This window comes from Chelatococcus asaccharovorans, assembly GCF_003201475.1.
Classification (GTDB): Bacteria; Pseudomonadota; Alphaproteobacteria; order Rhizobiales; family Beijerinckiaceae; genus Chelatococcus; species Chelatococcus asaccharovorans.
Genome location: NZ_QJJK01000004.1, coordinates 8,631 through 66,301 on the forward strand (window position 1 = coordinate 8,631; position 57,671 = coordinate 66,301).

The 57,671-nt window shown below is 62.8% G+C and carries 48 protein-coding genes (1 of these 48 only partly in view); 30 read left to right on the plus strand and 18 right to left on the minus strand.

Annotated elements, in window-relative coordinates:
* Positions 1-319: LysR substrate-binding domain-containing protein (locus C7450_RS33920; protein ID WP_170147176.1), on the minus strand; the 319-nt coding region annotated here is incomplete at its 3' end.
* A 421-nt stretch (positions 320-740) separates the two neighbouring features.
* Here C7450_RS33920 and C7450_RS10050 point away from each other — a divergent pair.
* Both C7450_RS10050 and C7450_RS10055 read left to right on the plus strand, forming a co-directional pair.
* Positions 741-1,805: a calcium-binding protein gene (locus C7450_RS10050; RefSeq protein ID WP_146227312.1), complete on the plus strand. Its 1,065-nt coding sequence runs from the start codon at positions 741-743 to the stop codon at positions 1,803-1,805.
* A gap of 366 nt (positions 1,806-2,171) precedes the next feature.
* Positions 2,172-2,378: a hypothetical protein gene (locus C7450_RS10055; protein WP_110374322.1), complete on the plus strand. Its 207-nt coding sequence runs from the start codon at positions 2,172-2,174 to the stop codon at positions 2,376-2,378.
* Between the two features lie 7 nt (positions 2,379-2,385).
* On the opposite strand, the gene C7450_RS10060 is transcribed toward C7450_RS10055, so the two are convergent.
* Complete coding sequence (locus C7450_RS10060) at positions 2,386-3,303, minus strand: LysR family transcriptional regulator (RefSeq protein WP_146227313.1); 918 nt, start codon at positions 3,301-3,303, stop codon at positions 2,386-2,388.
* A gap of 176 nt (positions 3,304-3,479) precedes the next feature.
* On the opposite strand from C7450_RS10060, the gene C7450_RS10065 reads away from it, so the two are divergent.
* The 8 genes from C7450_RS10065 to C7450_RS10100 are packed head-to-tail and all read left to right on the plus strand — an operon-like array spanning position 3,480 to position 13,874.
* Positions 3,480-5,039: an ABC transporter substrate-binding protein gene (locus C7450_RS10065; protein ID WP_110374324.1), complete on the plus strand. Its 1,560-nt coding sequence runs from the start codon at positions 3,480-3,482 to the stop codon at positions 5,037-5,039.
* A 15-nt stretch (positions 5,040-5,054) separates the two neighbouring features.
* Positions 5,055-6,002 carry an ABC transporter permease gene (locus C7450_RS10070; RefSeq protein WP_110374325.1) on the plus strand — a complete coding sequence of 316 codons (948 nt, stop codon included), beginning with the start codon at positions 5,055-5,057 and terminating at the stop codon, positions 6,000-6,002.
* A complete protein-coding gene (locus tag C7450_RS10075; RefSeq protein WP_110374326.1) occupies positions 5,999-6,883 on the plus strand; it encodes an ABC transporter permease in 885 nt (294 codons plus the stop codon). The genes C7450_RS10070 and C7450_RS10075 overlap by 4 nt, the downstream gene beginning before the upstream one ends.
* Positions 6,880-7,875, plus strand: coding sequence for an ABC transporter ATP-binding protein (locus C7450_RS10080; RefSeq protein WP_110374327.1), 996 nt, complete (start codon positions 6,880-6,882; stop codon positions 7,873-7,875). The genes C7450_RS10075 and C7450_RS10080 overlap by 4 nt, the downstream gene beginning before the upstream one ends.
* Positions 7,872-8,783, plus strand: a complete 912-nt coding sequence (locus C7450_RS10085) for an ATP-binding cassette domain-containing protein (RefSeq protein WP_110374328.1) — start codon at positions 7,872-7,874, stop codon at positions 8,781-8,783. Before C7450_RS10080 ends, C7450_RS10085 begins: the two co-directional genes overlap by 4 nt.
* Positions 8,784-8,815: 32 nt before the next feature.
* Positions 8,816-10,897, plus strand: a complete 2,082-nt coding sequence (locus tag C7450_RS10090) for a hydantoinase/oxoprolinase family protein (protein ID WP_110374329.1) — start codon at positions 8,816-8,818, stop codon at positions 10,895-10,897.
* Complete coding sequence (locus C7450_RS10095) at positions 10,894-12,711, plus strand: hydantoinase B/oxoprolinase family protein (RefSeq protein ID WP_110374330.1); 1,818 nt, start codon at positions 10,894-10,896, stop codon at positions 12,709-12,711. The genes C7450_RS10090 and C7450_RS10095 overlap by 4 nt, the downstream gene beginning before the upstream one ends.
* On the plus strand, positions 12,711-13,874 hold the full coding sequence (locus C7450_RS10100) for an alanine racemase (RefSeq protein WP_110374331.1): 1,164 nt from the start codon (positions 12,711-12,713) through the stop codon (positions 13,872-13,874). The genes C7450_RS10095 and C7450_RS10100 overlap by 1 nt, the downstream gene beginning before the upstream one ends.
* A gap of 25 nt (positions 13,875-13,899) precedes the next feature.
* Here the strand turns inward: C7450_RS10100 and dapD are convergent, their stop codons facing one another.
* Positions 13,900-14,751 (minus strand): 2,3,4,5-tetrahydropyridine-2,6-dicarboxylate N-succinyltransferase, encoded by an 852-nt coding sequence (dapD, locus tag C7450_RS10105; RefSeq protein WP_110374332.1) that lies wholly within the window; start codon positions 14,749-14,751, stop codon positions 13,900-13,902.
* A 287-nt stretch (positions 14,752-15,038) separates the two neighbouring features.
* On the opposite strand from dapD, the gene C7450_RS10110 reads away from it, so the two are divergent.
* From C7450_RS10110 to C7450_RS10125, 4 genes are all read left to right on the plus strand, one after another.
* Complete coding sequence (locus C7450_RS10110) at positions 15,039-17,615, plus strand: ABC transporter ATP-binding protein (protein WP_110374333.1); 2,577 nt, start codon at positions 15,039-15,041, stop codon at positions 17,613-17,615.
* Positions 17,616-17,911: 296 nt separating this feature from the next.
* Positions 17,912-18,781 (plus strand): MBL fold metallo-hydrolase, encoded by an 870-nt coding sequence (locus tag C7450_RS10115; RefSeq protein WP_110374334.1) that lies wholly within the window; start codon positions 17,912-17,914, stop codon positions 18,779-18,781.
* Positions 18,782-18,923: 142 nt separating this feature from the next.
* Positions 18,924-19,958 carry an MraY family glycosyltransferase gene (locus C7450_RS10120; protein WP_110374335.1) on the plus strand — a complete coding sequence of 345 codons (1,035 nt, stop codon included), beginning with the start codon at positions 18,924-18,926 and terminating at the stop codon, positions 19,956-19,958.
* Positions 19,958-20,890: an NAD-dependent epimerase/dehydratase family protein gene (locus tag C7450_RS10125; protein WP_110374336.1), complete on the plus strand. Its 933-nt coding sequence runs from the start codon at positions 19,958-19,960 to the stop codon at positions 20,888-20,890. Before C7450_RS10120 ends, C7450_RS10125 begins: the two co-directional genes overlap by 1 nt.
* Here C7450_RS10125 and C7450_RS10130 read toward each other — a convergent pair.
* Both C7450_RS10130 and C7450_RS33925 read right to left on the minus strand, forming a co-directional pair.
* A complete protein-coding gene (locus C7450_RS10130) occupies positions 20,799-22,844 on the minus strand; it encodes a polysaccharide biosynthesis protein (RefSeq protein ID WP_110374337.1) in 2,046 nt (681 codons plus the stop codon). The genes C7450_RS10125 and C7450_RS10130 overlap by 92 nt on opposite strands.
* A 25-nt stretch (positions 22,845-22,869) precedes the next feature.
* Entirely contained in the window at positions 22,870-23,217 is a 348-nt protein-coding gene (locus tag C7450_RS33925; protein ID WP_170147174.1) for a 3'-5' exonuclease family protein, read from the minus strand.
* Here C7450_RS33925 and C7450_RS10140 point away from each other — a divergent pair.
* A complete protein-coding gene (locus tag C7450_RS10140) occupies positions 23,207-24,262 on the plus strand; it encodes an OpgC family protein (protein ID WP_245449590.1) in 1,056 nt (351 codons plus the stop codon). The two genes, C7450_RS33925 and C7450_RS10140, sit on opposite strands and share 11 nt — an antisense overlap.
* A 33-nt stretch (positions 24,263-24,295) precedes the next feature.
* On the opposite strand, the gene C7450_RS10145 is transcribed toward C7450_RS10140, so the two are convergent.
* The 3 genes from C7450_RS10145 to cobU form a co-directional block, all read right to left on the minus strand.
* Entirely contained in the window at positions 24,296-25,807 is a 1,512-nt protein-coding gene (locus C7450_RS10145; protein ID WP_110374340.1) for a cobyric acid synthase, read from the minus strand.
* 263 nt (positions 25,808-26,070) lie between these two features.
* On the minus strand, positions 26,071-26,679 hold the full coding sequence (gene cobO, locus C7450_RS10150; RefSeq protein ID WP_110374341.1) for a cob(I)yrinic acid a,c-diamide adenosyltransferase: 609 nt from the start codon (positions 26,677-26,679) through the stop codon (positions 26,071-26,073).
* A 58-nt stretch (positions 26,680-26,737) separates the two neighbouring features.
* Positions 26,738-27,265 (minus strand): bifunctional adenosylcobinamide kinase/adenosylcobinamide-phosphate guanylyltransferase, encoded by a 528-nt coding sequence (gene cobU / locus C7450_RS10155; RefSeq protein ID WP_110374342.1) that lies wholly within the window; start codon positions 27,263-27,265, stop codon positions 26,738-26,740.
* Between the two features lie 430 nt (positions 27,266-27,695).
* Between cobU and C7450_RS10160 the strand changes: the two genes are divergently transcribed.
* Positions 27,696-28,844, plus strand: coding sequence for an aminotransferase (locus C7450_RS10160; protein ID WP_110374343.1), 1,149 nt, complete (start codon positions 27,696-27,698; stop codon positions 28,842-28,844).
* A 79-nt stretch (positions 28,845-28,923) separates the two neighbouring features.
* Entirely contained in the window at positions 28,924-30,021 is a 1,098-nt protein-coding gene (locus C7450_RS10165) for a polyamine ABC transporter substrate-binding protein (RefSeq protein WP_110374344.1), read from the plus strand.
* Between the two features lie 184 nt (positions 30,022-30,205).
* Here the strand turns inward: C7450_RS10165 and C7450_RS10170 are convergent, their stop codons facing one another.
* On the minus strand, positions 30,206-30,583 hold the full coding sequence (locus tag C7450_RS10170) for a hypothetical protein (RefSeq protein ID WP_110374345.1): 378 nt from the start codon (positions 30,581-30,583) through the stop codon (positions 30,206-30,208).
* 305 nt (positions 30,584-30,888) lie between these two features.
* On the opposite strand from C7450_RS10170, the gene C7450_RS10175 reads away from it, so the two are divergent.
* Complete coding sequence (locus C7450_RS10175; RefSeq protein ID WP_170147177.1) at positions 30,889-31,941, plus strand: glucokinase; 1,053 nt, start codon at positions 30,889-30,891, stop codon at positions 31,939-31,941.
* Between the two features lie 278 nt (positions 31,942-32,219).
* The gene (locus C7450_RS10180) at positions 32,220-33,503 is read left to right on the plus strand and encodes an ABC transporter substrate-binding protein (RefSeq protein ID WP_110374347.1); all 1,284 of its coding nucleotides are present in this window, start codon (positions 32,220-32,222) and stop codon (positions 33,501-33,503) included.
* Positions 33,504-33,582: 79 nt separating this feature from the next.
* Here the strand turns inward: C7450_RS10180 and C7450_RS10185 are convergent, their stop codons facing one another.
* Both C7450_RS10185 and C7450_RS10190 read right to left on the minus strand, forming a co-directional pair.
* Complete coding sequence (locus tag C7450_RS10185) at positions 33,583-34,632, minus strand: succinylglutamate desuccinylase/aspartoacylase family protein (protein ID WP_110374348.1); 1,050 nt, start codon at positions 34,630-34,632, stop codon at positions 33,583-33,585.
* Positions 34,629-35,672: a pyridoxal-phosphate dependent enzyme gene (locus C7450_RS10190; protein WP_110374349.1), complete on the minus strand. Its 1,044-nt coding sequence runs from the start codon at positions 35,670-35,672 to the stop codon at positions 34,629-34,631. Before C7450_RS10190 ends, C7450_RS10185 begins: the two co-directional genes overlap by 4 nt.
* Before the next feature lie 614 nt (positions 35,673-36,286).
* On the opposite strand from C7450_RS10190, the gene C7450_RS10195 reads away from it, so the two are divergent.
* The gene (locus C7450_RS10195; RefSeq protein ID WP_170147178.1) at positions 36,287-37,270 is read left to right on the plus strand and encodes an SIS domain-containing protein; all 984 of its coding nucleotides are present in this window, start codon (positions 36,287-36,289) and stop codon (positions 37,268-37,270) included.
* 446 nt (positions 37,271-37,716) lie between these two features.
* Here C7450_RS10195 and C7450_RS10200 read toward each other — a convergent pair whose 3' ends face one another.
* The 3 genes from C7450_RS10200 to C7450_RS10210 form a co-directional block, all read right to left on the minus strand.
* Complete coding sequence (locus tag C7450_RS10200; protein ID WP_110374351.1) at positions 37,717-38,589, minus strand: isocitrate lyase/phosphoenolpyruvate mutase family protein; 873 nt, start codon at positions 38,587-38,589, stop codon at positions 37,717-37,719.
* A complete protein-coding gene (locus C7450_RS10205) occupies positions 38,586-39,800 on the minus strand; it encodes a pyridoxal phosphate-dependent aminotransferase (protein WP_170147179.1) in 1,215 nt (404 codons plus the stop codon). Before C7450_RS10205 ends, C7450_RS10200 begins: the two co-directional genes overlap by 4 nt.
* A 179-nt stretch (positions 39,801-39,979) precedes the next feature.
* A complete protein-coding gene (locus C7450_RS10210; RefSeq protein ID WP_210206417.1) occupies positions 39,980-40,894 on the minus strand; it encodes a LysR family transcriptional regulator in 915 nt (304 codons plus the stop codon).
* 136 nt (positions 40,895-41,030) lie between these two features.
* On the opposite strand from C7450_RS10210, the gene C7450_RS10215 reads away from it, so the two are divergent.
* The 10 genes from C7450_RS10215 to C7450_RS10260 all read left to right on the plus strand — a co-directional run bounded on the left by C7450_RS10215 (position 41,031) and on the right by C7450_RS10260 (position 54,575).
* Complete coding sequence (locus C7450_RS10215) at positions 41,031-42,551, plus strand: alkaline phosphatase family protein (protein ID WP_110374353.1); 1,521 nt, start codon at positions 41,031-41,033, stop codon at positions 42,549-42,551.
* On the plus strand, positions 42,548-43,723 hold the full coding sequence (locus C7450_RS10220; RefSeq protein WP_110374354.1) for an ABC transporter ATP-binding protein: 1,176 nt from the start codon (positions 42,548-42,550) through the stop codon (positions 43,721-43,723). The genes C7450_RS10215 and C7450_RS10220 overlap by 4 nt, the downstream gene beginning before the upstream one ends.
* On the plus strand, positions 43,723-44,682 hold the full coding sequence (locus C7450_RS10225; RefSeq protein WP_110374355.1) for a carbohydrate ABC transporter permease: 960 nt from the start codon (positions 43,723-43,725) through the stop codon (positions 44,680-44,682). The genes C7450_RS10220 and C7450_RS10225 overlap by 1 nt, the downstream gene beginning before the upstream one ends.
* Before the next feature lie 77 nt (positions 44,683-44,759).
* Complete coding sequence (locus tag C7450_RS10230) at positions 44,760-45,617, plus strand: carbohydrate ABC transporter permease (protein WP_110374705.1); 858 nt, start codon at positions 44,760-44,762, stop codon at positions 45,615-45,617.
* A gap of 19 nt (positions 45,618-45,636) precedes the next feature.
* Positions 45,637-46,914: an extracellular solute-binding protein gene (locus C7450_RS10235; RefSeq protein WP_110374356.1), complete on the plus strand. Its 1,278-nt coding sequence runs from the start codon at positions 45,637-45,639 to the stop codon at positions 46,912-46,914.
* A gap of 68 nt (positions 46,915-46,982) precedes the next feature.
* On the plus strand, positions 46,983-48,119 hold the full coding sequence (locus tag C7450_RS10240; protein ID WP_110374357.1) for an aminotransferase-like domain-containing protein: 1,137 nt from the start codon (positions 46,983-46,985) through the stop codon (positions 48,117-48,119).
* Between the two features lie 161 nt (positions 48,120-48,280).
* The gene (locus C7450_RS10245) at positions 48,281-50,002 is read left to right on the plus strand and encodes a hydantoinase B/oxoprolinase family protein (RefSeq protein ID WP_210206418.1); all 1,722 of its coding nucleotides are present in this window, start codon (positions 48,281-48,283) and stop codon (positions 50,000-50,002) included.
* Positions 49,999-52,107 (plus strand): hydantoinase/oxoprolinase family protein, encoded by a 2,109-nt coding sequence (locus C7450_RS10250; protein WP_110374358.1) that lies wholly within the window; start codon positions 49,999-50,001, stop codon positions 52,105-52,107. Before C7450_RS10245 ends, C7450_RS10250 begins: the two co-directional genes overlap by 4 nt.
* Before the next feature lie 201 nt (positions 52,108-52,308).
* The gene (locus C7450_RS10255; protein WP_146227315.1) at positions 52,309-53,580 is read left to right on the plus strand and encodes an extracellular solute-binding protein; all 1,272 of its coding nucleotides are present in this window, start codon (positions 52,309-52,311) and stop codon (positions 53,578-53,580) included.
* 122 nt (positions 53,581-53,702) lie between these two features.
* Positions 53,703-54,575, plus strand: coding sequence for an alpha/beta fold hydrolase (locus C7450_RS10260; RefSeq protein WP_170147180.1), 873 nt, complete (start codon positions 53,703-53,705; stop codon positions 54,573-54,575).
* Positions 54,576-54,580: 5 nt separating this feature from the next.
* On the opposite strand, the gene C7450_RS10265 is transcribed toward C7450_RS10260, so the two are convergent.
* The 4 genes from C7450_RS10265 to C7450_RS10280 form a co-directional block, all read right to left on the minus strand.
* Positions 54,581-55,411: a class I SAM-dependent methyltransferase gene (locus C7450_RS10265; protein ID WP_110374361.1), complete on the minus strand. Its 831-nt coding sequence runs from the start codon at positions 55,409-55,411 to the stop codon at positions 54,581-54,583.
* A 104-nt stretch (positions 55,412-55,515) separates the two neighbouring features.
* Positions 55,516-55,983 (minus strand): hypothetical protein, encoded by a 468-nt coding sequence (locus C7450_RS10270; protein WP_110374362.1) that lies wholly within the window; start codon positions 55,981-55,983, stop codon positions 55,516-55,518.
* A gap of 40 nt (positions 55,984-56,023) precedes the next feature.
* Positions 56,024-57,568: a hypothetical protein gene (locus tag C7450_RS10275; RefSeq protein WP_146227316.1), complete on the minus strand. Its 1,545-nt coding sequence runs from the start codon at positions 57,566-57,568 to the stop codon at positions 56,024-56,026.
* A protein-coding gene (locus C7450_RS10280) for a succinylglutamate desuccinylase/aspartoacylase family protein (protein ID WP_245449592.1) crosses the window boundary here: on the minus strand, positions 57,565-57,671 show its 3' portion. Its footprint extends 964 nt past the window's final position; only the last 107 of its 1,071 coding nucleotides appear in the window; its start codon lies off the right edge, out of view; the stop codon is at positions 57,565-57,567. The genes C7450_RS10275 and C7450_RS10280 overlap by 4 nt, the downstream gene beginning before the upstream one ends.

Below are 57,671 nucleotides of genomic sequence, written 5' to 3' on the forward strand. Positions count from 1 at the left end.
GGGCGAGATAGGCATATTCGCCGGCGCTCTCCGCGTCCCACCACATGGCGCAGAGGTGGTGGCCGCCGACGGGCGGGTCGGCCTCCAGCACCCTGAGGTCGAGCCCCGCGCCGGAGAAACTCAGGATCTCGCGCGGCAGCAGCGCCGCGCCGGTGCCGGCATTGGCCAGCCGCGCGATGACCATCAGCGGGTTGCAGGTATTCAGCCTGAGTGGCTTCAGGCCGCGCGCGCCGAACCACATCCGAATGGTGGTGAACAGCCCGGAGCGCGGGCTGTTGGTAAAGATCGGCAGGCCGACGCGCTTTTCCAGCGTGGCCACATCCCCATCGAAGGCGAGACGGCGCCCGAGCTTGCTGACGCCGGCTGTGCCGCGTCAGGCGCCTGCGCTATGGGCAGGCGCGCGCGCCATGCCTTGTCAGGAAACGCGCCCAGAATGCGACGTTTCCAGCTTGCCCTGAAGGCACGACGCTTGCTCCGAGGTGTAATATTTGCCGTATGGTTGTGGTAATGACTTGTTATTCCGTAAGCCGTTATGCGCTGCATTGGTGTGAGCGTTGATATTTTTCTTACGGAAAAATATATATATTTATCGATACTTGCGACAATGGCCGCTGGAAGGGGGGGTAGAACAGGCTTGCTGTGTGCTTGTCTGAGTATTAAGAACACTGTATAGCCGCCGCTGCGGCAGACGCCTTAGCTTGTGGCCTGGCCTGCCCCTTTTGTCTTGAGAGGATCCGACCATGGCTCTTGATCCAGAAGTAGTGGCGTCTAACGAGAAAGTAATACGTCGCGTTACGCCAACCCATCCCCAACTGAATGCTCCTGCCAGCGATGGCAGCCACTGGTTCACATTCCCCAATAAGGCGATCAGGACGCAGAACTACGCCGACCTCACTGCTGATACCGTCCATGTCGACTTCAAGAATGATACGACCGGTGTGAACTTTACAGGCACGAACGGTAACTCCGGTAACGAGAAAGGGAGCGTCGGCTTCGGCCCGGTCGGTAGCAACGTATTCGACGATAACTTCTACAACATCAACAGCCTCGGTTCTGGTGGCCTTGAGAGTCATGCTGACGGTGACTGGATCAACGCCGGCTCTGGCGGCGACAACATCGCCGCCGGCGGCGGAAATGACTTCGTCTACACTGGCAAAGGTACGAATTTCGTCAATGCGGGTTCGGGAAATGACTATGTTATAACCTGTACCGCGGGCAAGAATTTCATCGCTCTTGGCACCGGTGACGACATCGCCATCTTCAACAACATCGGCCAGGCCACCGTCGGCGGTGCGCAGGTGTCGGACAACGTGATCTCCGACTTCAGCTACGACGGCAGTGACCTCATCGTTCTCGATGTCAGCAATATGAACAGCAAGTTCGGTGGCAGTCTCGTCAATGGCGACGGCGTCTGCCTGAAACCGATCGTCAACCAGCTTGTTGGTCTGAAGGTGGTGTTCCAGATGATCAGCGGCCACACGGATGTGGAGCAGCTGCCGTTCCGGAGCGCCAATGCTTTCCAGGCCGTTGGTGCGTTCGCCAACAGCCAGGCGCTGGCGAAGTCGCTCCAGTTCGGCGGCGCCAACGAGCTGTCCAGCTCGCCGGGCTTCGGCAACCTCTCGGTTGACGATGTCCTGATCGTGACCTGGCTTGACAGCGACGGCGACGCCCACGTCTCGGGTGCCAAGATCGTCAGCACGCAGTTCCAGTTCGATCACCAGACCTACAACTTCGACATCACCGACATCGTCGAGCTGACCGGCGTGATGGCGATCAACTACACCGAACTCGCCTTTACGCAGTAAGCGTAAGGAAAATCATCCAATTCCCGTGGGTGACAGCGTTTCAGGATTCGGCGCACGCGCCGGGCCCTAGTTTTCAATACCATGCATGCTGACTTTATACGGAACCGTGATGTCATTCCGGGGCGGGCCGGAAGGCCCGAGCCCGGAACCCATGAACACCACGCTTAACCGGGGAGGCCCAGTCCGATGCGTCTTTTCTCGGGCCGCGTGTTTATGGATCCCGGGCTCGTTGCTGCGCAACGCCCCGGGATGACCGTGGGATTCCATCCAAATACAGCATGCCCTAGTTTTCAATACCATGCATGCCGACTTTCCAATCTGAGGCCGCACCGGTCGCCATGCCCGATCCTCGCACCGGAGGAAGTTATGAAGGCGCAGCCGATCACGCTTTCCGAGACCGCGCGTCTTGAACTCGAGCACTGGATGGAGACCGCCTCTCCCGATGAACAGGTGCGGGCGCGGTGCATTCTCCTTGCCGCCGCAGGCGCGCGGAACAATGTCATCAGCGAAACCGTCAACCTCTCCGAGCAGGCCGTAGGGAAATACTCACCGGCTGAGAACTGCATCGGATGATTCCATCTCAGCCGGATTTGCTCTTGGCGGAATGGTCCGCCTGGGCAAGGGCGATGTGCCGTGCCATATCGGCGAGATAGGCATATTCGCCGGCGCTCTCCGCGTCCCACCACATGGCGCAGAGGTGGTGGCCGCCGACGGGCGGGTCGGCCTCCAGCACCCTGAGGTCGAGCCCCGCGCCGGAGAAACTCAGGATCTCGCGGGGCAGCAGCGCCGCGCCGGTGCCGGCATTGGCCAGCCGCGCGATGACCGTCAGCGGGTTGCAGGTATTCAGCCGTAGCGGTTTCAGGCCGCGGGTGCCGAACCACATCTGAATGGTGGTGAACAGACCGGATGGAGGGCTGTTGGTAAAGATCGGCAGGCCGACGAGCTTTTCCGGGGTCGCCACATCCCCATCGAAGGCGAGATGGCGCCCGACGACCCAGACGAGATCGATCTGCCAGAGCGGCGTGATGACGATTTTTTCGTGGGCGCGCGGCTGGGACAGAAAGGCGATGTCGATAGCCCGGTCGAGCAGAAGCTGCTCGAGCCGCGTGCTGAAATCCACCGTGACATCAACTTGCAGGCTTGGATGCCGGGCCGCTATCGCCGCGAGCAGATCCGGCAGGATCCGCGCCGCGAAGGAATCGGCCGCGCCGATGCGCAGAAGGCCGCGGCCCGGTAAATCCTCGCGTGAGCGGCGCTGCACCAGCTCCGCATGGGCCAGCATGCGCTCCACGTCGCCGTAGATGCTCGCGCCGAGCGACGTCGGCACGGGGCGATACAGAGATCGATCGAAAAGCTCACCGCCAAGGATGCGCTCGAGCTCCTTCACGCGCAGGCTGACGGTCGGCTGGGAGAGGTTGAGATGTGCAGCCGCGGCACGAAAACCGCCGAGGCGGGCCACCCAGTAGAAGGCCTCTGCCTGACCGAAGGTGTAGCGCATGGTTGGGATCGCGATCCATTGGCGCCGCGTATGTCGCCATTCGACATGATAGCCAATTCCAATCAAGTGGCCAAGTCTTCTTATTTTTTTTCAGTGCCATCCCGGTGATACGCTGACTGGATTGGCCGCGCCCTCGTGTCCCGCGCGGTGACCGTCACAAAAAGAGGGGGACTTCGATGGATCATATTCAGACAGACCGTCGCCGCTTGCTTGCCGGGGGTGCCGCGGGGGCGTTAGCCTCCTTTCTGCCAGCCAGTCTGCTCCATGCCCAACCCAACGACGGCAAGACGCTGACGATCGTGCTGCCGAGCAACCCGATCACCATCGATCCGATCAACCAGCTCAATCATGATGCGATGGTACTGGGACAAACGGTGTTCGAGAACCTGGTCGAATATGATGTCGATGGGGTCTTGCGGCCGCAGCTCGCGAAGGCCTCGCCGACGATTTCCGCCGACAAGAAGACCTATGTCTTCGAATTACGCGACGACGTCACGTTCCAGAACGGCAAGAAGATGACTGCGGAGGACGTGAAGTACAGCTTCGACTATCTGCTCGACCCGGGCAACAAGGCGGCGCGGCGGTCTCTCTTCACGCGGATCACCAAGGTGACGGTGCTGGCACCGGACAAGGTGCAGTTCGACCTCAGCGAGCCCTATGGTCCGTGGCTTTATTTCCTCACGAAATACATGGGTATCTTCCCGGCGGGATCGCGCAAGGAACACGGCGACGACTATTTCAAGTCCCGGCCGGCCGGCGTGGGGACCGGATTCGGTATCTTCGAGGAATGGAAGCCGAACGACTATATCAGCTTCAAGAAAAACCCGAATTACTGGCAGAAGGGACTGCCGCACTGGGACCGTCTCGTCGTCAAGATGATCCCCGAGGATGCGACCCGCGTCGCCTATCTCCTGACCAACCAGGTCGATATCATCAGCGCGCCGCCGCCGCGTGAGTTCAACCGCCTGAAGACCATGCCGGGTGTCACCGGTGGCTCCCGCCCGACGCTGGGCGGTGCGCTCTTGATGTACACCAACACCCTCAAGCCGCCGCTCGACGACGTGAACTTCCGCAAGGCGATTTCCTGCGCCATCGACCGCAAGACGATCGGCGAGAAGGTCTATTACGGGCTGCTCGAGCCGTCCGCCGTGCCGGCGCCTTCACGGGGCTGGTGGTACAACGCGGAGGCCGACAAGGAACTCGGCTTCAATCTCGATCGCGCCAAGGAATTCCTCGCGAAATCGAAGTATCCGAATGGTGCCGAGCTCGACATCAGCATCCAGGCGGAGCCTTATCTGCTGGACACCAAGGATGCCGCCATCTTCGTGCAGGCGCAGCTTGCCAAGATCGGCGTCAAGGTCAATCTCAAGGTCTATGAATTCTCGGTTCTCATCCAGCAGGCAATTCGGGGAGAGCACCAGATGGCCTTGCAGGTCTTCATGTCGCCCGGCGAGCCAAGCTATATCATCCAGGTCTGCCTGACGCCGGATCAGGTTCTATCGAAGAGCACAGGCTATAACAACCCGGAGATGAATGCCTTGCTCGCGGCGGCCTTTGCCGAGACGGAGCAGGAGAAGCTCAAGGATATCTATGGCAAGATACAGACGCTCGCCGCGCGTGACGCGCCTCTCGGTGTGCTCGGCTATGTTCACGCCTCGAATCTCTGGCGGGATACTGTGAAGGACTTCAAGGTCAACCAGGGATTGACCATGTTTGTCGGCGAGACCAAAGTCTAGACGCGGCCGGATCCCATGTTTCGCCTCGTTGCCGGCCGCATGCTGTCGTCCATTGGTACGCTGTTGTTCGTCGGGCTGGCGCTGTTCCTCCTGACACGCTCCGGGCCGGGCTCTCCGGCGCGGATCGTTCTGGGTGCGGACGCCACCCAGCAGCAGATCGCGCAATTCGAGGAGAGCCACGGCCTCGATCGGCCGGTTCTCGTGCAGTATGGATCGTGGCTGGCGGATGTCGTCCTGCGCGGAGACTTTGGAAAATCCTTCGTCACCGGCCGCGATGTCGCGGTTGAAATCTCGGCATCGCTTCCGGTGACGTTATCGATCGTGCTTCTGGCCTTCCTGATTGCGCTGGTTTTCGGCCTCGCCATCGGCATCGCGGCCGCCTTGAATCCGGGGGGCGTATTCGACAGGCTGGCGCGGCTGGGCGCCGTCGTCGGCCTGTCGATACCGGCCTTCTGGCTGGGCATCATCCTCATCCGCTTCATCGCGGTGGATCTGCGGCTCCTGCCGCCCGGCGGCTATGCGCCGCTCTCGGCGGGGCTCATGGTGCATGTGCAAACCATTCTGATGCCCGCGGTCTCGCTCGCCGTCTACTACATCGCCGTGCTGGCGCGGATGACGCAGGCGAGCCTGCAGGAGGCGCTCAGGGGGGACTATGTGCGCACCGCGCGCGCCATGGGGCTTCCGTCCTGGAAAGTCGTCGCCTATGCGCTCGTCAACGCCTTGCCACCGGTCATCAATCTGGCCGCGCTCTCCTTCGGCTATATGTTCGGCTGGGCCTTGATCATCGAACAGGTCTTCAATGTTCCGGGGCTGTCCCGCGCTCTGCTGAATGCGATCTCGCAGCGCGATTTCCTGCTCTTACAGGGTATCGTCTTCCTGTTCACCGTCATCTTCGTTCTCGCGAATCTCATCGCCGATCTCGTCAACCGCACCCTGGACCCTCGCCAGAGGAGCACGGCATGAACCACTGGTCGCAAGCTCTCCGCGCCGTGGACTGGACCGGCTGGCTCGGCGCCGCCTTCGTCGTGCTGATGCTTGGCAGCGCCGTGTTCGCGCCGTTCATCGCGCCGTTCGATCCGATCGAGGTCAGGCTGGAGGACAGGCTCGCTGCGCCGGATGCGGTCCATTGGCTGGGCACCGATCAGGCCGGCCGCGATGTGTTCAGCCGCGTCATCTATGGCGCGCGCGCCTCGCTCACCGTGGGGATCGGCGCGGTGGTCATCGGCGCACTCATCGGCGTGTCGGCGGGGCTGTTCGCGGCCTACAAGGGTGGGCTGGGCGACCAGCTCGTCATGCGCATCATCGATGGCATCGCCGCGATCCCGCTGCTCGTCTGGGCCATCGCCATCGTCGGCATCCTCGGGGTTGGCCCGGTGCAGATCGGGCCAGTGGCGCTGCCGAACGAGGCGAAGATCGTGCTGCTGGTCGGCGTGCTGTTTTCGCCCGTGTTCGGTCGCGTCACCTATGCCGTCGCGCAGCGCGTGGTGCGTGCCGATTTCGTCAAGGCGCGCCTGCTGCAGGGCGCGCGACACCGCGATATCGTGCTGGGCGACATCCTGCCCAACTGCCTCTCGCCGATCATCGTCCAGGCGACGCTGCTGGTCGCCATCGGTATTGTCATCGAGGCTTCCGTCAGCTTCGTCGGGCTGGGGGTACAGCCGCCGAGCCCGAGCTGGGGCACCATGCTGTCGGATGCCCGCAGCGCCATCTATTCCGGCGAGTGGTGGCTGCCGGTCTTCCCGGGCCTCGCCATCTCGCTCACGGTGGTCGGGTTCAACCTGCTCGGCGATGCCGTGCGTGACCTGTTCGATCCGCGCAGCGAAGCCAGGACGCTGGTCGCATGAGCACGGTTGGAACGAGCCCGTCCGCGACGAGCAGCCCCCTTCTGGCCATAGAAGGACTGCGCGTCGGCTTCCGCGCGGCAGGTGGCGGCGTGATCGAGGCGGTGCGCGGCGTGGACTTCACGGTGGCGCCCGGCGAGGCCGTCGGCATCGTCGGGGAGTCCGGTTCCGGCAAGAGTCTCAGCATGTTGGCGGTGATGCGCCTGCTCGGCAGCACCGCCGGCATCACCGGCGGGCGCATCACATTCGATGGGCGCGATCTCACGGCGCTCGGCGAGGCGGAGATGCGCAGGCTCCGCGGTCGCGACCTGGCTATGGTGTTCCAGGACCCGCAGAGCTCGCTCAATCCGGCGCTCACCATCGGACGGCAGATTGCCGATGTGGTCCGCGCCCATCGCGGCGTCGGCCAGACCGAGGCGAGGCGGGTGGCGGCCGAGGCCCTGGAGCGGGTCGGCATCCGCGACGCGGGGAGGCGCCTCGATGCCTATCCCCATGAGTTCTCCGGCGGCATGCGTCAGCGCGCGCTGATCGCCATGGCGATCGCCTGCCGTCCGCGCCTTCTGATCGCCGATGAGCCGACGACAGCGCTCGATGTGACGGTGCAGGCGCAGATTGTCGACCTGATCGCCGATTTGCGCCGCGATCTCGGCCTTGCGGTCGTCTTCATCTCCCACAATTTGCAGCTCGTCGCGGAGATCGTCGACCGCGTCGTCGTCATGTATGGCGGCAAGGTCGTCGAAGATGGGCCCGTCGAGACCATCGAGCGCGCCGCGCGCCATCCCTATACCAGGCTGCTGCGATCCTGCGTGCCGCGGCTGGATGGGCCGGTCGGGCCGCTCGCGACCATCGAGGGAACGCCGCCGCGCCTCGGCCGCATGCCGGCAGGTTGCCCGTTCGAGCCGCGCTGCCCCTGCCGCGAGGCCCTCTGCGCGACGGAGATGCCGCCTCTGGTCGCCGCCGAGGCGCATCGGCTCGCCTGCTGGAGGCCGCAATGAGCGAGCCCCTCCTGTCCCTCCAGGGCGTCAGCAAATCATACCCGCGCGGCGGCTTCCTCGACAGGATGCTGGCGCGGGCCAAGCCGTTTGTCGCGCTCGACAACGTCTCGCTCGATATCCACCGGGGCGACGTGGTGGGCATCGTCGGCGAGAGCGGGTCCGGCAAATCAACCCTGGCCAGTCTCGCGGTCGGGCTCATCGCCCCCACCGCGGGCCAGATCCTGCTCGATGGCGCGGATCTCACTGAACTGATGCGCGATCATGCCGGGCCGTGGCGTCGGCGCGTGCAGATGGCGTTCCAGGATTCGAGCAGCGCGCTCAATCCACGCAAGACGGTCGAGCTCTGCCTCGCCGAGACATTGGCGCTGCGTGGCGTTGCCCGCGCTGCGCGGCGGGCAGAGGCCCATGGACTGCTCGCGCTGGTTGGCCTTGGCGTCGAACTCGCGCCGCGCCTGCCGCACGAGTTGTCCGGCGGGCAACGCCAACGCGTCGGGCTTGCCCGCGCGCTCGCCATGCAGCCGGATATCCTCTTCGCCGATGAGCCGGTGTCCGCGCTCGACGTATCGCTTCAGGCGCAGGTGGTGAATCTGCTCGCCCGGCTCACGCGGGAACTCGGCCTGACGCTCGTGTTCATCAGCCACGACCTTGCCCTTGTCCGCACATTATGTAGCCGGCTCATCGTCATGCGGAATGGTGCCATCGTCGAGCAGGGCGCATGCCGTGACGTGCTGGACAATCCGCAACATGCGTACACCAGGCTTTTGATTTCCGCCGTGCCCAAGGGCCTTGCGGGACGAAAAGACCGGCCATCCAGCCAGAACTCTTTACGGGGTGATGTGTTCGAGCCGCCGCCGACCGCAGTCGATCATGGCGTATTCACGGTTCAAGATTTGGTCGAACGGACCTGAACGCTTAACAATGGAATGTCGAGACGACATCAATGTCCCAGAATAGTTACAGGATAGGCGTCGATATCGGCGGAACCTTCACCGATGTTGTCGTTGCACGCGACGATGGCTTGATCGAGACCCGGAAGGTGCCGTCGACGCCCGACGATTACAGCCGTGGCATCGCCATGGCGATCAAGGCGCTGGTCGAGGAGTTCCAGACCACGCCGGATCGCATCACCGGCATCGTCCATGCGACAACGGTCGCGACCAATGCCATCCTGGAATACAAGGGGGCCTGCACGGGCCTCCTGACGACGGCCGGCTTCCGCGACGTGCTGGAAATGCGGCGGCTGCGCATTCCCGTGCTCTACGACCTGCAATACGACAAGCCGAAGCCGCTCGTGGCGCGGCGTCTCAGGCTGGAGGTGCGCGAGCGGCTCAGTGCGGACGGCGGCGTCAGGCTGCCGTTGTCGGAAGACGATGTCGTGGCCGCGGCACGGCAATTCCGGGAAGGCGGCGCCGAGGCGGTCGCCGTCAGCTTCCTGCATGCCTATGCCAATCCCGCCCATGAAATCGCGGCGGAGGAAATCCTGCGCCGCGAGCTTGGTCCTGATGTCTATATATGCCGGGGCTCCGAGATCCTTCCCGAGATCCGCGAATATGAACGCACCAGTACGGCGGTCGTGAATGCCTATATCGGACCGGTGGTGCGCAATTACGCCAGCGCCCTGACGGCGCGGCTCGCCTCCATCGGGGTGACCTGCGCGGTGGATATGATGCATTCGGGCGGCGGGATCATGCGGCTCGAGTCGGCGGTGCGCCGTGCCGCATCGCTCGTAGAGTCCGGGCCGGCGGCCGGCGTCATCGCCTGCGCGCGGCTGTTTCCCGGGCGCGACGAGCCCAGTATCATCTCCTTCGACATGGGCGGCACCACGGCCAAGGCGGCGCTCGTGGAGGATGGTGAGCCCGCGCGGACCACGGAATATGAGGTCGGCGCCGGCATCAACCTGTCGAGCAAGCTGGTCAAGGGGGGCGGCTACCCCATCAAGATGCCGTTCATCGACGTCTCCGAGATCGGCGCCGGCGGCGGCAGCCTCATCGGTATCGACCGGATGAACCAGGTCTCCGTCGGCCCCCAGAGCGCCGGCGCCTGGCCCGGCCCGGTCTGCTACGGCCTTGGCGGCAAGCAGGCCACGCTGACCGATGCCTTCCTCACGCTGGGCTATATCAATGACGAGGCGTTGGCCGGGGGCACCTTCCCGCTGCAGGCGGAGGCCGGGCGCGCGGCGCTCAACGATCAGGTGGCGCGCCCGCTCGGGCTTGAACTGTCTCGCACGGCCCGCGGCGTGCTGACGCTCGCCGTCACCACCATGACGCGCGCCGTCAAGGCGGTGTCCACCTATCGCGGCCGCGATCCGCGCCAGTCGACCCTGATCGCCTTCGGTGGCAACGGGCCGGTGGTGGCGACGGAGGTCGCCATGGCCCTCGGCATCCGGCGCGTCATCATTCCGCGCGCCGCCGGCGTATTCAGCGCGCTCGGGCTTCTGCGCTCGGATGTGGAGCAGGAATTCGTGCGCCCGTCGCGGCATCGCGCCGGCGAGCTCGACGACGCCGGCCTCGCCGCCCTGTTCGAAGAGCTCGCAGCCGACGCCCGCCGCATCATGACCCTTGAAGGCTACGACCAGTCGGGTGCCACGTTCCATCGCGCGGCCGACCTGCGCTATGTCGGACAGGCCTACGAGCTCACGGTGCCGGCCGAGCGGCTGGCGCTGGAGGAACTGACGGAGCTGTTCCATCGCGAGCACGAGCGCACCTATGGGCATCGCTCACAAGGTGACACGGTGCATCTCGTCAATGCGCGCCTCACGGTGCGGCTGCCGCTGGTGGCGCCGCCGCCGCAGTTTCACCCGGATAGGCCGCTGCGGCGCGCCGACCGGCGGGTCGTCTTCGCGGCCGACTGTGCGCCCGCGACCGTGGCGGTCATCGGTCGTGGTGAACTGGACGCCACGCCGCGGCGCGGGCCTTTCGTGGTCGAGGACTATGACAGCACCGCGATCATTGGCCCGGGCCAGGCGGCGAGCCTCGACGCCGCGGGCAACATCGTCATCGCGCTCAGTGGAGAAGCGGCATGAGCGACACGGACATGAGCGATACTGACTTGCGCGACACTGACATGAGGGATGTCCACGCGACCGCTCGCCCGGCCGTCGGCTCCGCCATCGATCCGATCACCCTCGAGGTCATCCGCAACGCGCTTGCCTCCACCGCCGACGAGATGGCGCTGATCATCATGCGCAGCGCCTATTCGCCGGTCGTGCGCGATATCATGGATTACTCAACCGGCCTCTGCGATGCGCAGGGCCGGGTCATTGCGCAGGGCCTGACGCTGCCGATCCAGCTCTGTTCCTTCCCGCGCATCATGCAGTTCGTGCGGGAGCGCTTCGGCGCGACCCTCAAGGAGGGCGATGTCCTGATCGCCAATGATCCCTATGGGTCCGGCGGGCAGCATCTCCCCGATGTCTATATCCTCAAGCCGATCTTTGCCGATGGCGTGCTGGCCGGCTTCGCGGCGACCGTCGCCCATCACACCGATCTCGGCGGCATCGTGCCGGGGAGCGTTGCCATCTACGCGACCGAGATCCAGCAGGAGGGGCTCCGGCTGCCGCTGCTCAAGCTTTACGAAGCCGGCAAAGCAAATGACGCCGTCTTCGGCATCCTCGAGGCGAACACGCGCTCGCCGGTCGAGGTGCTGGGGGACATCCGCGCGCAGATCGCCGCTTGCAACGTGGCGGAGGAGGGGCTGAAGGCGCTGGTTTCGCGCTACGGCAAGGCGCAGCTCGACAGCTATATCGAAGCTTTGCACGACCATGCCGAGGCGATGATGCGCCAGACGATCCGCGATCTGCCCAACGGCGTCTATCGCGCGACGGATTATATCGACGGGGTGGGGGAGAACCCGGCGCCGCTCGCCATCGTGGCGACCGTCACCGTCGGCGACGACACCATCGACATCGACTTCACCGGCACGGCGGACCAGGTGGCAGCCAGCATCAACTGCCCGATCTCCTTGCCGGAATCGGCCGCCTTCAGTGCCATCCGCTGCCTGTCGCAACAGGACATTCCGAATTGCGAGGGCTATCTCAGGCCTATCACGGTGCGTGCGCCTGAAGGCTGCCTCGTCAATCCGCGCTATCCCGCCGCCTGCGGCGCCCGTGGCGTCGTCGGCTACCGGGTGTTCGACGCGATCATGCAGGCGCTGGCACAGGTGGTGCCGGAGCGCGCCATCGGCGGTTCCGAAGGCGGGCCCTATCTGCTGGCCTCCGGCGGCCTGCATCGGGGGCGGCCTTTCGTGCTCAACGAGATGGTCGTCGGAACCTGGGGCGCGCGCGCCACGAAGGACGGCATCGAGGGCATTTCAAATCCGGCCGCCAACCTGTCCAACCAGCCGATCGAAATGATCGAGACGGATATGCCGATCGAGGTGCTGGACTATGGCCTGGTGCCCGACTCCGGCGGGCCGGGCGAGTTCCGCGGCGGCCTCGCCTTCGTGCGCAGCTTCAGGTTTCTCACGGACGCGCGTTTCACCCTGCGCGGTGATCGCCGCGCCCATCCGCCCTATGGGGTTGAAGGAGGCGGCACGGGGACGCCGTCGGAGCATCTCCTGGTCCGCCTGGATGGCAGCGCGCGCAACCTGCCGACCATGCCGATGGAGAGCTTCACCGCCCATGCCGGCGAGGTTTTCCGCCTGACCGGTGCGGGTGGGGGCGGCTACGGCAATCCGCTGATGCGGGAGCCGTGGCGCGTACTCGACGATATCCGCGAAGGCAAGGTGACACGAGAGGGGGCGTTGCGCGACTATGCGGTCGTCGTGGGCGATGATCTGACCGTGGACGCGGTGGCAACGCAGCGTCTTCGTCGGGAGCGTGGACTGGAGCAACAATCGTGATGAACACCGTCGGTGCTGCGGCGCTGAATGCGCCGAAGATCGGGAAGGCGGCGAGCCGCGCCCATCTCGAGACCCCGGCGGCTGTGCTTGACCTGCCGCTCTTTGAGCGCAATCTAGCGACGCTAGCCGAGACCTGCCGCGCCGCGGGCATCGGCGTTCGGCCGCATGCCAAGTCGCATAAATCAGCCGAGATCGCGCGGCGGCAACTGGCGGCCGGTGCGCTCGGCATCTGCTGCGCCAAGCCGGGCGAACTCCTCGCCCTCTTCGAGGCCGGCATCGAGGACCTCATGCTGACGGCGCCGGTCGCCAGCGCTGCGAAGATCGATGCGCTGGCGCGCGCAGCGGCGCGCGGTGCCCGGCTGATGGTCGTTGTGGACCGGGCGGATCTCATCGCCGCTTACGGCGAAGCCGCCCGGCGTCACGACACGCGCATCGACGTGGTTGTCGATCTCGATGTCGGCCTCTTGCGCAGCGGCGTGGCGGAGCCGACCGAGGCCGTCGCGCTGGCGCTTGCTGCCGCCGACCATCCCTATCTGCGCTACGCGGGTGTGCAGGCCTATCAGGGGCGCATCCAGCATATCGATGATTTCGGCGCGCGGCGCGCGGCCAATGACGAGGCCGTCCGGCGGCTGGTGCCGATGCTGGACGCGCTCAAGGCGGCCTCGCTGGCGCCTGCCATCATATCCGGCGGTGGCACCGGCAGCCATGTGCTGGATGCCGAGCGCCGTCTGTTCACCGAAGTGCAGCCGGGCTCCTACGTCTTCATGGATGAGGGTTACAACTCTGTCGATATCGCCGGGCGCGGCGCGCTTGTCTTCGGCCCGGCCCTGCGGGTTGCCGTGACTGTGATCGGCCACTCCTCGGCCGGTTTTGCCATCACCGACGGCGGCAGCAAGAGCTTCGCCTGGGATGGGCCGGCGCCGCGCGTGCTGCTTCCCGGCCCGAGCGGCGACAGGCTGGTCGGCACGATCGAGTGGTGTGGCGACGAGTTCGGCCGCATTCTTCCGGCAGCCGGCTGTGCAACCCTGCCCATCGGCACGGTCGTCGAATGCACGGTTCCGCATTGCGATCCGACCATCAACATGCATGACGTGCTGCATGTGGTCGCTGGCGACCGGCTGGTGGCGCAATGGGCAGTCGAGGGCAGGGGCCGCGCGGATTGAAATCCGCGCAGACCTCACGCCCCAATCAATCCCGCAGCAGCTCGTTGATCGCGGTCTTGGAGCGGGTCTGGGCGTCGACGCGCTTGACGATGACGGCGCAGTAGAGCGAGGGACCCGGCGTTCCGTCCGGCAGGGGCTTGCCCGGCAGGTTGCCCGGCACCACGACGGAATAGGGCGGAACGCGGCCGTAGAACACTTCGCCGGTGGCGCGATCCACGATCTTGGTGGATGATGAGATGAAAACGCCCATCGACAGGACAGCACCTTCGCCGACGACCACGCCCTCGACGACTTCCGAGCGGGCGCCGATGAAGCAGTTGTCCTCAATGATCACCGGGCCGGCCTGCAGCGGCTCGAGCACGCCGCCGATGCCGACGCCGCCGGAGAGATGCACGTTCTTGCCGATCTGCGCGCAGGAGCCGACGGTCGCCCAGGTGTCGACCATCGTTCCTTCATCGACATAGGCGCCGAGATTGACGAAGGACGGCATCAGCACGACGTTCGGAGCGATATAGGCGCCGCGGCGCACGGTGCAGTTCGGCACCGCGCGAAATCCGGCGGCCGTGAACTCACCCGCGCCCCAGCCGTCGAACTTGGAGGGCACCTTGTCCCACCACACCGCCTCACCCGGCCCGCCGGGGATAACGGCCATGTCGTTGAGACGGAAGGAGAGGAGAACCGCCTTCTTCAGCCATTGGTTGACGCGCCAGCCCGTCGCTTCCGCCGCATCCTTCTCGGCGATGCGCCTCTTGCCGCTGTCGAGGAGGAGCAGCGATTCATTCACCGCGTCGCGCACTTCGCCTTGTGTCGCTGCATTGATCTCGGCACGCGCCTCCCAGGCGGTCTCGATGACGGAAGCGAGGTTTTCAGAGCTCATGAAACGACATCCTTCGCAGCATTAGACGGCACCGGCGTTATCGAGCGGGCGGCGCCGGAGTGCAAGGGGTTGTCGGCATTGGCTGTGCTTGAGTCAAGGTCCAACTCACGCATTGCGGCGAGCCTTGAGCGCGCTTCAGGTGATCTTGCCGCAGCCTCTTTCATTTTACCCATCCGGTAGCAACTTATTGACCGCGCCACCCAATCGGAATTGAAGTTGCGCGGGGCAGGATGCGATCAAGGCGGCGGAATTCCCCGGCCCCCGCCGCTGAACATCGGTTTTGAGATATGGAACGCAATCCGATCCGCTATGTCTGGGCCCGCAGCCGGGGCGTGCACTGCCTGGCCCTCCTTATCATTCTCGCGCTGTTGCCAGTCCTGTGGCTCCTGCTCCTGGTGCCGCGCGAACTCGTCGACATGGTCTTCCTCGGCGAGGCCGGCGCGGATGGGCCCGTCACGGCCTTCCTGCGCCTTGCCCTGCCGCTGTCACCGCATCTCGGTGGCGAGCGGGTGCTGTTCCCGGGCTTCCTCCTGACGCGCGACCAGGCCTTCCTCGTCGGCGCGATGATCGCTGGAGCCCTTGTCTTGCTCAGGGCGCTGCTCCGGGTCTCCATCCGGTTGATCAGCGCGCGCCTTGGCCCTGTCCTGGCCGATGACCTTCGGCTCATTCTGTTTCGCCATCTGGTCTCGGAACGCACAACCAGCGATGCAGCCGAGAATGCGATCACCTCGCTCGGACACCGGGTTGCGGCCGTCACGCCATTCCTTGGACGGGCCATCGCCGCACCCGCGCTGTTCATTGCCGAAGGCGCCATCGTGCTTCTGTTCGCGTTTAGCCTGAGCCTCTGGCTCGGCCTGGCATTGATGGCGGCCGCGGTGCTCGACGCGATGCTTGTCCCGGCCCGCGAGGCGGAGCGAGACACGACGATGAGGCGGACGACGGCGGGAGAGGCTGAGGCGATCCAGATGGGACGTCATGCCATCGAGCGTCTGCCTGCCATCCGCGTGCATGGCACGGCAGAGGGCGAGGCCAGCCGTTTTGCCGAGCGCCTGGCAGGCGTTGCGAATAAGAACCGGCCGCCGCTGCGCCAACTCACCTGGCTCGGCATTGCCTTGCGCACGGTGCGTGACGGCATGCCGGTGCTGATTCTCATCGTCGGCGGCTGGCTGATGATGCAGGACAAACTAACGCCTGGCGGGCTGCTGGCGGCCGTCAGCGCTGCCTTCCTGGTGATCCGCCCGGTCGAGGCCATGGCCATGTGGACGCGTGAGCGGCATGCCGCGACCCAGCTTTTCGACGAGATCGCGCGCTCGATCGGCGACCTCAAGGCGCGGACGAGGCGCTTCGCCGATACGGATCTGCCGGAACGCTGGAGCCTTCTCCGCATCGAGCGGGCATCGATCTTCGACCCCGTAACCAGCCATCGGCTTTCGGCCATCGACCTCGACATTCCCCTGCCGACGCGTGCGGCGCTGGTGACGGATGACGAGGGTGGCGGACATATCATCGCGGCGGCGCTCGGCGGCGCGCTGGAGCCCTCGTCGGGCGAGATCACGCTGGACAGCGTCAATCTCCTGCATGTGCCCGCCGCGCGCCGCGCCCGGCGCGTCGCCCTGGCCGGCCACACACCCATCGTGCTCGATGGCACTTTGCGCCAGAACATTCTCTATGGCGCGCCGGACCTCGACGGGCAGGACGTCGATGCGCTGCTATGCGATGTGATGCGCACGGCCGGCATCGACGATGACGCCTATGCGCTCGGCCTCTCCACGAGCGTCAGCAGCCAGACCTCATCGCGGCTGGCGGAGCGCGTGGTCGAGGTCCGCCGCGCGATCCGCGCGGAGCTGTCGGCTGCCGGCATGGGGGATCTGGTCGATCCCTTCGAGCCGAATCGCTACAATCGCTACGGTACTGTTGCCGAGAACATCCTGCACGGCGTGCCCGTCGGCGATACGTTCCGGGAGGTTCATCTCGCCTCCAATCCCTTCCTGCGGGCCGTTCTCGAAGCCGAGGATCTGACGCGGCCGCTGTCGGAGATGGGGTTCGCCATTGCCGCAAGTCTCGTTGAGATCTTCGACGGCGTCCCGGACGGCCATCCCTTGTTCCAGCGCTTCGCCTTCTTCAGCGCCACCGAACGCGGCCTCTGTGCGGACATGGTTGCACGCCGATCGGAGCGCCGTCGATCGGCCGAGACCGGGCGCGATCGCGACCGGCAGATCGCCCTTGCGCTGCGCTATTGCGAAGCACGGCATCGCCTCGGCATGCTCGATGAGGCGATGGAGAAGCGCCTTGTCGCGGCGCGCCATACCTTCGCGCGGCTGCTCCCGCCGAGCCTGCGGCCGGCGATTTCCTTCTATGAGCCGGACGAGATCTGTGCGGCCGCTTCCCTCAGCGACAACCTCTTGTTCGGGCGCATCGCCTATGATGTGGCGGGCGCCGAAGACAAGGTGCACGCGACAGCGCGGCGCGTTCTCAGCGATCTCGGTCTTGGCGAAGAGGTGCTGCGCCTTGGGCTTTCGGCCCATGTCAGCCATGGCGCCGAGCGCCTCCAGCATCTGAACACAGCCTTGATCGATCTGGCGCGCTGTCTCGTCCGCCGTCCGGACCTCCTCATCCTCGACCGCGTGTTCGACGGCCTCTCCATTGCAGAGGCGGCCGCGTTGATGAAGCGTCTGGATTCGGACATGGGGGATGGCAGCCTCGTCGCCGTCGTGCCCTCCACCTTCGATCTCGGCGGGTTTTCGCAGATTGTCCGGTTCGAAGGCGATCACATCCGGATCGGTCAAGCCGAGGCGGAGGATGTCACGGCGGGGGCGCCGCTTAGGCTTGCTGCGAGCGAATCGGCCGTCGCGGCGAAAACATAGCGCTCACCATGTGCGTTTGTGCACAAGTCGTCACAAGCATCTGGAATTTAATGCTAATTTTCTGGCATTGCGAGCGAACGGATTGACGTTGCGTGGATTTTTCCATTCTCCGCCCCCATATGGAGCTTCAAGGAGCCGCCTGTTATGTCAGAAGGCAGTTGCCACATCGCGATCTTCATGGTGCTGATTAGGCTGAATGGGTTCGCAGAGCGGATTGATTGTGGCAATTGTGGCGAAACATCCCTCGTGTGTGTTAGCGCACGGAATTTGCGGCATTTTTGAGGTAATGATACCCGATGTGCGCCTATCCTGCTCCAGCCGATGATGCGCTCCTCGTCAAGTTTTGGGGCGTTCGCGGCTCGATTCCGGTCTGCGGAACGGATCATACCATTTTTGGTGGCCATACGCCGTGTGTCGAGATCCGCTGCGGCGGCAAGCTCTTCATCATCGATGCCGGCACGGGAATCATCAATCTCGGCCTGGCGATCAAGGAGACCGCGCCGAAGCAGATCGAAATCCTGCTGAGCCATCTGCATCTCGACCATGTGATGGGGCTGCCGTTTTTCAAACCGGCCTTGCAAGCAGACAAGACCATCCGGATCTCGTGCGGCAACCTCAATGGCGAGACTGCCGAGAAGCCTTTGGAGCGATTGTTCTCGCCGCCGATATTCCCCGTCACGCTCGCCCAATTGCCCGCAAAATTCACCTACAACGGCTTCCGGGCAGGAGAGACTCTGACGATCGGGGATCATAGCGTGCGGACCTGTCCGCTGGATCACCCTTCGGGTGCAACCGCCTATCGTTTCGACCAGGGCGGGCGCAGCGTCTGCTACGTCAGCGACGTCGAGCATGGCGAGAACTGGCCCCCCGAGAACCTGATTGAATTCGTCAGGAACGCCGACCTCGTCATCTATGATGCGATGTTCTGCGAGAATGAATACAGCCATTGCCGGGGATGGGGCCATTCTACGGTCACTGCCGGCATCGAGCTCTGCCGCCGCGCCGGGGTGAAGCAACTCGCAGCGTTCCACATGCACCCCATGCACAATGATGCCTTCTTGCTCGACATGGAGGCGGACCTTGCCAAGGCGATGCCGGGGTCCTTCATCGCCCGGCAGGGACAGTCGCTCGTCTTCGAGCCCGTCGCGGTGGAAGTGCCTGCCTGATTTTTCCTGCCCGCCATGAGGTGCGACGTGTCCTCCTGGAGGTGACGTTCGTCTCTTGCCGCGCTCGTCTCTTGCCGCCGGAGCCTCGATCGGTATTGTCCTGCCGGTATTTCCACCCCGGCAGGCAAGGACAGCGTGAGGCATGACGGTATCCCTTCTGGCAGGCCTCACCGGCGTCGGGCTCGCTGCGGCAGGGGTCTCAGCGGCTCTCGTCCGCCTGCTCTTCCCACTCATGCAGCGCTATGCGCTGGCGCGTCCGAACGCCCGTTCCAGCCACCGCGTGCCGACGCCGCAAGGCGGGGGCATCGCCGTTCTGGCCGCCGTGCTCGCCGCGGGTGGGGCCGGGGTCTGGATACTGGCGCCGGCGGCGTTGCTGCCCCTTGCTGTCGTGGCGGTTGCCGCCGTCGCACTGGCTGTGGTCGGCGCTATGGATGATATCCGCCCGCTGCCGGTGCTGCCGCGGCTTGCCATCCAGATCGGCGCGGTTGCCTTCGGGCTGATCGCCGCGGGCGATATCAGGCTGTTTCCGGCCATCCTCCCGGCACCCGTGGAGTTCGTGCTCGTCGTCCTGGCCGGCGTCTGGTTCGTCAACCTCGTCAATTTCATGGACGGGCTCGACTGGATCACGGTTGCGGAAGTCGTACCCGTCACGGCGGCACTGGCCGCGTTCACGCTGATGGGCGCGCTGCCGATCGATGTAGGGATCGTCGCGGTGGGGCTGTGCGGGGCGATGATCGGCTTCGCGCCCTTCAACCGCCCGGTGGCGAGGCTCTTCCTGGGCGATGTCGGCTCGCTCCCCATCGGCCTGATCCTCGGGTTCATGCTCTACCGTCTGGCGGGGGGAGGGCATCTCGCCGCGGCACTTCTCCTGCCGCTGTACTATCTCGCAGATGCGACGCTGACGCTCCTCCTGCGCCTCAAGCGCGGCGAGAAGGTCTGGCAGGCCCATCGCAGTCATTTCTACCAGCGTGCCACCGACAACGGCTTCACGGTGATGGATGTCGTCGGAACGGTCTTCGCGCTCAATCTTGGGCTCGCCGCCCTGGCGACGGCCGCGCTCCTCGTCGATGGGCCGCTCGTCACGGCCGGGCTCGTCGTGGCCGGCATCGGCGCGGTGGCCGTCGTGCTGGCGCGCTTCTCCCGGCCGCGTCCGGCTCTCGCGGGACGGAGGGGCTGATGGCGCGGCGGGTCCTCCTGACCGGTGCGACGGGCTTTGTCGGGCGCCATCTCACCGCCGATCTCCTGCGCGCCGGCTACACCGTCCGCGCGGCCACGCGCCGGCCGGTGACCTTGCCGGCTGACGTCGAGCAGGTCGTCGTGGGGGATCTCGATCGCCCGATCGATTGGCGCGCGGCGCTTGCCGGGGTGGACGCGGTCGTCCACGCGGCGGGGATCGCCCACGCGGGGCCGGGCATCGCCGAGGAGCGCTACCATCGCATCAATACGCTGGCGACGGTGGCGCTCGCCGAAGCCGCCGGGCTCGAACGCCGCTTCGTCTTCATCTCCTCCATCCGTGCCCAGACCGGCCCGACCGCCGCGCGCGTGCTGACGGAGAACGATCCTCTCCAGCCCGAGGATGCCTATGGCCGCTCGAAACGCGCGGCCGAGGAGGCCTTGGCGCAGCGTGGCGGGGCCTGGGCGGCGCTGCGACCGGTCCTCGTGTACGGCGAAGGCGTCGGGGGCAATATGGGCGCCCTGCTGCGGCTGGCGCGCCTTCCCCTGCCGCTGCCGCTGAAAAGCCTGACGGGCCGGCGCTCACTCCTGGCCGTCGAGACGCTGGCCGGGGCGGTGCGGCATATGCTGGAGCTGCCCGAAGCGCCGCGCCGGGCCTTCATCGTGGCCGATCCCGAGCCGGTGACGGTGGGCGAGATCGTCGCTGCCCTGCGGCAGGGCCTAGGGCGAGCGCCGGGGCTTATCGCGGTCCCTGAAGGCCTGCTGCGGTCGTTATGCGTGCTGGCCGGGAAGAGCGATGCCTTTGCGCGGCTCGCCGGTTCGCTCGCGGTCGATGCCGCAGCCCTCAGGCAGAGCGGCTTTGTGCCGGAGGTGCAGACGCTGCCGCAGCTGCGTCGGCTGTCGGCCGCGACTTTCGCGCGGCAAATTCGGGAATAGCCTCTTCGAGGATCGCTTCGGCGGCAAGGCGATCGCCACGCGTGATGGCCTCCACGAGGGCGGCCAGGCGCGCCGCAAGATACTGGCGATCGGCGAACAGGGGCTTGGCGGCCATGACGCCGTCAATACCGGTTTCGGCCATCGGCTCCTGCTGGCTGAACAGGATCTCATGCAGCCGCTCGCCGGGGCGGATGCCGGTCTCGACGATGTCGATATCGGTGCCCGGCTCGAAGCCGGCCAGGCGGATCATGCGCTCGGCGAGCGCATAGATGCGGACCGGCTGACCCATCTTGAGCACATAGACGGAGGCCTGTTCACGGGGTGCGGCGTTGCTCGTGACCGGAGCGGGTGAGGGTGTTCCAGTCTGCCGGCCCTCGCCATCGGCGTGGGATGCCGCCGTGATGACGAGGTCGACGGCCTCGCGCACGGTCATGAAATAGCGCACCATGTCACGATGGGTGACGGTCACCGGGCCGCCACGCGCGATCTGCGCCTTGAATTTCGGGACAACCGAGCCATTCGAGCCGAGCACATTGCCGAACCGGACAGCGATGAGGCGCGTGCCGCCATTCTGGTGGCCGGTGCCACCCGCGGCGCTGGCCATCTCCGCGTCAAGCGCTTGCGCGTACATCTCGGCGAAACGCTTGGTGGCGCCGAGCATCGACACCGGCTCGATGGCCTTGTCGGTGGAGATCATCACCATCGCCTTGGCGCCGTTCGCGACCGCCGCATCCGCCACGTTCATCGAGCCGAAGACATTGGTGCGAATGCCTTCGCCCCAATCCTGCTCGAGATAGGGCACGTGTTTCAGCGCCGCGGCGTGGAAGACGACATCAGGCTTGAACTGCGCGAACAGCCCGTCCATGCGCATCCGGTCGCGCACATCGGCGATGGCGCCTTCGACCTTCGTGTCCGTGCCGAGGGTCGCCAGGGCTTCCGTGATCTGATGCAGGGCGGGCTCGGAGTTCTCGATGACGAGGATATGGGACGCGCCGAAGGCGGCCGACCTGAGGCACAGCTCGCTGCCGATGGAGCCGCCGCCCCCGGTGACGATGATGCGCCGCCCGCGCACGAAGCGGGCGAGGCGCGCACGATCGATCTCGACCGTCGGCCGCAGCAAGAGGTCCTCGATCTCGACGGGCTGGAGGGCCGCGGCGCTCACCCCTTCCTCGACGTCCTGCATGCGTGACAGGGGCAGGCCGAGGCGCCGCGCCCGGAGAAGAAGGTCCGTGCCCTCCGCATCGCTGCCGTGGTCGCCCGTCAGGGCGTTCTGGGTCAGCACAAGCCGGCGGATGGAGACGCCGCGCTCCCGGAATTCCTCGACCACCCGTTCCAGATCGGCGAAGCTGCCAAGCACGGGGACGCCGCGGATGACCTGGCCGAGTTCGCCCTGGCGCGGCGAGAGGATGCCCTCCGCCGCGATCTTGCGGAAGGCGCCCGATTCGATGGCGCGCAGCAGCGCCTCGATATCCGTGCCACGCCCCAGGAGCAACGCCGGATGGGCGCCATCCTTGGCATGGGTTCTGGCCTGCTCGTATTTCAGATAGCGGTAGGCGAGGCGTGGGCCACCGAGCAGCGCGACCTGCAGCAGCCAGTAGAGCGCGATGGTGATCTTGCCGAAGAAGAAGAAGCCGTAGAACGTCGACGACGCCAGCACATAGTCGACGACCAGGAGCGTCAGGGCCAGCACCGTCGCGGCCCGGACGATGTTCGACAGGTCCGGCAGCGAGGCGAAGCGCCACTTCGACTTGTAGAGCGAGAACAGCCAGTAGATGGCCGCGGCATAGAGCAGGAAGACCGGCAGAATCGACGGCAAGAGCTCCAGTCGGGTCGCGAGCCGCCCCCCCTCGAAACGGATGACGAAAGCGAGCGTGACGGCAAGCGCCGTCGCGACGAGATCGTGGATCACGATCAACGTCTTCTTGAGGGAGGGGATGAGGTCAAGCCGGGCCATGGGTCGTGCGGGATATCCGCTCACATCACGCTTTTGTCAATGTGCGAGCGCCGGTGCGGCGCCATGCCAGCCGAGCTTCGCGCTCAAGATCGACCTTATTGAGTCCATTCGCTTTTCTCGCCATCTCATGGCCCGATTTTTGAGGATAAAGGTCCAGATGAAGCTTGCCGATCGATTCGATGGCAGGAACCAAACTGAAGCGGAAATATTTCAATAGGTGATTTGCGTGGGTTGCGATTCGACGTGCGCAACCTGCACATGCGGAACTGGGCTGGCGGTAACTTATTGTTAAGTTGGACATTGCGATGAGCGGATCGAGGCGAATTGACGGCATTGATTTCTGGCGGGGGATCGTCCTCGCGATGATTTTCATCAATCATGTGCCAGGCAATGGCTTCGAGATTATGACGCACCGGCATGTCGGCTTCAGCGATTCGGCAGAGGCCTTCGTGTTCCTGGCAGGCGTCTCGGTGGTTCTGGCTTATGGCGGTCGCTGTCTCGGAGGCGAGCCGTGGGGTGGCTTTCGCGCCATCATGAGCCGGGTCGTGACGCTCTACGGCGTGCAGATCGCCATGTCCTTCGCGGCGATCGTCATCTTTGCCCTCGGCGCGCTGGTCTTCGACGATAACACGATCATGCATGAGCATGGGCGGGATCTCTTCCTGTCCAATCCGATGCGGGCCGTGGTCGCGGTGACCGGTCTCAGCCATCAGCTCGGCTATTTCAACATTCTGCCGATTTATATCGTGTTCCTGCTCTGGGCACCGGTGCTCCTGTTGCTCGCCCGGCTCGACAGCCGTCTGATGCTGGCAGTGTCCGCGTTGATCTACCTGCTTGCGCACGAATATGGCTGGAACTTCCCCACCTGGCCGGTCGCGGGAGGCTGGTTTTTCAATCCCTTCGCCTGGCAGTTCCTGTTTGCTGCGGGCATGTTCATCGGCATCAGCCTGCGTGCGGGCGAGGGCATAGGCTTCGATCGGCGCTTGTTTGCGGTCTGTGTGGCGATCCTGATCGCATCGGCTTTCGTCGTCACCAAGGCTTTCGGTTTTCTGCCCGCTCTGCCTGCGCAGCTCAACAGCGTGGTCGACATGAGCAAGACCCATCTGGCGCCGATCCGGATGATCCACTTCCTGGCGCTCGCCTATGTGCTCTACCACTCGGGACTGACGCTGATGGCCAAGCGCGGCGCCCTGTTTGCGCCGCTCTGCGTGATCGGGCGGCAGAGTCTGCCGGTCTTTGCCGCCGGCTCTATCCTCAGCGCCATCGGGCAGGTCGTCATCGGCATGCGCACCACCGGCTTCGTCGATGACCTCCTGTTCATCGGCGGCGGGCTCATTCTTCTCTATGCCATCGCGCTCTATCTCTCCGATCGCGGGAAGGTCACCGCAGACCGGCCTTCCACCACCAAAATGGCGTAGTTACGCCTGGGACTGTGCCCTGGACGGCCTTCGTCAGGCGCGGCTGCTCCCCGCCGCGAGCAGAGCCTCCGTGTCGAGATGGCGGCCGATATGGGCGGCGAGCCCATCGAGTGTTTCCTCGATTGTCATGTCGTAGGCCAGCGCCTTGTCGGCCCTGCCATCCCTGATTGATGGGCCGTCAATTCCGGTTGTCGCCGTGCCGCTTAGCCACGCCAGAAAAGCCCGGCGGAAGGCGTCTGCCGTGAACAGCCCGTGCAGATAAGTGCCGAGAACCCGGCCATCCGCCGAGCGGGCGCCTTCCGGCCGGCCATCGAGCCGGAACAGGGGGCGGGCACAATCTGCGCCGCTGCTGCGACCGAGATGGATCTCGTAGGCTTCGACGGGGGTCGCGTAATCCAGGGCTTCCGCCTGCACCGGCCGCACGGTCTTATCACCGGCGAGAACCGTGTCGATGGCGAGATGGCCGAGGCCCTCGGCCGTCCCGGCGGGACCTTCGAGGCCGTCGGGGTCGGCGATCGTGCGCCCAAGCATCTGATAGCCGCCGCACAGGCCGAGGACGGCTCCGCCGCGGCGGATATGGGCCGAAAGGTCGATGTCCCAGCCCGCCGCGCGGAACGCGGCGAGGTCGGCGATCGTCGCCTTCGAGCCCGGCAGGATGACGAGATCGGCATCGCCGGGCAGGGCCTGCCCGCGCTCTATGAAGGTCAGAGTCACGGATGGCTCGAGCCGCAGCGGGTCGAGATCGTCGAAATTCGCGATGCGCGGCAGCACCGGCACCGCGATGCGAATGGTCCCGCCTGCGTTCGGGCGCGCGCGGCGCAGGTCCATCGCATCCTCCGCCGGCAGGCGATCCGCCTCCGGAAACCAGGGCAGGATGCCGAGGGAAGGCCAGCCCGTGCGCGCGGCGATGGTGTCGAGCCCGGCGGCGAACAGCGCGGGATCGCCGCGGAATTTGTTGATGAGAAAGCCGCGGATCATCGCCCGGTCGTCCGCATCCAGCACCGCATGGGTGCCGACCAGGCTCGCGATGACCCCGCCGCGGTCGATATCGCCGGCGAGAATGACGGGCACGCCCGCCTCGCGCGCAAAGCCCATATTGGCGATGTCGCCGCCGCGCAGGTTGGTCTCCGCCGGGCTGCCGGCCCCTTCGACGATGACGAGGTCCGCCTCGCCCGCAAGGCGCGTGAAGCTCTCCATGACGAAGGGCAGGAGGCGCTCGCGCTTGGATGTGAAATCGCGGGCCTCAAGCCGGCCAAAGCGCTGGCCGTGGACGATGAGCTGCGACCCGCGCTCGCTGTCCGGCTTCAGGAGGATCGGGTTCATATGGACCGACGGCGCCACCCTGGCCGCCCGCGCCTGCAGGGCCTGCGCCCGCCCGATCTCGCCGCCTTCGACGGCGGCGGCATTGTTCGACATGTTCTGCGGCTTGAACGGCCGCACGCGCAGGCCCTGGCCGGCGAAATACCGGCAGAGCCCGGCGACGAGCAGCGACTTGCCGACATTCGAGCCGGTGCCCTGGATCATGATGGCCGGGGTCGAGGACATATCAGCTTTCTGCTTCGACGATCTCGTCATAGCCGCGATTCCAGGACCAATCGACATTCAACTGGAATTCCACGCTCGCGCGCGTGTCATCCCCGGCGGCCGGCTTTGCCGGCCGGGAAGGGGATCCATGAAATGGGGCCAGAAAGGGGACCATGAACGACGCGTCTGATCTCTGGATCCCCTTCCCGCCGCTGCGCGACGCCGGGGATGACACAGAGGTTCCCGAGCCATGCTTCCGGCGTAGGCACTGTGCAACGAAGAAATCAAAACTCGATGCCCTCCTGCGCGCGCACGCCCGCCTCGAAATGGTGCTTCACCGGCGTCATTTCGGTCACGAGGTCCGCAGCCGCGATGAGCTCCGGCTTGGCGTTGCGGCCGGTGACGATCACGTGCAGGTCCGGGCGGCGCGCGGACAGGGTCTCGACCACCTCGGCCAGGGGCAGGTAGTCGTAGCGCAGCGCGATATTGAGCTCATCGAGGATGACGAGCCGGGTGGCGGGATCCGCCATGAGGTCTTTCGCCTTCTCCCAGGCGCGCGTCGCGGCGGCGATGTCGCGGGCTTTGTCCTGGGTCTCCCAGGTGAAGCCCTCGCCCATGCTGTACCAGCGCACCTGATCGCCGAAGGCCTCGAGCGCCTTGCGCTCACCGGTGGACCAGGCGCCCTTGATGAACTGCACGACGCCGACGGTCCAGCCATGGCCAAGGGCGCGCAGCATGAGCCCGAAGGCCGCCGTCGACTTGCCCTTGCCCTTGCCGGTATGGACGATGAGAAGGCCCTTCTCGATGGTTTTGGAGGCGACCTCGGCATCCTGGGCGGCCTTACGCTTGGCCATCTTCTCGCGATGGCGCGCGTCGTCGGTACTCAAGCTCATATATTCCTCTGACAATCTTGCCTCGGGATATCCCGCGCGGGGTGGTCGCGAAACGGACCTATTTCAGCTTCAGGGGCAGGCCGGCCGCGACCATGATGACCTCATCGGCAACGGCGGCGACACGCTGGTTGATGAGGCCGGCCTGGTCGCGAAAGGCGCGCGCCAGGGCATTGTCCGGCACGATGCCGAGACCGACCTCGTTGCTGACGATGACGACGGGGCGGTCATTGGCCTCCAGCCGGGTGATCAGCCGGTCGCATTCGCCGCTGACATCGTATTCCGCCAGCATGACATTCGTCAGCCACAGCGTCAGGCAGTCGATCAACATCGGTACGCCCGGCGGCGCATCATCCATGACCGCGACGATGTCGATGGGCTCCTCGCGGGTGATCCATCCCTCGCCCCGGCGGTCGCGGTGCTGGGCGATGCGCGCGGCCATCTCGTCGTCGCGAGGCTCGCTTGTGGCGAGGTAGATCCATGGCGGCGGCAGCGACGTGATGCGGGCTTCGGCTGTGCGGCTCTTGCCGGAGCGAGCGCCGCCGAGGATCAGGGACAGGAAGGGACGTGGTGGACTAGCCTGGGGCATCAGCCATTGGTCTCACGCCCATCGGCGCAATGCAAGGCGCGCGCGCGTTCCAAAACAGGAACCGGCCCGGCAGGTTCGCAAGGCTGGGAGGGGGCACCGGAGAACGGTCCAGCCACACGGCCCTGCCGAGCCGATCGACAATCCTTCGTCCCTGCCGCATGTGAAGTCAAACGGAGCCGGGCGCCGATCGGCAGGCCTGCATTTAAACCGGCGCCGGGCTGTGCGTTGGCACACGCCGGCATGCACCTGCGACGAAACGCGAACGGTATGTCGCAATGGACCGACAGGGCGGCAACGGATCGACAGGGGCAAGGGATCGACAGGGGCAAGGGATCGACCCGGCCCGGCTTGCGCGGCACCGGCGCGCGAAGCCCGTTTCGCCGCCTATCCAGCGGTGATAAGGCTGAAGCGTTTCAAGAGGCCGAGCTCCATGAACCGCATTTTCTCCTCCCTCCCCACGACTGTCTTCGAAGCCATGTCGCAGCTTGCCCGCGAGACGGGCGCGGTCAATCTGGGGCAAGGTTTTCCGGATGGGGCGGGGCCGGACGACGTCCGGGCCAAGGCCGCGGAGGCTGTCGTGTCCGGCTGGAACCAGTATCCGCCGATGATGGGCCTGCCGGAATTGCGCCAGGCCGTGGCGGATCATTATGCCCATCATCAGGGGCTCGACCTCTCGGCGGATGAGGTGATGGTGACATCCGGCGCCACGGAGGCGATCGCCGGGGCCTTGTTCGCGCTCATCGAGCCGGGCGACGAGGTCGTGCTCTTTGAACCCATGTACGACGCCTACCTTCCCCTGGTACGGCGCGCCGGCGGGGTGCCCCGCTTCGTGTCCCTTAAGCCGCCGCATTGGCGCCTGACGGAGGAGGCACTCACGGCTGCCTTCTCGGACAAGACCCGGGTCGTCCTCTTCAACAATCCGCTGAACCCGTCCGCCGTTGTCTTTCCCGACGAGGACCTCGCCTTGCTCGCCCAGTTCTGCGTCAAGCACGACGCCATCGCGGTCTGCGACGAGGTCTGGGAACATGTGGTGTTCGATGGGCGCCGCCATCGCCCGCTGATGGCGGAGCCCGGCATGCGCGAGCGCACCGTGAAGATCGGCTCGGCGGGCAAGATCTTCTCACTCACCGGCTGGAAGGTGGGCTTTGCCTGCGCGGCGCCCGACATCCTCAAGGTGCTGGCCAAGGCGCACCAGTTCCTGACCTTCACGACAGCCCCCAACCTGCAGGCGGCGGTGGCCTACGGGCTTGGCAAGCCGGACGACTATTTCACCGGCATGCGGGCGGATTTCGAGCGCAGCCGGGATCGCTTCAGCCGCGGCCTCATGGAGCGTGGTTTCACCGTGCTGCCGAGCCACGGCACCTATTTCCTCAATGTCGACATCGCGCCGCTCGGCGAGGTGGATGATGTCGATTTCTGCAAGCGCCTCGTCACAGAGCGTGGGGTTGCGGCCATACCGGTGTCCGCCTTCTATGCGGAGGGCGCGGTGCGCACGGTGGCGCGCTTCTGTTTCGCCAAAACCGACGCGACGCTCGACCGCGCCCTGGAACGCTTGGAAGGCCTTGTACAGCGCCGTTGAACTCCCGCACATTGTCTGGCACCACTCGTCTATCAATGCGTTCTGAAACGCGCCTCACTCCAGCTTGGGAACAGCCGGCATGATCCGTTCTCTGATGCTCCGCTCCTTGGTGTCGCTCGCCGCACTGGCGGCCGCCGGGGCCGCCATTGCGCAGGATAAGACCGTCAACGTCTATAACTGGTCCGACTATATCGACCCGACCGTGCTTGAGGATTTCACGAAGGAGACCGGGATCAAGGTCGTCTACGACACCTACGACAACAATGAGATCGTCGAGACGAAACTGCTCGCCGGCAAATCCGGCTACGACATCGTGGTGCCGTCCGGGCCGTTCCTGCAGCGCGAGATCAAGGCCAAGGTCTTCCAGCCGCTCGACAAGTCGAAGATCCCCAATCTCGTCAATATGTGGCCGGACGTGACCAAGAAGCTCACCGTGTTCGACCCCGGCAATGTCTATGCCGTCAACTACATGTGGGGCACCACGGGCATCGGCCTGAATGTCGACAAGGTGAAGGAGCGCCTCGGGGATGTGCCGCTCAACACCTGGGATCTCGTGCTGAAGCCCGAGATCGCGGCGAAATTGAAGGATTGCGGCATCTATATGCTGGATTCCCCGGAGGATCTTTTTCCGGGCGTGCTGAACTACGTCGGCCTCAATCCCGATTCGAAGGACGCGAAGGACCTTAACAAGGCGGCTGACGCGCTGATGAAAGTGCGCGGCAACATCCGCAAGTTTCACTCGTCCGAATATATCAACGCGCTCGCCAACGGCGACATCTGCGTGGCAGTCGGGTATTCCGGCGATATCGTCCAGGCCAAGGCCCGGGCCGAGGAAGCCAAGAACGGCGTCAACATCAGCTATGTCATTCCGAAGGAAGGCGCGCTGATGTGGTTCGATTCCATGGCCATCCCCGCTGACGCCAAGAACGTCGCGGAGGCGCATGCCTTCATCGATTTCATGAACAGGCCGGAGATCGCGGCGCGCAACGCCAATGCCGTCCACTATGCGAGCGGCAATCTCGCGGCGAAGAAGAACGTGGACCCTGCCATCCTCAACGATCCCGGCATCTATCCGGATGAACAGACCATGTCGCGCCTGTTCACCAACACCGCCTATAACGAGCAGGCCCAGCGCACCGTGACGCGTCTGTGGACGCGGATCAAGACCGGACGCTGAGGCAGCGCGCCAATCGCCTTCGCATGGTCGTGATGGGCAGTCGGGCCACGGCCGTGTTGCCGGGCGCGGGTGGGGCTTTCGGCAAGGCGATTGCCCTCACCCCACCCCTCTCCCCCGCAAGGAGAGGGCGACCGGTGGCGGCGGTTGGGACAGGGGGCTTCCCGGAGGGGCCTGCCCTCCTATCTCACGGCTTGGCGCAGCGGGCGCGAATCAGCACTTCGAAATCAGCGACCGACCCGTCCATCTGCGCCACGTTTTCCTGGCGCTCGCGCCCGGTGGTGCAGCGGGCAAAGGTCTTGCTCGCCTGGCGCATGACATCGATATGCTTGCGATAGGCCGCGCATTTCGCCTCATCGGTTGCCTGCCCGGCGGCTTCCAGATCACGCAAGGCGTTGCGCAGGGTCGAGTCGAGCACGAAGAGGTCGCGCTTGCATGCGGCGGTGCCCGCTTGCGCCTGGGCGGCATGCGGCGCGAAGCCGAGACTGAGGACGAGGCCGGCGAGGCCCACGCGCAGATAGTGCGCGGCTCCCACGCCCTTCGAGCCTGTCGTTGCGGAAGGCATCCGTCATTATCCTCTCTGTGTTCCGATACGATTCCCTATGCAATAGCCTGATCCTGGCCTCCTGACACTTGGTCGCCCGGGCTGTTGCGCGATATTTCTGCCGCGCGCCCTGCCAGATGCCGTCAATCGTGCCGATCATGCGCTTGACCCTGCCCTGCCAAAGCGGGACAAGCGGGCAGGTGGCGCAAAGCCAGACGTATCCTGTCCGGGATGGGCGGCGAAGGCCGGGCGGCAGAACCCAAATGAAACCTTCTTCGCAGCCTTCTTTGCAACCTTTTTGGCAATTTTCTCGTTTCAAAGGGACGATGACGGCACAATTTCCCCACCCCGTCCTGGTCGGCGACGTCGGCGGCACCAATGCGCGGTTTGCACGCGTCGAGACCCCCGGCGCGCCGCTCGAAGCCTCCGTCCAACTGCATACCCATGACCATGCGTGTGCCCGTGACGGCGTTGTCGCGGCGATCGCGGCGATGCGCGGCCGCCCTGCGGCGGGAGTATCGGCGGGGGGAGCATCCGCGGGTTTGCCGGCGCCCCGCTCCATGATCGTCTGTGGCGCCGGCCCGCTGGTGGAAGGCCGCATCCAGCTCACCAATGCAGGCTGGGTGCTCGACCAGCAGGCGCTGCTCGATGAGCTTGGCCTGGAGGAATGCCTCCTGCTCAACGATTTCGAGGCGCAGGCCCTGTCGCTGCCGGCCCTGCCGCCTGAGGCGCTGCATCGCATCACGCCCGATCTGGCGCCGGGCGAAGGCACGCGGGTTATCCTTGGTCCGGGCACGGGGCTCGGTGTCGCTGGCCTCATCGCGAGCGGCGGCCAGTTCACGCCGGTGGCGAGCGAAGGCGGGCATGTGGATTTCGGCCCGGTCACCGATGAGGACTATCGTCTCTGGCCGCTTATCGAGCGGGTGGACGGCCGCGTGACGGCTGAATGCCTGCTGTCCGGCCCGGGTCTTTTGCGGATCTACAGGGCGCAATGCGCCGTTGCAGGGCGGGATCCGCGCTATAACGAAACGCCACCGCTCGTTGAAGCGGCGGTCGGCGGCAGCGACCCCCTGGCGCGCGATACGGTGCGGCTGTTCCTCGCGATCCTGGCGCGCTTTGCCGGAGACGTTGCGCTGACCTTCGGCGCGCGGGGCGGCGTTTACCTGTCCGGCGGGATCCTGCCGAGGATCCAGTCCCTGATCGATCCGGCGGCCTTTGGCGCCATCTTCGCCGACAAGGCGCCGGTGGATGGCTTCATGCGGCGCATTGCGGCCGTTCTCGTGATGGAACCGAAAGGTGTCCTGCTCGGCATGGCCGCCCTCGCGGCGACGCCGGAGCGCTACCGGCTGGACTGGAAGGGGAGGCTCGCCCGTCGCTGACGGCTGCGGGGCGGGCCGCGTCCGGTGATTGTGATCGGTCATTTCGATGTAGTTTAATTACATTATTGGGGGATAATCCGTCGCGATTTCCCCATTGAAGCGCGGTTGCAATGTAATTATTCTACGACACGACCCCTTGAATGGCCCTGCTCTCCACATCCGGATATGCTCGGCAGATAATCTGGTAATCTGGCGATGCGCGGGTGGGTTACGGCAGAATAAAGCCACGCCACGGGCAGATGGGCAGGCGCGCCATGCAGCCTGCAGGAGGGAACATTATGAGCGTGACGAGACGGACTTTTCTCACAACGGGGGCCGCGACGGCGGCGCTTCTGCCCTTCGCGGGCCCGCTGCGCGCTGACGGCAAGCAGATCAACGTATTCGCGCATCGCGTGATGCAGAACGTCTCCAACGGCACCAAGGGAGGCGACGTCACCCAGGCCTTCACCAAGGCAACGGGTGACACGGTCAACTGGGTTACGTTCGAGACCGGGCCGTTGCACGACCGGCTGTTCCGCGAGGCTTCGCTCTCGGAATCCACCGTCGATGTCGCCTTCATCCTCAATACCTATGCGACGCCGCGCATCGCCAAGCTCTTCGAGCCGCTTGGCCCGCGCATGGCGAAAGATCCGGTCGAGGATCCGAATGATCTGTTCCCGGGACTCGTCAAGGGCGTGACCATCGACAACGAACTCTATGCGGTGCCGTTCCGTCATGCCTCGACGGGGTTGCATTACAATGAGGAGATCTTCGCCGAGCGGGGCATCAAGGGGCCGCCTCAGACCATCGAGGAATTCGTCGAAGTCGCGAAGAAATGCACCTATACCCGGCCGGACGGCACGCCCGTCGTCGGCTTCATCCTGCCGGGGGTCGCCTATCCCGAGGTCATCGCGCTCGCCCGCGCCTGGGACGCGGATTTCATCACCCCCGACATGAAGGTCGTCGCCAATTCCAAGGAGATGGTGGCGGCGCTCACCATGATCCGGGATCTCTACACGTCAGGTGCGGTGCCCAAGAACCTGACGAGCATGAAGGCCGAAGACGCCAATACCTGGATGCAGCAGGGCCGCGCGGCCATGGCGGCGAGCTCGATGAGCCGCAATGGCCTCTATAACGACCCCGCCAAGTCGCAGGTCGCCGGCAAGATCAAGACCACTTATTTCCCGATCGCCGAGGCGCTGAAGGGCAAATACGAGGTGGCGCCCACCAAGGTCGAGTTCTGGAGCATGGCGATCCCGAAGAACTCCAAGAACAAGGACCTTGCCTGGGCCTTCATCAAGGCAATGTCGTCGAAAGATGCGACGCTTGCCGCGGCGCTCAACGGCAACGGGCCGGTGCGCAACTCCACCTATGACGACCCGCGCATCAAGGCGGCGCTGCCCTATGCCGACGCCGAGCGCAAGGTGCTCAAGGTCTCGCGCGTGCCGCTGCCGGCGTTCGACAACGCCGCGCGTGCGGCCGACCTGTTCAAGGAGCAGGCCGAGACCGTGGTGCTTGGCATGAAGACGCCGCAGCAGGCCATGGATGAGCTGACGGTGACTGTCCAGAAACTGATCAGCTGACCGCAGTGGAATAAGAGGGGAGGGGCGCGGTCATTCCGGGCCTAGCCTGGATGACCGCGCCCGCGACAGGCTCGCGGCCTCAGATCCCGTCGATCAGGGCCTCGCGCGTGGTATCCTCGCCCAGATGGACCAGGACGTCCCCCGGCTCCGCAAGGGCGGGGACGCGCCTGCAGATGACGAGGCCGGCGGCTGCGAAATGCACCGGCTCCGGTGCACGGTCAGGCCGTTCGGGGTCGCTCAGCCAGCCGGCCACGTCGCCGGCCGCGACCCTGTCGCCCAACATGAAGGCGGGCTCGAACAGCCCGCGCCCCGGCGCGCGCAGGAAATGCTCGCCGGCGACCGCGAGAAGGCGCGTCGATGGGGCGTCCGGCGCTCGCGCCAAGGCGGCATCCCCCGGGAGGATACCCATATGGCCAAGCGCGCGGCGCAGGCCGTCAGCCGCGATGGCGACGGTCTGGCGCGTGACGCCGCCGCTGCCGCCGAGTTCCGTCGCCATGGCAGCGACGCCTGCATCGAGGGCGGCCGCGACGAGCGTTCCTTTGGCCTCGGGGCGTTTCACCACCGCGGTCACCGGAGCCCCGAAGGCGGCCAGCAGGTCGAGCACGCGTGCTGCGAGGGCCCTATCGGTCGGCAGCCGGCCGAAGGCACAGGGCAGATAGTCGAGAGTGCTGCCGCCGCTGTGAAAGTCCAGGAGATAATCCGCAGCGGGAAGGAGCAGGCGCGTGATGCCTTCGGCGATCTGGCTGGTCGGGCCGCCGTTCGCCTCGCCGGGGAACAGGCGCGCGAGATTGCCGCCGTCGATGGGCGAGGTGCGCCGGCCGGCCTGCGCCGCCGGCGGGTTGGCGGTGGGCACGATGATGAGCCGGCCGTTGATGTCGCCGGGCGCGAGCTCACGGGCCAGCGCGCCGAGGACGATCGGGCCCTCATACTCATCGCCGTGGACGCCGCCTGTGCAAAGGGCGGTTGGTCCCGGACCGCCGTTGATCACGACGACCGGAATGACGATCTGGCCATAGGCGGAACGGTCATGCGACCAGGGCAGGCGGAGCGCACCGACGTGGCGCCCGGGCTGGTCGAGCGGGATGTCGAGCCGCGCCGGTCCGACGGAAGCCCCTGACGGCGTGCTCATGCCGCTGCTTCCCCAGTGAAGGTTTCTCCCGCGAAGGCATCCGCATGGGTGAACAGCCCGGGCGTGCCACCGGAATGCAGGAAGACGACAGAGTGATGCGGCTGGAGCACGCCCGTGCGTAGGGCTGTGACGATGCCGGCCATGCCCTTGCCGGTGTAGACGGGGTCGAGCACGAGGCCTTCCGTGCGTCCGGCAAGCCTTACGGCGGCGACGCTGGCCGGCGAGGGCTTGCCGTAGCCGGGCGCGATTTCGCTGTCGATGATGTCGAAGTCATCCTCCGTGAGCCGGGTGCTGATGTCCAACAGGGTCGAAGCTTCGCCCGCCGTGCTCGAGATCCAGGCCTTGAGGCGTGGCGCCGGCTGCTGGGCGCTGATGCCGAGGAGCCGCGTGCGGCAGCCGAGATGCTTGAATCCGAGGGCGAGGCCCGCCAATGAAAGGCCGGAGCCGCAGACCGCCACCATGACGTCCGGCACCGCACCCCGCGCCTCGAAATCCTTCATGAGTTCGGCCGCCCCGGACATCCAGCCGCAGACGCCGACCGCCGCGCTCACGCCGGTGAGCTGCACGATGAAAGGCTTGCGCCCTTGCGCCGCATAGCCCGCGGCGATCGCGGTCATTTCGTCGGCGACTGCCGTGTCCCATGGGTCGGTCACGGCCGTGAAGGTGACAGTCGCGCCGAACAGGTTATCCAGGAGCAGATTGCCCACCATCTCCGTGCCCATAGCCGCGCGGAGATGGAGATGGCAGCCAAGGCCGAGCTTGGCGGCGGCGCCGGCCAGCGAGCGGCAGAAGTTGGACTGGCTGCCCGCCGTGGTGATCAGGATATCGGCTCCCGCCGCCAGCGCCTCCGCCAGGATGAAATCGAGCTGCCGCAGCTTGTTGCCGCCCAGCGCATAGCCGGCCATGTCCTCGCGCTTGATCGCGAGGCGGGCGATGCCCAGGGCCCGCGCCAGCCGCGGGGCTTCATCGAGCGGTGTCGGCAGGCGTGCCAGCGCAAGACGCTCAAGACCGGTGGTCGGATCACGCAGGGTCGAAGGCATGGCCGTTTCCTGAATTGTTCTGGTTGTCCCGGATGAAGTCGAGGTGAAGGATGTCGTCGTCCTGACGGAGGGCTGCGGCCTGGAGACAACGGTCCAATTGCTTGCATCTCGGCTCCAGAATCGCTGCCACCTGTCCAGACGGCGATGCCGAGCATATAACGTCGCTGCAGCGGTCGCGAGGGATTTGTAGTTTTATTACTTAACCTCTATGGCCTCAGCTTCCCCAAGTGTGGCTCGCAATAATCTCCATAATTTATCGATCTAATCGCAGAGGCCTACGATCTCTTGGTATTGTACCCAATTTTCATAGGGACGTTATCAGCTCCCCTCCGGCGGCCCGAAATCTGGGGATTGAAACGCCGAGCCCTTTTTGAAAGATAAATCTTATGTATCAATCTTTGGTTTGATCATGAAGCTCCCTGCGTCAATGAACCTTCAGTCATTCATGTGTGATTTCTGGAGGAAAATTACATCCGCTCGGCCTCGACGTCGAAGCGGCTGGGGTTGGTGCAGGTCGCGCGATGATGAGGGCTCATCAGGTTGCACTTTTGAGCGGCAGAGAAGGGTCACGCGTCGATCACGAGGTGAAATTGCAACGCGACCGAGGGGGGGCTATGGCTCCGGATCATTCTGATGTTGCACCCGGCCGTGGGCCCATTGCGAGGGCTAACGAGCCACTGACGCAGGACGCGTCACACTTCCTGGACAAGATCGCAGCCCGCCGCGCGCAATTGTCTCCATCGGAGCGTAAGGTCGCTGATTTTGTTCTGGATCATCCGGAGCGCATCATTCGCATGTCGATCGCCGAGCTTGCCGCATCGGTGGGCGTGAGCCAGCCGACGGTGCTACGCTTCGTCCGTTCCGTCGGCCTGTCACGCTATCCCGATCTCAAGCTCCTGACCGGCCAGAGCATCGTCTCCGGCACGCCCTATCTGCACAGCGAGGTGCGGGCGCAGGACACGCTGGACGAGGTTGCAAACAAGATCTTCGATTCGAGCATCCATGTGCTCAATGCAGTCCGGCAATCGATCGACCGGGAGGCCTTGACGCGAGCCGTGCAGACGATCGCCACTGCGCGGCGGATCGATTGCTTCGGAGCGGGGGCCGCCAGCATCCTGGCCATCGAGGCGCAGCACAAGCTCATGCGCCTCGGCCTGCCCGTGGTCTCCTATGTCGACACGCATCTCCAGCGCATGGCCGCGGCCACCTTGGGCTCCGGCGATGTGGTTCTGTGCTTCTCCCATACGGGCGAGATCCGCGACACGCTGAAGATGGCCAACAAGGCGCGGGAGGTCGGCGCGCGCGTCATTGCCCTGACCCGGCCGGGCACGGCACTCGCCGCCGCGGCGCATATCCTGCTCGCCATCGACGCGCATGAGAATACGGAGGTCTATGCGCCCATGACCTCACGGATCGCCCATGCGGTGCTCTTGGATATCATCGTCACGGCCGTTGCACTGCATTTCGGCGAGCCGATGCTGAAGCGTCTGCGCGACGTCAAGGACAGCCTTGCCGATCTCCGCCTACCGACGGGGCCGGCTTCGCCGGGCAGACAAGGCCTCCCTGGCAAGATGCCGCCGGGCCGGCGCGGGGCGTGATCCCGCGGCTCGCGCGGCGGTGAGGCGTGCAGGCCGGTAGGGCACGATACTGCGGATCCGAAGCGACGGAAATAAAGCTAGATTTCACTGCCGCACTATGTCGTAAGCGCTTCTGTCCCGGCGGCATAAGGCCTACGCAAGGTCAGGGATCGGTTGGGAGAGCCGCTGCCGGGGGCAACTGTGTTGCTCATGCGAGCGCGATGGGCGTTCTGGCCCTGAGCATGGCGTTGAGGATGACGAACAACTGGCGGGCGACGGCGATAAGGATTGTCTTGGGCGCCTTGCCCTTCTGGCGCATCCGATACCGGAGGGAAGAACCGGGCGGGAGACAATCCGGACCATTGGCCCCAGCGTCATTGACCCCAGCGTTCGCGCATCCGGGCAGTGTTGTCCGCTGGAACGCCGGTCGAAATCGCAGTCGTCGCGGCCCGGCCGTCATAAGCATCCTATTTCAGGAAGCGCCGCTCGCTCGCTTTTTCCGCATCCATATCCTGAAGGCCAAATATGTCCTCGACCGATGCGATGTTCTTGCTGACGCTTTCGGCACTGCCATCGGCGATGATGCGACGGAACGCGTCTCGCATCGCGGTTACGGCCGCGCGCAGTCCGTGATTGCCGTATATTACCACCGCGATCCTGCCGAGGGCGCGAATGCGCTTTTCGTCGAGATCGGGATAGGATGTCGGGACGAGTACGAGCGGCGCGTTGCCCCGCCAGGCACGTACGAAGCTTTCGATTTCCTCCGGCGTCTGCCGTTTCGAATGGATGAGGATCATGTCGGCGCCGGCCGCCTCGTAGGCGGCCGCGCGTGCCAACGCTTCCTCCTCTCCGAGGCCGGCGATCAGCGCCTCGGTTCGCGCAATCACGAGGAAGCCCGGGTCGGTCCGGCTTGCGACCGCGGCCTCGATCTTGCCCTCAAATTCCTCGATGCGGACGAGGTCTTGACGCCCGCCGGCGACAAGGCTGGTGACTTTCGGAAAGGTCTTGTCTTCGATAACCACCGCGGCCGCGCCGGCGCGCTCGTATTCGCGAACGGCATGAATGACGTTGATGGCGTTGCCGAAGCCGGTATCGATGTCAGCGATGATAGGCAGGGAAACCCGCCCTGCCATCGCCCGCAGCATGTCGAGGTGCTGCGTCATCGTAACGAGGCTCATATCGGCAAGCCCATAGAGGGCGGAGAGTTCGAAGCCGGACGCCCATATCGCGTCGAAGCCCGCCTCCTCTGCCAGGAGAGCGGACAGAGGACTGTGTGCCGCGATCGCGCGGATGAGGCCGCGCTCGGCAATCTTCGCTTTGAGTGCGCCTGGATTGCTCATGGCCGGCTTCCTTCGCGCAGCGCCGCACAGGCGGCGATGATCCTGTCGCAGGCGCGTTTGAGATCGGTCGCGTTTGCGGCATAGGAGATACGGATGTAAGGCGAGGCCATGAAGCCGCTGCCTGGCACGACGGCAACGGCGAAAGCGCTGAGAAGGTACATGGCGAAATCGGTATCGGTCTCGATCAATGCCCCGTCGGTCGTTCGTTTGCCGATCACGCCCGTACAGTTGGCGAAAACGTAGAATGCACCCTGCGGCGTCTCGCAGGTCAGGCCCTGCGCCAAACTGAGTGCTGCAACCACCAGATCGCGCCGCTTGCGGAAATCCGAGACGAAGCCGGCCAGATAGGCCTGATCGCCGCCGATCGCTTCGATTGCCGCATATTGCGAGATCGAGGAGGTATGGGACGAGGTCTGCCCCTGAATGGTGTTCATCGCTTTGATGAGCGCGCCGGGCCCGGCGCCGTAGCCAACCCGCCAGCCCGTCATGGCGTTGGTCTTCGATACGCCGTTCACAACGAGACATCGGCCTGCAAGATCGGGCGCCACTTCCGCCATGGTGGCGAAATTGATATCGTAAACGAGCTTTTCGTAGATGTCGTCGCAAAGCACATGCACATGCGGATGAAGGCGCAGCATCGCCGCCAACACCGCAAGATCGGCAGCGGAATAAACGGTTCCTGTCGGATTGTTCGGAGAATTGAGCAGCAACCATTTCGTGCGCGGTGTGATCGCCGCCGCAAGGTCATCGGGGCGAAGTTTGAACCCGTGCGACTCGATGCATGGCACCAGCACCGGCTTCCCGCCGGCAAGGACGACCATATCCGGATAGGACACCCAGCACGGCGTTGGAACGATCACCTCGTCGCCCGGATCGAGGCTCGCAAAGAGCGCGTTGAAGACCACCTGCTTGGCACCGCATCCGACGGTGATCTGGTCCAGGCCGAATTCGAGCCCATGATCGCGGCGGAACTTCTCCTGAATGGCTTCACGGAGCGGCATCATGCCGGCGACGGCCGTGTATCGCGTCTTGCCGGAGCGGATCGCCGAGATGCCCGCTTCCTGAATCGCCAACGGCGTGTCGAAATCCGGCTCGCCCTGGCTGAGAGCAATGATATCAGCCCCTGCGGCCTTCAATTCGGCCGCGCGCGCTGTCATCGTCTTGGTTTGCGAGGGGCGAACGAGTTCAAGGCGACGGGCAACGAGGGCCAAGGGGTTCCTCCGGTCAATAGACGGTCGCGCCTGATTGCAGCACGCAACGAAACAACTCGCTGTGATTACGGAACAGGCCGATGAGGCTATCTATCGACCGGCTCGGTGGTACAGGCTAGGCGCCCATCCGGCAAATCGATATATCGACTTATTTGATGCTGTTATCGCATTAGATGATTTCATGCAGAGCCCGCGCTGTTCTGGCGGAAGAGGCGGACGAGCCATCGACAGAACAGGCGGGCAAGTTGCGGATTGCCGCTTCGATCAACGGCATAGACACGGTAGACCATACCGCTTGGAACCCGTGTGCCGGGGATGACGGTCACGAGGCCATCACGGATCAAGTGACTGACGATGATCTCCGGCGCCACGAGAAGACAATTGCCATTGGCGATCGCCGGCAGCGCCAGATAGTGATGATCGTAACGCGCGCCTGAATGGATGTCGGCCGGTGTGAGGTTCATCGCCCGCAGCCAGGTCGGCAGGATATCCGGCCGGGAGGTGATGGTCAGCATGGGAGCCGCGTTGATGGTCGACGGGCCTTTACCCGCGACCAGCGCGGACGCGCCGACACAGACGAGCTGCTCTGAGTAGAGTTCCCATTGATCGGCTGGCTCGATAACGGAGAGATCGCGCGTGATCAGCACGTCGAACCCATCCCCTGCCGCGGGAGGCGACAGGGAATTGACGATATCGACGATCGCTCCTCCGTATTCCTTTGAGAATGCCTGAATGTTCGGAACGAGCAGGGTATAGGCGAGCGTGGTCAGCGATGTGCGCACCACAATCCTGTTCACTTCCCGCTGCGGCCTGCGGCGCATGCGTTGCGCGGTGTAGCAGATCGTGTCCAGCGGTTCGGTCACAACCGTTGCGAACAACCTGCCGAACTCGGTCAGCTCCGTGTCGCGACCACGTCGCTGGATCAGCTTCGCCCCGAGATAGTCTTCGAGATTGGCAAGGTAGCGGCTGACCGAGCTTTGGGTCATGCCGAGCGACCTGGCGGCACGTGTGACGCCGCGCTCGCGCGCGATGCTGACGAAGGCCCGTATGGCATTCAACGGCACGTCCAGTTGTTCGTCGGCCACCCTTCGCATCCTCCAACATCATACGCGCGCCATCGATCGATATTTTGACGCCTTAGATCACATTTCTCGATAGTCGTCATGTCATTGTCGTGGCAGGCGCATATTCGATTGGCGCAAGTAAAGCGACAACTAAAGGGGGTCATCAGTGAAATTTTTGGTTGTAAGCTTTGATGGCCTGCGCCCTGATCTGCTATCACGGCGACTGACCCCGAATATTGGCCGCCTTCAGTCCCTGGGCATGACCCTGTCCCGGCACCGGACGGTTTATCCGAGCGAAACAAGAGCCGCCTTCCCGAGCCTGGTTACCGGCGCAACGTCGAATATTCACGGCATGGTCGGCAACAAATTCGTTGATCGAGCCGTCGTCCCGAACCGGTATATCGACACCGCCGATGCCGACCTGCTGCGCCGCCTGGATCTGACAAGCGACGGGCGTCTGATGACAGCGCCGACCCTCGGCGAAATCCTGTATCGCGCCGGAAAATCCCTTGCGGTCCTGGCGACCAACACGCCGGGAACCACACGGCTGTTCAATCACAAGGCCGAGGATCTCGGCCATGTCCGGTTTTCCGGGCATTTCCGCGAAGCCTGCACGCCGGACGCTCTTCTCGCCCGCATCGAGGCTGAGGTCGGAGCCTTGCCGCCAGCTCCTGAAAAGGGAGCGCCGGACTTCGAAGGGCAGGTCTGGATCACCTCCGCATTCCTCGATGTCGTCTGGCCGACGATCCGTCCCGACGTGACGATCCTGTCCTATGGCGAGCCGGACACGACCTCTCATTTCCATGGAACGGCATCGGCAACCACGCGCTCCGTCATCGAATTGTGCGATGCCCAATTCGGCCGCATTCTTGATTGGTGGGAAGCGGAGGGGCAGTCGGACGGCGTTCAGCTGGTGATTTTGTCCGATCACGGACATATCACCGCCCACACCCGCGTTTCCGTTGGCTGTGAACTGCGTTCGGCGGGCTTCAACCCTGGTACCGCACCGGCGGCTGGCGTTGACGTGGTCATCGTGCCCGGCCAGGTCGGCGCGCTCTATCTGGCGGAACGCTCGCCCGCGAATCTCGACAGGCTGGTGGAGGTGCTGACGGAGCGCCCATGGTGCGGACCGATCTTCACGGCGCCGCGGAATACTGTCGAAGGCCTTGCGGCGGGTAGCTTCGCGTCGAGCCTCGTCTTCGCCGATCACGAACGCGCGCCGGACGTCTATTTTTCCTTCAAGGCCGACGACAGTATCGATGCTTTTGAAATGTCCGGCGGCACGTTCTACGACAATGATCGCGTCCCCGGCCTTGGCGTCCATGGCGGCCTTCATCCGAAGGAGCTCGCCGCCGTCGGGCTTGCTGCCGGCTCGGCCTTTCGCGGAGACGGGCTGGTCTCGGAAGTCCCTTCAGGCATCTGCGATATCGCGCCGACGATTCTTCATCTCCTCGGTTTGGCGATCCCCGCCTCAATGACCGGGCGCGTTCTCAGCGAAGTATTGGGGAATGCCGAGACGGCGGTCGCCGAGGATCTGCGGATCGAGCACGAGACGCTGGAAACCGGCCTGAACGCCTTCCGGCAGGAACTGCGGCGCGTTCACGTCGCGGGAACGATTTATCTCGATGGCGCGACTGCGGCCGCGACCAGCATTGTTTCCCAAGAGGCATTGGAGGTCGCGGAATGAGCAGCATTGTTTTCGATGAGATCGAGAAATCCTATGGCGCAACTGCCGTTCTGAAGAAGGTCTCCCTGTCGATCGCCGACGGTGAGTTCATGACTCTCCTTGGGCCGTCGGGCTGCGGAAAGTCGACGCTGCTGAGAATTTTGGCCGGGCTGGAGCTGCAGAACGCGGGAACCGTGTCGATCGGAGAGCTGCCGGTTGACGGCATCCGCCCGAAGGGGCGGGATGTGGCGATGGTGTTCCAATCCTATGCGCTTTACCCGCACATGACGGTTGGCAGCAATATGGGGCTGCCGCTTCGCATGCGGCGGCTGAACGCCTGGCAGCGCCTGCCTGTTGTCGGGCGGCTCCTGCCCGGCACGCACGCAACGACGCGGGATATCGCCGCCGAGGTGGCCAAGACGGCGGAGGCGCTCGGCATCGGCCATCTTCTCGATCGCAAGCCCGGGCAACTGTCGGGCGGCCAGCGGCAGCGCGTTGCGGTCGGCCGCGCCATGGTCCGGCATCCAGCCGTTTTCCTGATGGACGAACCGCTGTCGAACCTCGACGCCAAACTGCGCGTGCAAATGCGGGGTGAGATCAAGGAGCTGCACCAGCGCCTTGGTGTCACCTTCGTCTACGTGACCCATGACCAAGCCGAAGCGATGACGCTCTCCGACCGGGTGGCGGTCATGCTCGACGGCGAACTTTTGCAGGTCGCGCCGCCGCAGCGGATCTATGCCGATCCTGATGATCGCCGGGTGGCCGAGTTCATCGGCTCTCCGAAGATCAACATGCTCGAGGGCATCGTTCAGGAGCACGGCCGCGTCGCGGTTGCCGGCGCGACACTGAACTCCGCCATCGGCTGCACCGCCGGGACAGCGGTCAGCGTCGGGATCAGGCCGGAGGCGCTTCACCTCGATCCGCATGCGGGCATCGAGAGCTTCACCGGCTCGGTGCGGCTGGTGGAGCATTTGGGCTCGGACCTTTTCGTGCACCTCGATCTCGCCGGTCAGGATACACGCTTGATCGCACGGCTGCTTGCCGAACGCGCGCCGCATATTTCGATCGGCCAGACCCTGCATCTCGCCTCCGACCCCGAGCGCATCCTGTTCTTCGATGCGAACGGGCACCGCATTCGTCGGGATCATGAGACCCGCGCAGCGTCCGTCGCGCAATTGCGGGAATTGGCATGATGGCGGAAATCGTCCCCCTTCCGCGCGACCGGGCCACGAGCGTGCCGAGATCGGACAACTCCGGACCGCCTCTGGCAGTTCGCGCTCATCGTCTTGCTGAAATCGCGGTCGCCTGGGCGCTCGCCGGTCCCGCGCTCGGCCTGCTTGTGGCCCTGTTCATTCTGCCGGTTTTCGCCGTCTTCGCCATCGCGCTGACCGACTGGCAGTTCGGTGCAAGCACGATGTCCTTCGTCCGGTTCGCCAATTTCGCCGAAGTGTTTGCCGATCCGAGTTTCAGGGTGTCCCTGAAGAACACCATCGTCTATGTGCTGATCGTCGTGCCCGGCACCATCGTCCTCGGGCTTGTGATCGCGCTTTTGATCGAGAGCGGCAAGTGTCGCGCCTTCTACCGCGCCATCCACTTCCTGCCCTTCATGGCGACGCTCACAGCGATGGCGATCGCCTGGGAGGCGCTGCTGCATCCGACCATCGGGCTCCTGAACCAGGCGCTTTCCGCCATCGGTCTGCCGACGGCCAACTGGCTGCGCGACGAGAACACCGTGCTTCCCGTGCTCGCCGTCATCGGCATCTGGCAGAATCTCGGCTTTGCCATGGTGCTGTTCCTCGCAGGCCTCAAGGCCATCCCGCAGGATCTCTATGACGCCGCCGATATCGACGGCGCTGATCTCTGGCTCGACCGGCTCACAACCGTGACGCTGCCGATGCTCGGACCGGTGATGATGTTTGTCGTGATCGTCGTGGCGCTCAAAGCCTTCGAGGCCTTCGACACGGTGCAGATCCTCACCCAGGGCGGGCCGGGGCACGCTTCCGAGGTCCTGCTCTACACACTCTATCGCGAAAGCTTCCAGTATCTGCGCACCGGTTACGGCGCCGCCGTCACCATCGTCTTCCTCGTCATCGTCGTGGCGCTCACCCTCATCCAGGCTCGCGTCATGGACAAAAGGGTGCATTACCAATGAGCGTGACCCGTTCCGGACCCGCCATCACCGCAGACTCCCGCACCGTGGCACCCGTGCCCGGCCGCGCTGCGCGGGTGATGACCAGGCCGCCGGTCGTTGCGGCTGGCCAGGGACTCTCCGCCCCCGCCGCTATCATCCGCCATGCGGTGCTGCTGATCACCGGCGTGCTCATCCTCGTACCCTTCGTCTGGATGGTCTCTCTGTCGCTCAAGCCGCCCGGCGAGATCTTTCGCGCCTCCTTCTCCTTCTTTCCGCAGCAATGGTATGCGGTTCAGAACTACACCCGGGCACTCACCGAGGCGCCGCTGCCCCAGTACATGCTGAACGGCTTCGTTGTCTGCGCCGTCATCCTTATCGTGCAGATCCTCGTCTGCGCGCCGGCGGCTTACGCGTTGGCAAAACTCGAATTCAAGGGCCGCCACCTGCTGTTCGGCCTGGTGCTGATCGGCCTGCTCATCCCCCACCAGGTGCTGGCCCTGCCGCTGTTCATCCTCGGTTACCAGTTCGGCATCCTCAACACCTATGCGGCGCTCGTCTTCCCCTTTGTCGTCTCACCCTTCGGCATCTTCCTGTTCCGGCAGTTCTTCAAGGCGATCCCCGACGACATCGTGCATGCCGCCCGCCTCGACGGCCTCTCCGAACTCGCCATCGTCTGGAGGATCATGGTGCCGATGGCGCTGCCCGCCGTCATCGCGTTCTCGATCTTCTCCGTCGTCTCCCACTGGAACGACCTCTTCTGGCCGCTGATCGCTGTGCGCGACGAAAACCTCATGCCACCCTCCCTCGGCATCATGGCCTTCAAGAACGAGGAGGCCGGCAACGACTACGGCCCCCTCATGGCCGCATCTACATTGATTGTGCTTCCGCTCGCAGTAGCGTTCATCGCCGCGCAGCGGTGGTTCATCGAAGGTCTCACTACAGGCGCAATTAAATAATTCCCTAGGAGGATTGGTCATGCACACAACCCGTCGTTCGTTCGTGATGAGCGGGGCAGCCGCAGCTGGCGCGCTTGTGCTGTCGCCAGGCCGTATCCTTGCTGCGTCACCGATTGAGCTTTCGATCAGCCACGGTGCGCCGACTTATCTGAACATGCTTAATGCGCTTGGCACGGCGTTCCATGCTGACCACTCGGGGATGGGGGCAAAGTTCATTGCCGATGGCGATAATTGGGACCCCCTTCTTCAGAACACCCTGCGGGAGTCTGTAGTCGGGGCGCTGCCCGATATCACATGGCAGTCGCTGACCTACGCTAGGATTTTGGCAAAACGTAGCGTTGCTCAGCCACTTAACGAATTTGCGGGCGACGCAAACGCAGTCGAAAACCTCGGCATCTCGAGAGCATTGGTCGAGACTACCCTTGTCGATGGCAAGATCTTTGCCCTGCCTTTCGGCACCACGATCCCTGTTGTGTACTACAACATGGATTTGCTTCGCAAGGCTGGTTATCAAAAACCTACCCCGCCAACGACGTGGGATGAGATGATCGCGATCGGGAGACAAGTTGCTGCACTCGGAGGGAATATTAACGGCGGCTATATTGAATACACCTCTACCAACGCGTGGATCTTCCAGAATCTGCTCGCATCCCTTGGTGGTCACATGATGAATGCTAAGCAAACCGAGATCGCGTTCGACGGCGATGAAGGTCTTGAGGCAATGCGCATTCTAGCGCGCTTCGGCGAGATCAACAACGTCGACATGACGCAGGAGCAGTCACGCCAAGCGTTCAACGCTGGAGTGTCAGGGATTCAGATTCGCTCAGCAAGTGGCATTAGTTCGGTGGTGAAGGCCGCTGCGGGTCATTTCGAACTTCAAATAGGTGAATTTCCGATATCAAGTTCGGCTGGCCGCCTCGTCGGCGCCGGTCACGGCTTCTTCATGTTCACGAAGAATCCTGATCGGCAAAAAGCCTCTTGGGAATTCTTAAAGTTTGCCGCCCAGGCCAAGGGGCAAGCTATCCTCGCTCAATTCACCGGTTATATGCCGATCAACCTCTTGACGCTCAACGACCCAGCGTTTCTCGATCAGTATTTCAAAGCAAATCCATACCACCGAGCGATCGTCAAGAGCCTTGCGGTGACGGGCGATCAGTTCTCCTTCCCATCGGACAACACGGTGAAAATTGTGGAGATGATGGCGGACGAAATGCGGAAGGTCGTCACGAAGCGCGAAAAGCCGGAAGATTCTCTTGCAACCATGGCTACAGAAACGCGGAAGATGCTTCAATCCTGATCTGTCCTCATCGGTGCCATGCGTATCGCTGGCTATTGAAAAAATCACAAACAAAAGAGGTACCACAAATGACAGGGTTGCCGTCCGACCGTGCTCCGAATTGGATCGCTCCCGAAAAGCTTCTCAATATGGCGGGGAATTTACCGCCTCGAGTACCGACGGTTTTTGATCGATGGTATCGCGAAGCGATTGAAAAGACACTGATCGACCATGCGCCACATGAACTGATCGGGGCTCATCAATTCCGAGGTTCCGAACGCGATCGCGCCGCAGGTGCGCGATTTGTCGCAAAACGGCTCGATGAGGCTCCCACCTCTGATAGGCTGATCGTTACCAATGGAACCCAAAGCGCCATAGTGATGCTGATGGCGGGCTTGGTCGGCCGTGGGGGCAAACTTGCAGTTGAAGAACTCAGCTATCCGTCGGTGAAGTATTTTGCTGAGTGTTTTGGCATCGAGCTCTGCAGTGTGCCGATGGACGAGGAGGGCGTTGTTCCAGATGCATACGAAAAAATATGCAAGGAAAGCCGTCCCACGGCCTTTTATGCAATGCCGACACTGCAAAACCCGACAACGGCCATTATGAGCACGGAACGCCGTCAGGCCATTGCTGGGATTTCACGTCGCTACGGCGTCTCAATCATCGAAGACGATATCTATAGTCTTTTGCCAATGGATCCACCTTTGCCGCTGTCGGCGTTTGCGCCTGAGATCTCCTGGTACATTTTGGGGACTGCCAAGTGTATCGCCCCAGCCCTGAAGATCGCCTATCTCGTCGCACCGAGTGCGAAAGAGGCGCTGGCCCGGTTCTGGCCCGGAGTAAGGGCGACTTACTGGATGTGCGCACCTATTAACGCGAGTGTTGCCTCAACGCTGATCGAGAGACAAGGGGCGGACGAGATCATCTCCGCGGTTCGACGAGAGACGCAAGCGCGTCAGGCCCTTGTCAGGGAAATGCTCTCCGGGGCTGACTATCGGGCACACTCTGAGGGCTTGCAGGTGTGGTTAAGTCTTCCACAATCCCGGCCCCGTGCCGAGTTTGTGTCAGAGGTTCGCTCTCTCGGTGTCGAGATCAGTTCCAGTGATACATTTTTTTTCGGCAAGGATATTGCGCCAAACGCCATCCGCTTTGGTACCGGAACGGCACCTACTCGCGCGGAATTTGAACATGGGCTTCGTGCAATCGCACAAGCTCTCCGACGATAAGGACACGGTGGCGTGTTCCATACCGGCTAAGCAGAAAACGCAAAGCCTGGAATTTACAGTTGTGACAGGCATCGTGCGGTGCCGGACGTTTCCGGCTCGCACCTGCGTTGGAGATTGGGTGTTTGTCCTCGGAAAAGCGGGGATCGGAGCGGCGAAATAGAATGAGTGCACTTACCATGTCCTCGAACCAGCAAAGATCAAACGACTGCTTCGACGAATCGTCGGACCAAGGCTTCAACGCGATCGAACTTGAGATTCTTTGGAACCGTCTCGTTTCAGTTGTTGATGAAGCTGCAATCGCCCTGCAAAGAACGGCGTTCTCAACCGTCGTTCGCGAATCCAATGATTTCACGATGGTCTTGATGGATTCCAGTGGAGCGAGCATCGCAGACACCAACGTCGGGACGCCATCGTTTGTTGGAATTCTTCCCCGCACGCTTAAGCAATGCCTGCAGGCCATTCCGCTGGAGGATTGGCGGCCCGGCGATCGAGTCATTACGAATGATCCTTGGATGACAGCCGGGCATGTTCTTGACCTTGCTATGCTCTCGCCGATTTTTCACGCTGGCAAGCTCATCGGCTTTTGTGGTTCTCTCGCGCATCTGCCGGATATCGGGGGCGCGCTGTTTTCCGCCGATTGCAGGGAGGTATTTGAAGAAGGCCTGCAAATTCCGCCAACGAAATTCCTTGAAGGAGACCAGGAGAACGCAACGCTCGTCGCTCTGATTCGGTCCAACGTGCGTGTCCCGGATCAAGTCATCGGAGATATCTATTCGCAGGTGACAGCACATGACGTTTGCCGGCGAAAAGTGGACGAATTCTTGTTGTCCGCGCAACTCACAAATCTCGATGCCATATCCTCGGCATTGCAAGACCGAGCCGATAGCGCAATGCGGGCGGCGATTGAAGTAATACCGGATGGACGGTATTGCTCTGAATTGGTCGCGGATGGGTATGACGATCAGGAGACTCGTATTGTCTGCGCTGTCACGATAGTTGGATCGAGCCTGCATATCGACTATACGGGAAGTTCCCCCCAGATTGGCCGTGGCATCAATTCGGTTCTGAATTTTACATATGCGCTGTCAGTCTATCCACTTAAGTGTGCTCTCGATCCTGCGACGCCGCGGAATGAAGGCTCGTATCGCTCAATCACTGTCATCGCGCCTGAGGGTTCAATTCTTAACCCGAGAAAGCCCGCAGCTTGCAACGCGAGGCAGTTGACAGCGCATCTCCTCGCTGGGGCGATCTACAAATGCCTTTCACAGGTCGTACCCGACAAGACAATCGCTGAATCGGGCACTGCTCCAACGTTGCGATCCGTATACAGCGGCATCGATCAGCATGGCAAACGCTTTTCCCAATTGCTCTTCGGCAGTGGTGGGATGGGCGCTTCAGCGTTCAAAGACGGATATTCCTGCACCCCGTTTCCAACGAACACTGGTTCGGGAAGTATTGAGGCTTTCGAGGCAGCAGCACCTCTTGTCGTTTGGCGCAAGGAGCTTGTTCCGGACTCCGGCGGTCCTGGCCAGTTTCGCGGCGGCCTTGGCCAAGAAATCGAGATCGAAATTGCTTCTTCAAACGCGGTTCAAGTTTCTCTCATGGCCGACCGCCAGCGGCATCCACCGGAGGGATTGCTCGGAGGAGGACCCGGCGCACCCGTCACGATTCACTTGGATGATGGTTCAACTCCGCATCCAAAATCTCGAAGCCTCCTTTTTCCCGGACAGAAGATTGTTCTTCGATATGCGGGCGCGGGCGGCTTCGGCCCTCCATCGCGTCGAGCGCGTGAGGCCATACTGCTCGATCTGAAAAATGGCTATGTCACGAGACGCGGGCTCCTGAACGAATATGGCATGGATATCAAGGAAACTATCGAATGAACATCCAAGCGCAGGCGTCTGGTGCAATCCGGATCGGTATCGACGTCGGCGGCACGTTTACCGACTTCGTTTTGATCGACGGCCAGAAGCAAAAGGTATCCCTTGGCAAACGTCTGACCACGCACGCCGATCCGAGCCGGGGGATAATTGAGGGTCTTGATCGACTTCTTGCTGAAGGCGGGTACCCGATTGATGAGGTTGATGGCGTCGTCCACGGCACGACGCTGATTACGAACACAGTCATAGAACGGAACGGTGCGAAAATCGCGCTGGTCACTACTAGGGGCTTCAGAGATAGCCTCGAACTCGGGAAGGAGATCCGACACGATCGGCATGACCTTCACCTTCGCCGCCCCGAACCTCTTGTGCCCCGCCATCTCCGTCTAGAAGTAACCGAACGCTTACGGGCCTCAGGAGACGTGTTGCTTGGCCTGGTGGAATCAGAGCTCCTAGACGTGGCTCAGACGCTGAAGAATGAGGAGGTCGAGGCCGTAGCGATTTGTTTTCTTCACAGCTACGCCAATGGCGTCCACGAGCGGTTAGCGCGAGCGATCCTCGAGCAGGAACTACCCGGAGTTCCCATCACCCTTTCTCACGAAATCGCCCCTGAAATTCGTGAATACGAGCGCGCTAACACTGCCTGTGCCAACGCTTACGTGCAGCCGATGATGGACCGCTACCTGACGAGCCTAGATACCAAGCTTCGCCAGCGCGGATTTTCAGGAACATTGCGCCTCATGTTGTCGGGCGGTGGTTTAACGTCGGTGGATTTGGCTCAGCAGCGACCAATACACCTTTTGGAGTCTGGTCCGGCCGCCGGCGCCGCGGCTGCGACCTTCTATAGTCGTCTGCTCGGACTCTCACAGGTAATCTCATTCGACATGGGTGGCACGACAGCGAAGATGTGTCTTATCCATCATGGACGACCAGAATATTCAACGGAATTCGAGGCGGCCCGCGTAAGCCGCTTTCAGAAAGGCTCCGGTCTACCCATGAAAATTCCGGTCATCGATCTCATCGAGATTGGCGCAGGCGGCGGTTCGCTTGCTCGCATCGATGGGATGGGGCTTCTCAAGGTAGGACCACAAAGTGCCGGTTCCGAGCCTGGGCCTGTTTGCTACGGTCGCGGAGGAACGCAGCCTACAGTTACCGACGCGGATTTGCTGTTAGGCTATATCTCCCCGACGTATTTCTTAGGCGGGGAAATGCCGCTTCATCTCGGAAAGGTCGTGGATGCGCTTACCAAGGACGTTGCAGAACCTCTCGGCATCGATGCTAGCACAGCCGCAATTGGAATCAGGAAGATCGTCGATGACAATATGGCTGCGGCCACTCGAATCTACATCGCAGAGAAGGGTGGCGATCCAAGAGACTATTCAATGCTTGCGTTCGGTGGTGCTGGTCCTGTCCACGCATGCGCTTTGGCGAGACTACTGGGCGTCAGGCGGCTAATCGTCCCAATCGGCGCCGGCGTGATGTCTGCCCTGGGTTTCCTCGTTGCCGCGCCGACTATCGACCTAGCTCGCAGCTATGGGGCACCGATCTCGAGGATCGATTGGCGGCGTGTTTCAGCTCTGATTCGAGAGATGGATGCAGAGGCAGCTGCGTTTCTCAATAGCCCGGGCGAACATGTCGACCCGATTGTGCGCTTGTATTCGGTCGATATGCGCTACTCCGGGCAAGGCTTTGAAATTCCAGTCGCGGTACCGGCACTATCGTTTGAGCGCGACGAGTCGTCACTGCTGGAGGCGAAGTTTCTGGAGGCCTATGAACGGAGATTCGGCCGATCCATCCCGGGGGTAACTATTGAAGTTCTGACCTGGAGATTGAAAGCTGTCGGCACAGTTCCCCCTGTTTCCGTTGCCCCCCCGGCCTCCGAAGCATGCGCCGCTATCGTGCAGCCGAAGGAACAGAGACTAGTCTTCTTTGACGGGAGAGGCATGACGTCAACTCCGGTCTACGACCGGTATTCTCTTCCATCAGGGTTCCAGCTCGAAGGTCCCGCCATCTTCGAGGAGAGGGAATCAACGACAATTGTTGAGCCTGGCTACTTCTGCGAGGTTGATCCTTATCGGAACCTCGTCGTGCAGCCTTGCGAAGCATGAGCCTATCCGTCGATTTGAATTAAAGCGGCGATATCCGGCGGATGCGATCGAGGTCAACGGTGCCGGGCACAGCGACATGAATAGCCGTTTACATCCCGATGCAATGCCCGCGATCGCCATCGTTCTCACCGCATGAAAGCGATCAATCCAACGCGGGAGCGGTGAATTGGAAACAACCTTGCTTCAAATCAGGAGACCTTCGTGAAAACGACACGCAGAACCTTTCTTATCGGCGCAATGTCTTCAAGTTGCCTCGCAACGCCACACGTTAGCCGGGCCGCCAACCGGACGAAACTGACAATCAGTAATGGAGCACCCCAATATCAGCAAGTTTTGACAGATCTCGCAACGGAGTTCCGTCGTGAAAGTCCGGAAATCGAAGTCGATTTCGTCGTCGCTGGCGACAGCTGGGATCCCTTGTTGCAGAATACTTTGCGTGGCTCCTTGGTTGGAGACTTGCCGGACGGAACATGGCAGTCGCTAACTTATGCGCCGCTCCTTGCCAAACGTGGCATCGCCCAGCCGTTGACCACGCAATTTGGCGGTTCGTCCGAGTTTGAGGCGATGGGCTTACCCAAAGACATGGTCGAAGCGTCTATGAGGGGCGGACAAGTATTCGCGATGCCTTTCGGAACGACCGTTCCTATCGTTTATTGCAATATGGATCTGCTTCGACGTGGAGGATATTCCAAGACGAATGCGCCCGGGACGTGGGACGAGATAGCGGAAGTCGGCGCGAAGGTGGCCGTTCTCGGTAATCCGATAAATGGCGGTTACATTGCATATCCCTCGACCAACGCCTGGATGTTCCAAAACCTGCTGGCCTCTTTCGGTGGGCAAATGATGACCGCTGATCAGAGAGAGATCGCCTTCGACGGGCCGGAAGGACTGCGCGCGCTAGAGGTCCTCTGGCAGCTCGGCGCCGCGAGCAATATAGACATGACTCATCCTCAAGCCATCAACGCCTTTAGTGCTGGCTCGGAGGGATTTCTCATAACTTCGGCGAGCGCAACAAAGGCCGTTTCAAAGGCAGCGGCGGGATCGTTCGATTTTCAAGTCGGACAGTTTCCAGTTCACGGTGAGAATGGCCGGCTCATCGGCGCTGGGCATGGTTTCATGGTGTTCACGAAGGACCCGGAGCGGCAAAAGGCTCTCGGCCAGTTCATGAAGCTAGCGCTCAGCCCCACTGGACAGATGATCCTCGCGCGCAACACCGGTTATATGCCCGTCAACATCCTTGCTTTAAAGGACGCCAAGTTCCTCGAAGAATACCTTTCGATCAATCCCTACCATCGCGCAATCGTAGAGCGTCTGTCGATTACTGGCGATCAGTTCTCATTCCCCTCGGAAAATACAGTCAAGATCGTGGAGATGATCGCGGAGACAATGCGCCAGGTTGTCGTCCACCAGGCGAAGCCCGCGCAGGCATTGGCGTCGATGGCTGATCAAACCCGGAAGCTGATTAAGACTTAAACGAGCCTATTTGCATGAGGGCGGAGCATATTGATGTTCCGTCCTTGTGCCGTGACCTCAAGGCGAATGCTAACGCCTCCATCACGCGTATCGCCTGAATTTCCAATTTTCCCGAGGGTGCCGTGGCAAGCATTTCCATTCAAGAATCCTGTCATCTCCATGTAGTGGAGGCCGGCAGCAACGATCGCGACCCGATCATAATCGTGCATGGCGGACGGGGCACAGCTGATCACAAAGCCGACTTCTTTGCCTTTCGTCCTCTGTCAAATGCCTTCCATTTGTATGCCTACGATCAACGTGGACACGGCAGATCGTCAGGCGGGGAGAGTGCGAGCTTTGGTCGGCTGGTTGCCGATTTGGAGCAACTCCGAGTGCGACTATTTGGCCAACGACCCATTTCGATAATCGGCGTCTCATATGGAGGCATGGTGGCTCTCTCATATGCTATCTCGTACCCCGAGAAGGTCGAGAAGCTTGTGGTGATCGGATGTGCAGCCAGCCATGACTTTGTCGAGCCAGCCTTGCAGCAATACGAAATCCGAAGAGATTGCGCTCCTCTTACCAGCAAGACAATGGTTCGGCGCATGCTGGACACCGGTTTCGACAGCGATCTCGAACTGAGGCTGGCCTGGTTTGCGCTTCGGCCCCTTTACGGTCAATGTGCGAATGCGGACGAATTGCTCTCGGCAGCAGCGAGCATTCACTTTGATGCTGCCCTGCATCGCTCACTCGTTTTGAATCCGGCCTATGACATGCGCAATCGGCTGGCCGCGGTTGAGGCCAACACGCTTGTTGTCTGCGGAGCCGACGACTGGATCTTCACGCCGCAGTTTTCCAAAGAGATTGCATCCGGCATTTCCCGTTGCGAACTCTTAATCGTTCCGGATTGCGGGCATGCAGCGCATGTCGGTGCACCCGAACTGGTCCTATCTGCGATTCACCAACACGTTGCTGGTCGTGTCTCCGTCCCGAGGCGACGCGCCCCCGCTTGGTAACGCAATCATCTACAGCGCGTGGCAACGGTCATCTCGGTGCGGTAGCGAACCTCTACATCGCCCCGCTCATCTGCATGCTTGGCGATAAGGCGATCGAGGTTCTCAAGGACAGCTTTCTCTGTGTGAAGCTCATAGGCTTTTTTCATGTGAGACATGCTAAGGCAATAACCGCGGAAAGCGCGGGCGGGGACAAGTCGGTTCCAGTCTTTTGCGATCCGTTGCACTCCAGTGAACCCCGCGTCCCTCTCTAGTTCATCAACGAAGTTAGCTTCAGAATAGCCACCCGTAGAATCAGAGTACAAACCGCGGCGGTACATCGGGACATGCCGTTCTTGAAACGACTCGAAGTCTGACATAAACTGACTCGCGTCCGGGCGCGGCTTGTGTTGAAGGATGAGAAGCAATCCTCCGTCGATCAATATCCGCTTGACTTCCGTGTAAAATGCGGAGCGATCGAACCAGTGAGCAGCAGTGGCTGCTGTCACTAACCCACACGAGTTATCACCGACGGGAATCGCTTCCGCGAAACCGACGATATATTGCGGTACGACCCTTGGAGACGCCGAGGAAGCGCCCGAGCGCTCTACCGCTTTATTGCGCATGTCGTCATTGGGATCTACACCGAGTACGAACTTTGCTCGTGGAAAGAGTTCGGTCAATTCGCGGGTGAAGATTCCTGTTCCGCAACCGATATCAACGATTCCGTGCTCTGCAGCCAGCCTTGAGACTCCCTCAAGAGCCGCGATCTCTGAATCGAGTCGATAGCCGGGCCGGTACGAATCGTAGTCATCGTGCACCCCATAGTAGAGCTGCCACGTTTGTGTTTGAACCGACATGTGACCCTCCTTAGTTCTCAGCCAAGACAACAATTGTGCTGTCGATCATCGAAGTGGGTTCATCCGATCGACCGCAATATTGTCAAAAGTCGGGGTTCTTTTGTTCAGTCACCGTCCCGATCGGCACCTTGGGCGGCGAGGTCGCGATCTGGATTTGCCTCTTGAAACTTGGATAAGCTTGCCGTCAGGCGCGCAAGGAACCGCGCACAAAGGAAATCCACCCGGTGATCGGAACCATCGAAAGGAACGACCCAAACAAGCCGTTTCCGTAAACTTTCGTCAGCGGAATATGGGAAACTGCCGTCATCGCCGACGCCGATCATCTTCGCCGTGGTTCCTCCGTTGCAAAGTTGCCTGATCGTCTTCCAGTCGGGGTTTTCGTTGGCAAACACTTGCTTGTCGCCCTCTTCAGTGGGCCGCCCTCGGGTTTCACGATGGAAGAAGTCAAAGCTATGCGCTGTCGCAAGAATCGCCGTAAAGAGATCGTCAATTTGCTGGGTTTTGGTAAATTGATCGACAGCGCGCTCGGCAAGTCCGATATACTCTTGTGCCGTTTCCGGGAATTTTTGCATATAACCCTCCAAACTGTAGCGTCTGCTATGGGGGCTTTGTTCAAGTCCCATGTTGGGCGACAAGTCGCGCATTCCATTCCGCATCTCCAAACTGCCTAAAAAGGGACGGGCTCCGTAGCTCCCGTGGAGAGCCACCGAGGTGAACAACTCCCTTGATGCGGTCTTCGCAGCGCCGGCCTTCGAAATGATAGTGAAGTTCCATTTGGTCGACTTGATACTTCACGAGGAGGTAAATATCGTCGCCGCGGGTGTATCCTTTTACAGGCGTTTCGAAAGTAGTGCTTCGATAAACACCGCTGATTTCCTCCCTTTTCTGCATCAACTCTATTGCATGCTCTTCAATTCGGCCGGCGAAAGTTACAACGCTGTTCCAGGATCCCGAAAAAATCCTATCCGGTTCTCGGCCGGCCGCTCGTCGTTTGTTCCCGATCTCCGACTGCAGATCCCGGAACACGGAGGTCAACGATCCTGAAACTAGGCGGGCCTGTTCGTGATCAACAATATTGAATGGGTCAATGACCACGACGTTTTTATTTGTGTGAAAATCCGGAAGTTGAATCTGAAAATCGCGTAGCATACGCGCGACAACCTGGTCAGCTTTGACACGGCTGTCATCCCAGCCAATCTGGAGGCGCGGCGTCAGTGCCCACCAAGTTGAGGGCTGGATAGAGGCCCGGAAGAGATCAGCGGGAAGGTCTGAAACTATTGTCTTCAACAAACGATACCACCTCCGCTCGTCAGTCGCGCGCAGAGATGGGGTAAGCCAAGCCTCAAGGGCGACGACTGCTCCAATGATCTCCTCTTTGCCGACCTTCATGGACCGACCGAAAGAAAGATGGGGTGGCCCGTTCGCCCAGGCAGCCCGCGCAAGCCGTTCCGATCCGACCAGTAAGCCGCTCGACTGTGGCCCTCTTAGATATTTTCCACCGGAATAGATCGCTAAGGTGGCGCCCCGAGATAGCCAGGGGTCAGGCGTGCCGGGGGACAGGCCAGCTGCATCCACTACGATCGGCAAGTGTCCAACGCGTCGACGTATCTCCTCCAACGACATTTTGCGGTCGGTGGCCTCCGCCCTGCCCAGGAAGCACACCATGCATGCCGTCTCAGCCGCTTTTTCGAGCGCATCGAGACTCTCGAACGGGACGAGTTCTGCCCCGACAGTAGTCATCACGGAATCATAGGGGAACCGATGTGTCTGCGGAATAAGGACTCGATTTTTCAAGGCTCCGGTCTTGGGCAATCTCGTCATTGCAACGGGTTCGTTCCCTGCGATGCATGCAGCAGTGGACAACGCCAACGCCGCAACGCTGCCTGCTGTCACAATGCCCCATTCCGCCCCGATTAGTCGAGCGATGTATCTGCCGACTCCTTCGGCGAGCTCATCCATATCGACAAAGCCCTCACCGGCCGCCTTCATGGCGTTCATGACCAACGCAGTTGGATTACTTCCACCAAAGCTCGATCTAGTGCCGGCGCAATTGATGATCGGTCGGACCCCTAACGCCTCGTAGATCCAGCCGCGGCGAGCGCTTTCACGGGATTTGAGTTGCTCGCACAACGAAGAAAATTGACGATCAGATGTCATTGGGATTGCTCGATCGGATCGGCTATCGTGTCGGGCGACCAGATTCTCCCGATATTGAAAAGGCAGTCGCCGACGCGGGCTCTTGCTAAAAAACGTCGACATA

Excerpts from the sequence above, each read along its gene's own strand:
- C7450_RS10050 (WP_146227312.1), top strand. The coding sequence starts at position 741 with ATGGCTCTTGATCCAGAAGTAGTGGCGTCTAACGAGAAAGTAATACGT.
- C7450_RS10055 (WP_110374322.1), top strand. The coding sequence starts at position 2,172 with ATGAAGGCGCAGCCGATCACGCTTTCCGAGACCGCGCGTCTTGAACTC.
- C7450_RS10060 (WP_146227313.1), bottom strand. The coding sequence starts at position 3,303 with ATGCGCTACACCTTCGGTCAGGCAGAGGCCTTCTACTGGGTGGCCCGC.
- C7450_RS10065 (WP_110374324.1), top strand. The coding sequence starts at position 3,480 with ATGGATCATATTCAGACAGACCGTCGCCGCTTGCTTGCCGGGGGTGCC.
- C7450_RS10070 (WP_110374325.1), top strand. The coding sequence starts at position 5,055 with ATGTTTCGCCTCGTTGCCGGCCGCATGCTGTCGTCCATTGGTACGCTG.
- C7450_RS10075 (WP_110374326.1), top strand. The coding sequence starts at position 5,999 with ATGAACCACTGGTCGCAAGCTCTCCGCGCCGTGGACTGGACCGGCTGG.
- C7450_RS10080 (WP_110374327.1), top strand. The coding sequence starts at position 6,880 with ATGAGCACGGTTGGAACGAGCCCGTCCGCGACGAGCAGCCCCCTTCTG.
- C7450_RS10085 (WP_110374328.1), top strand. The coding sequence starts at position 7,872 with ATGAGCGAGCCCCTCCTGTCCCTCCAGGGCGTCAGCAAATCATACCCG.
- C7450_RS10090 (WP_110374329.1), top strand. The coding sequence starts at position 8,816 with ATGTCCCAGAATAGTTACAGGATAGGCGTCGATATCGGCGGAACCTTC.
- C7450_RS10095 (WP_110374330.1), top strand. The coding sequence starts at position 10,894 with ATGAGCGACACGGACATGAGCGATACTGACTTGCGCGACACTGACATG.
- C7450_RS10100 (WP_110374331.1), top strand. The coding sequence starts at position 12,711 with ATGAACACCGTCGGTGCTGCGGCGCTGAATGCGCCGAAGATCGGGAAG.
- dapD (WP_110374332.1), bottom strand. The coding sequence starts at position 14,751 with ATGAGCTCTGAAAACCTCGCTTCCGTCATCGAGACCGCCTGGGAGGCG.
- C7450_RS10110 (WP_110374333.1), top strand. The coding sequence starts at position 15,039 with ATGGAACGCAATCCGATCCGCTATGTCTGGGCCCGCAGCCGGGGCGTG.
- C7450_RS10115 (WP_110374334.1), top strand. The coding sequence starts at position 17,912 with ATGTGCGCCTATCCTGCTCCAGCCGATGATGCGCTCCTCGTCAAGTTT.
- C7450_RS10120 (WP_110374335.1), top strand. The coding sequence starts at position 18,924 with ATGACGGTATCCCTTCTGGCAGGCCTCACCGGCGTCGGGCTCGCTGCG.
- C7450_RS10125 (WP_110374336.1), top strand. The coding sequence starts at position 19,958 with ATGGCGCGGCGGGTCCTCCTGACCGGTGCGACGGGCTTTGTCGGGCGC.
- C7450_RS10130 (WP_110374337.1), bottom strand. The coding sequence starts at position 22,844 with ATGGCCCGGCTTGACCTCATCCCCTCCCTCAAGAAGACGTTGATCGTG.
- C7450_RS10140 (WP_245449590.1), top strand. The coding sequence starts at position 23,207 with ATGATTTTCATCAATCATGTGCCAGGCAATGGCTTCGAGATTATGACG.
- C7450_RS33925 (WP_170147174.1), bottom strand. The coding sequence starts at position 23,217 with ATGAAAATCATCGCGAGGACGATCCCCCGCCAGAAATCAATGCCGTCA.
- C7450_RS10145 (WP_110374340.1), bottom strand. The coding sequence starts at position 25,807 with ATGTCCTCGACCCCGGCCATCATGATCCAGGGCACCGGCTCGAATGTC.
- cobO (WP_110374341.1), bottom strand. The coding sequence starts at position 26,679 with ATGAGCTTGAGTACCGACGACGCGCGCCATCGCGAGAAGATGGCCAAG.
- cobU (WP_110374342.1), bottom strand. The coding sequence starts at position 27,265 with ATGCCCCAGGCTAGTCCACCACGTCCCTTCCTGTCCCTGATCCTCGGC.
- C7450_RS10160 (WP_110374343.1), top strand. The coding sequence starts at position 27,696 with ATGAACCGCATTTTCTCCTCCCTCCCCACGACTGTCTTCGAAGCCATG.
- C7450_RS10165 (WP_110374344.1), top strand. The coding sequence starts at position 28,924 with ATGATCCGTTCTCTGATGCTCCGCTCCTTGGTGTCGCTCGCCGCACTG.
- C7450_RS10170 (WP_110374345.1), bottom strand. The coding sequence starts at position 30,583 with ATGCCTTCCGCAACGACAGGCTCGAAGGGCGTGGGAGCCGCGCACTAT.
- C7450_RS10175 (WP_170147177.1), top strand. The coding sequence starts at position 30,889 with ATGACGGCACAATTTCCCCACCCCGTCCTGGTCGGCGACGTCGGCGGC.
- C7450_RS10180 (WP_110374347.1), top strand. The coding sequence starts at position 32,220 with ATGAGCGTGACGAGACGGACTTTTCTCACAACGGGGGCCGCGACGGCG.
- C7450_RS10185 (WP_110374348.1), bottom strand. The coding sequence starts at position 34,632 with ATGAGCACGCCGTCAGGGGCTTCCGTCGGACCGGCGCGGCTCGACATC.
- C7450_RS10190 (WP_110374349.1), bottom strand. The coding sequence starts at position 35,672 with ATGCCTTCGACCCTGCGTGATCCGACCACCGGTCTTGAGCGTCTTGCG.
- C7450_RS10195 (WP_170147178.1), top strand. The coding sequence starts at position 36,287 with ATGGCTCCGGATCATTCTGATGTTGCACCCGGCCGTGGGCCCATTGCG.
- C7450_RS10200 (WP_110374351.1), bottom strand. The coding sequence starts at position 38,589 with ATGAGCAATCCAGGCGCACTCAAAGCGAAGATTGCCGAGCGCGGCCTC.
- C7450_RS10210 (WP_210206417.1), bottom strand. The coding sequence starts at position 40,894 with ATGCGAAGGGTGGCCGACGAACAACTGGACGTGCCGTTGAATGCCATA.
- C7450_RS10220 (WP_110374354.1), top strand. The coding sequence starts at position 42,548 with ATGAGCAGCATTGTTTTCGATGAGATCGAGAAATCCTATGGCGCAACT.
- C7450_RS10225 (WP_110374355.1), top strand. The coding sequence starts at position 43,723 with ATGGCGGAAATCGTCCCCCTTCCGCGCGACCGGGCCACGAGCGTGCCG.
- C7450_RS10230 (WP_110374705.1), top strand. The coding sequence starts at position 44,760 with ATGACCAGGCCGCCGGTCGTTGCGGCTGGCCAGGGACTCTCCGCCCCC.
- C7450_RS10235 (WP_110374356.1), top strand. The coding sequence starts at position 45,637 with ATGCACACAACCCGTCGTTCGTTCGTGATGAGCGGGGCAGCCGCAGCT.
- C7450_RS10240 (WP_110374357.1), top strand. The coding sequence starts at position 46,983 with ATGACAGGGTTGCCGTCCGACCGTGCTCCGAATTGGATCGCTCCCGAA.
- C7450_RS10245 (WP_210206418.1), top strand. The coding sequence starts at position 48,281 with ATGAGTGCACTTACCATGTCCTCGAACCAGCAAAGATCAAACGACTGC.
- C7450_RS10250 (WP_110374358.1), top strand. The coding sequence starts at position 49,999 with ATGAACATCCAAGCGCAGGCGTCTGGTGCAATCCGGATCGGTATCGAC.
- C7450_RS10265 (WP_110374361.1), bottom strand. The coding sequence starts at position 55,411 with ATGTCGGTTCAAACACAAACGTGGCAGCTCTACTATGGGGTGCACGAT.
- C7450_RS10270 (WP_110374362.1), bottom strand. The coding sequence starts at position 55,983 with ATGCAAAAATTCCCGGAAACGGCACAAGAGTATATCGGACTTGCCGAG.
- C7450_RS10275 (WP_146227316.1), bottom strand. The coding sequence starts at position 57,568 with ATGACATCTGATCGTCAATTTTCTTCGTTGTGCGAGCAACTCAAATCC.